Here is a 57671-nt window from a genome sequence, read left to right on the forward strand (position 1 = left end):
CAGTACCCAGGAGATGGAAAGTGGTGTGGGATTGGCCGCTGTCCCGAGAGGGTTTCTGCCCAGCATGACCACTGCATTGTTTTCGACCACTGGCATGCTGGCGAGAAGTGGATTATGCTTCAAGGCATCCAGCAATTCCTGACTGCCATAGGTTACGACGATGTCCACGTCATCGAACATGTCGACACGCTCGGCGCTGATGGAGCCGGAGAACTGGCCCGGTTTGGAGGCGTCGACCACACTTTTGGGCGAGTTCAGGCCAAGGTCCGTGAAGAATCTCACCCTCGTGTCGTTAGTAGTGTAGAAATTGACCGTGCTCAGGTCCGTCGTATCGAGATGCGTGACGAACATAGCCGACTTGTCTTTGAGATGCGGATACTGGCTGACCGTCTCGGCAATCTCGCCTTCGATCTTTGCAATCAGCGCTTCACCTTCTTCCGCCATGCCCATGCCGACGCTGTTGAGACGGATCATGTCGCGCCAGTCGGTGGACCAGGGCGCTTCGGGATAGGCAACGACAGGGGCGATCTGGCTGAGTGTATCGTAGTCGGACTGGCTCAGGCCGGAATAGGATGCGAGGATGACGTCGGGCTGCGTTTCCGCCACCGCCTCGAAATCGATCCCGTCCCCTTCATCGAAAAGCACAGGCGTATCGGCGCCGAGTTCCTTCAACTTTGCGGCTACCCATGGCAAGAGACCATCATTGTCGTCATCGCCGAAATTGGCTCGCGCAAACCCAACCGGAACCACGCCGAGTGCAAGGGGAACCTCATGGTTTGCCCAGGCAACGGTGACTATCCGTTCCGGCTTTTTTTCTATCGTTGACGTTCCAAAAGCATGTTTTATAACAATCGGATAGGTTGTTTTTTCACCAGCTAGAACCGCTTGCGGCACAATCATCGCCAGGCAGCACAGGGCAGCGAAAACGAGAGAGCGAATGGACCAAGTCATCCGGTGCATTCTCCTTGTGTATAAAGTGGCCTTTCACTCTCAAGTTAAACCCACCGCGTCAAGGCCGAAGCTCGCACCTTGATAAAGCTGTTGCGAATTAACCGTGATTTCCTACAAAAAAGCAGTTTTCTACAATACTGGACAAAGCTTCTCAAGTTAGTGGCGATCCGGGGACCATTTCAGTTTCTTGATTGCTTTGATGATCGGGCTCATCCGGTCGTTGATCGTAAGGCTGTCGATGTCTCCACGATTTGAAACCGTCGCTAAAAGCGATCGCCGCAAACTGCTTATCGGACCTGACCATGGACATTGAAAAGACCGCTGAGATGAAGAAAACCACCCGGGTTCGCTACCGCAGGGCAATTCTTCTGGGGTGCACGGCGCTTGTCGTATCCATGCCGGATCTGGCTTTGGCGCAGCAGGCGACAACAACGGAAGAGCCGACAGTGCTCAAGACCATTACGGTTGATGGGTCTGGTGGACGCGACGACGATTCCAGGTCGATTGTCGCGACGAGAACCACCGGCGGCGGCAAGATGGCGACGGACATCATGGATACGGCAGCCTCCGTATCGGTGATCACCGCCAAGGAAATACAGGAGCGCAACGCCCAGACCGTCGAGCAGGTGCTGCAATATACTGCAGGTGTTTCCACCAATTTTTACGGGTCGGATGACCGGTTTGACTTTTTCCAGATCCGCGGTTTCGATGCCAACACCTATCGCGACGGGCTGTCCCTTGGCCGTCCCTTTGGCGGTATACGCGAGGAACCCTATGCATTTGAACGGATTGAAGTTCTGAAAGGCGCGAGTTCCACGGCTTTCGGCGTCTCCGATCCGGGCGGCATGGTCAATTATGTGACCAAGCGCCCGAAGCGCGAGCGCTTTGGCGAGGCCTATATCACAGGCGGCTCCTTCAACCACAAGGAAGTCGGCTTCGATTTCGGTGACAATCTGACCGGCGACGAAACGCTGTCCTATCGCCTCACCGGCAAGTTCAAGGATTCCGACGCCGAATATGATTATTCGCGCGACGATGAAAAGTTCATCATGGGCGGGCTGACGTGGCGTCCGAGCGATGCGACCAATCTGACGGTGATCTTCGATCATCTTCACCGCAATGGCGTGCCCGGAAGCGGGGGGCATCCGGTTGGCACTAATTTCAACCGCAGCCGCTTTTTCGGCGAACCTGATTTCAACTATCGCGGCACCGACAGAAATACTGTCAGCGCCATGTTCGATCACGATTTTGGCAATGGTTTGAGCGTGAGCGCCAACGGGCGTTACAGCAAGCAGGACACCGATTTCGGCTATGCCTATATTTCGGCCACACCGACCGATGGCTCCACAATTGCCAAGCGCGATTTCTTCGGAAATGACGCCTCAGCCGAGAATTTCGTGGGCGATGTGAACCTGAATTATGAGACAAGCTTTGACCGGTTCGAAAGCCGGACAATGGCGGGCGTCGAACACAACAATTATTCGGCCACCAACAAGACGCTCTGGGGCCCGGCGCCGAGCATCGACTGGACCAATCCGGTCTTTACCGGCGCTCCGGTCAGTCTGCCGCTGATCGGCAGCACATCGACCAAGCAAAAGACCAAGGCGATCTATTTTCAGCAGGATCTGACATTCGCCGAAAAGCTGATCGCCAGTGTGGGCCTGCGCAATGATTGGCTCGACCTGTCGCAGACGAACAATCTCAAGAACACGACCACAGATGGCGACCTGAGCGAGTTCACCAGCCGCTTCGGCCTCACCTATCGGGTAACGGATGAATGGGCGGTCTATACGAGCTATGCTGAATCGGTCGCTCCTCCGGCCATTGGTGTCGATCCTGAGCGGGGCGAACAGATCGAAGTCGGCGTGAAATACCAGCCAACTGCATTTCCGGCCCTGTTCACCGCGTCCGTTTACGATCTGACCAAGAACAATATCTCGGTCAACAATCCCATCACACTTCAGCCATCCACGATTGGCGAGGTTCGCGTTCGCGGTATCGATCTGGAAGCCAAGGCCGAGCTGACGAACAATCTCAACCTGATCGCGGCCTATTCCTATATGGACCCGGAGATCGTAGAGAACGGTACCGGTGGCAATGAGGGCAACCGCCCGCAATTTGTTTCCAAGCACCTCGCTTCGCTTTGGGCGAACTACAAGATCGAGGGCAGCGGTCGTCGCGGCGACATGACAATCGGTGTCGGCGGTCGTTATATTGGTGCGTATTACTTCACGCCAGCCAATACGTCGGGCACCAGCGGCAATGTCGTGTTCGATGCCGCATTCACTTACGAGTTCCTCGATAATTCAGCGCTGCAGGTCAATGTCAGCAATCTGTTCGACAAGAAATACGTCGCCTATGGCGGTTTCGGAGCGGATTTCTACAATCCCGGTCGCGAGATCACGGCAACGCTTCGCCGCACCTGGTAGGATGAGCAGCTCCGCCGGAAACAGGCGGCGGAGCTTGCAATCCGAAATTGGTCAGCGGTTCGATTGGAAGCGCCGCCATGCGGCTGGCGTTTCTCCCACCACCTGACGGAAAGCCTTGGTCAGATGAGCCTGATCGGTGAACCCAAGCTGTGCTGCGATGCCAGCGACGGTCAGGTTGCTATCTGCCAGCAATTGTTGCGCCAGATCGATGCGCTTCGCCATTTGCCATTGCAGCGGAGTTTTCCCGGTTGTCTGCTTGAAGACATTGGCGAACCAGCTTTCCGACAGACCCACCGCTGCCGCCATTTCGGCGACGCTTAACCGGCGGTCACCGCAACTGTCGAACCGTGCGTTCAGCTTGTTCATCTGCGCCATGGTGAGGCGGCCGTAGCCCTGCTTGTTATCCTCGTTCGGTATATCGAGAAGCCCGGTCAGAATGCTGCCGATGAGGTTTTCCGCAAAAAGCCCGTGTTTTATCGGATTGGCTGTTTCATCGACGAGCAGGCGGGCAAGCATTTCTATGGCGCCAAGGTCCTGAATTTCCACCGGACTGCGCATGGCGGCCATGGCCATAGAGGTGCCGAGTGTCGGAGTTAGATATTTGAGCAGCCGATCCTTGTGAAAATGCAGGTTCAGGTGCGAAAACCGGTGAAGCGAAACCGTATTCGTCCACATCGGTACGCCAGCGGGTATGTAGATCGCACGCGTCATCGGGCGGTGATGCTGGGTAAGGACGCTGCTGTCGTTCGATATGCGAATGTTTGACGAAACATCCTGAAAAAAGATCATGATGCGGGGATCGTGCGACAGGAAATAGCCATTGGCCCCCGTCTGGCTTTCAGCCTCCCAATAGACGCTGACCAGCCCGTCCAGCACGCGCCATTGAACCGGTGCAACCACCCGGATGCCTTCGGCTTGCCAGATCATCGAATGCCAGAAGCCCAAAACGTTCCGATCCGTATGCGACAGCGTTTCATTGGAATTCCGGCTTCATGGCCGGACATGTTTCGTGAGAAATGCGTCCGGATACCGTCGCATTAATATGACTAAAATTATCATCTTTGAAGGCGAAGACAAGATAATTCTACCAAAATGCGGGGGAACGTTGCCCCTATTTCACTCGAGGTCCTCCTGCTCGAAATGTTGGGTAACGTGAATATCGGTTGTTTCCAGACGCCCGGGCCCGAGATTGATGAACTTGTGCGGTATGTTTGCCGGACCGAAGACAACCTGTCCCTCCGTCACCTCGATCTGTTCATCGCCAACAATGAACAGGGCATTTCCCTGACGGACGATGAAAATCTCGTCATAGGGGTGCCGGTGCAGTTTGGGACCATGCCCTACAACATCGGTCGAGAAGAATATGATCGACGCATCAGTACCAAATCTCTTGCCTTCGACGCGCCCAGACCAGGCATCATCACGCCTCGCCCATTCTTCTCTTTTCAAGACAACGGCCTGTTTCGTCAAAACGGTTCTCCCGGCTTTTCAAGGCACTGGAATTTCGACCCTGCTGTTGGCATTTCCCGATTGGGAACGGAAGGTCAAATTCTAACGAGACCGGAGCGCTTCAACAACCCCATCAGAACCAAGGGCAAAAGCGTGGTGATGAGAATGGCGATGAATGCCATGGCCATGCCGAGGCCGACTGAGCCTTGCTCGAACTGACGCCAGATGAAGATCGAGATGGTCTGCATTCCAACTGGAGCCACCAGTATCGATGCGACGAGTTCCCGCGTGGCGACGGCAAAGACGAGCAACATCGCCGTTATCAGGCTGGGGGCGATCAGAGGCAGCATGATGCGCCGGAAAGCGGTGAAGCTGTTTGCGCCGCAAACACGTGCCGCAGCTTCCAGATTGTCGCCGATCTGGTGGAAGGCAGCCGATGCATAGCGGATCGGCTGCGGCAGAAGAATGCAACAATAGGCAAGCAGCAGGATCAGCGGCGTATTGTAGGGCGAGACAGGCAGCATGGGTTGGTTCCATGCAAGAATGAGACCGACTGCGACGACGACACCGGGCAAAGCATTTGGCAGGACGGTCAGTATATCGAGCCAGAAACGCCCGCGAAAGCGCATCTTCACGACGGCATAGGCGGCAACCGCGCCGAGCAGTCCTGTCAGCAGGGCACTCGCAACACCGAGTGACAGGCTGTTGACCAGTGCACGCATGCCACCTGCGCTGTCTTCGGCAATGGCTGCAAAATTGTCGAAGCCGAGGTTCGATGGGGTTAGCCCGCCAGATACGGTTTTGGAAAGAGCGGTCGCCAGAATGGCCAGCAGAGGAATGCCAGTCGCAGCAAAGGCGATGATGGCGAACAGAACCACCACGGGAATTGTGAGGGCTCCAAGCGGACGCTTGTCCTTTGCCTGCGGCTTGCCGCCGGTCGTCACATAGGAGCGGCGCGTCAGTATCCAGCGCTGGACCAGAAAGGCGGCCAGCGACAGGCAGACAAGCGCCAGCGAAAAGACGGCAGCTCCTGCAAGGTCGATGGGCCAGTCGGAAATGCGCAGATCAATTTCCGTCACCAGAACTTCAAAGCCGGAACGGCGTCCAAGGGCTGCGGGCGTACCGTATTCCTCGATAGCTGCCGCGAAAACCAGAAGAAGACTTGCCGCGAGGCCCGGCGTCGCCAGCGGCAGGCTAATGCGGAAGAAGGAACGCCAAGGCGGGGCCCCGAACACCCGTCCGACATCGGAATAGCGAGCGCCAACTGCTTCAATCGTGCGCGACACCGCAAAATAGACGAGCGGAAACGTGTTCAGCGCCATGACGAAACTCATGCCTGCGACAGAAAACAGGAATGGAGCCAGATTGAAACCTGTGAGCTGTTCAAGATAACCGCGCGGCTGCAGGGTCATTATCCAGCCAAGCGTGGCGATATAGGGTGGGATCATGAAGGGCACGAGCATCAGCACGTCCCACAATATGGCGAACGGCACCTTGTAGAGTGCCCGGAAAACTGCAAGCGGTACGGCGATGAGGGCAGAAAGCACAACCACCGAAAGCCCGAGCAGAACGGTATTGCCGCTCATGCGCAAAAGCTTCGGGTCTTCAAACAGGGCCGAGAGATGCAGGAAAGGCTCGGCCAGCGAGCCTCTCCCCAGTTGCGGAAAGATTGCCTGAAGGACGATGAAGACAAATGGCACCGCGACGATGAATGCGAGCCCGGCGACCGCAACGAATCCGAGCGGATTGCCAGCCGCCGCACTGCCTGTCTTCATGTCTGCTGATCCTTCAAGAGTTAGTTGCTGCCGGCGAAAGCGGCACCGAATTCCTTCAGCGTATCGTTGCGCTTGCCATAGACTTCCTTGGCGTCGATCGGCAGGATTTTCAGGTCGCCGATCAGCGGGCGATTGGCCGGAATGTCGGTACGCGACGGCATCAGATAGGTGTCGGCAACCATTTTCTGGCCTTCGTCGGACAGCATATAATCGATGAACTGCTTGGCTTCGTCCTGGTTCTTCGACCATTTGAGGATCATGGCCGGTCGCGGTGCAATCACTGTGCCGGATGTCGGGAAAATGACGTCGATGGATTCACCCTTGGCCTTGCCCGCGAGCGAGATGTAGTCGACGGCACCGAACACGGCGGCCTTGGCGCCTTGAAGGACGGGGTTCAAAGCTTCTGCGTTGGCACCGGCGACAGTTGCGCCGTTCTCGTGCAGGTTCCGGAACAGGTCCCAACCCTGTTGCGCCTGAAGGGCGGCAACGAGCTCGAAGGTCGCTCCCGACTGTGCCGGGTCCGGCAGATTGACGAGATCCTTGTATTCAGGCTTGGCGAGATCCGCCCATTCGGCGGGCTTCGGCGTCTTGCTGGCAGGGTTCCACGCGATACCGAGGGCAGAGACGCCCTGCGCGACAGCCGTTTCATTCTTGAGGAAATCCGGCACTTTTTCGGCGTTCGGGCTGGTATAGGCGACCAACCAGTCACGCTTGGCGAAGTCGGTTGCCGTATCCCACGAGGCCGAGATCAGAACGTCGACAACCGGATTAGCGGCTTCCGCTTCGATGCGCGCCATGACCTTACCGGTCGTTGCCTGAAAAACATTGACCTTCGCACCGGTCTTGGCGGTGAAGCCTGCGGCAAGCTTTTCGATCAGGCTGCCCGGACCAGCAGAGTAAACCGTGATATCTGCATAGGCCGCAGTGCTGGCCAGCAAAGCGGTGACAAGCGCAAGCCCCGCGCCGAGAATGGATTTTTTCATGTTTGCCTCCTGAGATATTCCTGATGGAATGGTCTATTTTGAGAACCAACGCAGCTGGCTGGCATCGACGGAAATGCCGACCGGAACGCCGGGTGAAAGACGGATGCTGTCGAGATAGGTCAGTTCGTGACCGTCCTGCTGCGAGCCGATGCGCACTGTGGTCAGATGACCGTCGCCGCGAAACTGCGAGCGCAGGACCGTTGCCGGGATTGCAGCTTCATGGACGGGCACGCTGCGAACCGAGCGCGACGGCAACAAGACATGCGTTGCCTGTCCCGCATGAGAGCCACGGGCGATGTGGATACAGGTGCGCGCAATCCTGTAGGCGTTTTCACACCGCTCCACGGGGACGACACAGCCGAGCCGCAGAAAATCTGCGACTTCCGGTGTTGTCGGTTCTGCGACGAGTGCTTCCGGTGCAGCCAGCTGCTCAATCACGCCGGTGCGCATGACAGCCACCTGATCGGCAAGCGAGAAAGCTTCGCTCTGGTCGTGGGTGACATAGATCGCGGTCAGGCCGAGATTGGCGACAAGCTGTCCGATTTCGGTGACCATGTTTTCGCGCAGTTCGCGGTCGAGATTGGAAAGCGGCTCGTCGAACAATACCAGTCCCGGCTCGGCGACGATGGCGCGGGCAATGGCGACGCGTTGCTGCTGGCCGCCCGACATATCGCTGATGGCACGCTCGCCGAAGCCCGAAAGACCGACGCGGTCGAGTGCCGAGGCAACACGCTTTTCGCGCTCTGCACGGCCGAGGCCGCGCATTTCGAGCGGAAAGGACACATTGCCGAAAACAGTCATATGCGGCCAGAGCGCATAGTCCTGAAACACCATGCCGAGATGGCGCTTCTCAGGCGGAATGAACGATCCTGTCTTGGCATCGGCGACGGTGACGCCGTTGATTGTGATCGAGCCCTTGGTCGGGGCGAGAAGGCCAGCCACGAGACGGAGCAGCGTTGTCTTGCCGCAACCGGATGGCCCGAGCAAAGCGAGCGTCTGTCCCTTCGGCAGTGAAAGATCGATATTTTTCAAGATGGTGGCCGTGCCGTAGGCCAGATTCAGCCCTTCGGCCCGAACGGCGACATCCGCTTTAATATTCGAGGAATGCAACATTTTCCCACAATCCAAATAGATTGGGAGCTTCTATTCCGATTGCATGACAGTGGCATGACGCTGCGGAAGCGCATCTTGTTTACCGTTGGGAACCAATCGCCATCGCATCGGTTTGTCCCTTCATGCGACAAAGGAAGGGAAGACGATGAGATTTGGAAAACTTGCTCTTGGTCTGACAGGATTGGCGGTAGGATATGCGCTGACACGGGCAAGTTCGCCGCAAATCCCGCAGGGTATCGTGCCGGTAAAACCCTTCGATCTCACGCGCTATCTCGGCAAGTGGTACGAGATCGGGCGGCTTGAAAACCGCTTCGAGCGCGGTTTAACCCGGACAACGGCGGAATATTCATTGAATCCCGATCAAACCGTAAAAGTGGTCAATCGCGGCTTTGATCCGTGGAAAGCGCGTTGGACACAAGCCACAGGAATCGCTCGCTTTGTGCGATCTGCCGATGAAGGCGCATTGAAAGTTTCATTCTTCGGACCCTTCTACGGGGGCTATAATATCGTGGATATCGATGAAGACGATTACCAGTGGTCGATCATTGTCGGTTCGACGCGGAGCTATTTCTGGGTACTTTCGCGCGAGCCCGAGGCAAGCGGAGAACTGAAGGCGCGAGCGGTCGCACAGGCCCTCCTGTTGGGGATCAATCCAGACACTATTTTGTGGGTGCCGCAATAAGCGCGAAAACCCTGCATCAAAAGGCCCGCCGGAGCGGGCCTTTTGGTTCTGATCTATGCCCCGTATGGCACCCAGATATTTTTCACCTGAATGGCACGGCGCAGATAATCCCGGCCCTGTCCTTCGGTCTTGTTGAGCCAGTTCGGCAAGCGGCCATTGCTGACCCACGTTGCCTTGAGGTTGCCTGCTGACGCCTTTTCGGCCATTGCGCTGCCTTCGCGTGAACCAAAATACCAGAGCGCAGCAACGTCATCATGTTCGGCAAGCGTCTTCGTCAGAAGGTCACGCTCGCCGGTGACGATGTTGACCACGCCGCCGGGCACGTCGGATGTGTCGAGCACCTGATAGAAATCACCTGTGATCAGCGGATGACGGCTCGATGGTACAACGACCGTTCGGTTACCCATGGCGATTGCTGGCAAGACCAGAGAGACAAGCGAAAGAAGCGGCGCTTCATCAGGGCAGACGATGCCCATCACGCCCCAGGGTTCGTTCATCGCCAGTGTCACATGACGCGACTTGGTGGAATGAACTGCACCATCGAACTTGTCGGCCTGTGCGGCATAATAGAAAATCCGGCGTAGTGCGGTTTCAAATTCCTCTTCCGCTTTTTTCTCGCTGATGCCGGTGCTTTCGATCAGCCGTGCCACGAAATCCGTGCGGCGTGCATCGAGGTTTTCGCCAAGATAATAGAGCACCTGAGCCCGGTTATGCGCCGTGGCTGTGCCCCAGCTTCCAGCCTTGCTTGCAGCTTCCACCGCATTGCGGATGTCCTTGCGGTTGCCGATGCCAGCCTGCCCGATGACCGAGCCGCCCTTGCCCGTGACCGAATAGCTGTAGCCGCCATCCGGACGTGCCTGCTTGCCGCCAATATAGTTCTTCATCGTGCGGTCGATACCGACGATGGTGATCTTGTCGTTGCCGGAGGGTGAAGTTGATGGCACGAAGGCTTCCGCAATCTTGGTCGCGGACAGTGCCTTTTCCCAATCGGAGACGAGATATTCGTACATGCCTTCGCGTGCGCCTTCGCGACCGAACCCGCTTTCACGGTAGCCGCCGAAGCCTGCGCCCGCATCCAGCATGTTGGTGCAGTTAATCCAGACGACACCGGCCTTCACCCGCGCAGCAAGATCGAGCGCGACATTGATGTTTTCAGACCAGATCGACGCGGCAAGCCCGTAGCGTGTATTGTTGGCGAGCGAGACGGCTTCATCGGGAGTGCGGAAGGTTGTTGCTGCCGCAATCGGCCCAAAAATTTCCACCTGACAAACGGTTGATGCCTGATCCACATCGGTGAAGAAGCCGGGAGCGATATAATTGCCTTTGGCGGGAAGCGGGTTCGGCGTCTGCCAGAGCTCGCCGCCTTCGTCGATACCCTTTTGGATAAGATCGGAAATGCGCTTCACCTGACCGGGTGAAACGATGGCGCCGACATCGGTGGATTTGTCGAGCGGATCGCAGACGCGTAAGCTTTCGAGACGCTTTCTGAGTTTGGCATAGAAGCGCTCGGCAATGCCTTCCTGCACGAGCAGGCGCGAACCTGCGCAACAGACTTCGCCCTGATTGAACCAGATGGCATCGACCACGCCTTCAACTGCGGCATCAAGATCGGCATCTTCAAAGACGATGAAGGGCGACTTGCCGCCCAATTCCAGCGACAGCTTCTTGCCCGATCCGGCAATCTGCTCGCGAATGACACGGCCAACCTGTGTCGAGCCCGTAAAGGCCACCTTGTCCACGCCATCATGACCGCAGATTTCCGCGCCGGTGCTACCATCGCCCTGCACGATGTTGACGACCCCGGCGGGCAGGCCGACTTCATGGCAGATTTCCGCAAAGGCAATGGCCGAAAGCGGCGTCAGATCGGCGGGCTTCAGCACGACCGTGTTACCGGCGGCCAGAGCGGGTGCTATCTTCCAGGCAAGCATGAGAAGCGGGAAATTCCACGGAATGACCTGACCGCAGACGCCCACGGGCGAAAAGCCCTTGAACTCATCTTCCACCATCTCGGCCCAGCCTGCATGATGATAGAAGTGACGGGCGGCGAGCGGAATGTCGATGTCGCGGGTTTCGCGGATCGGCTTGCCGTTGTCCATGGTTTCCAGCACGGCCAGAAAACGCTCGCGCTTCTGAATATGGCGCGCGATGGCATAGAGATACTTGGCCCGTTCATAGCCCGAAAGTTTGGACCATTTGCCAAAAGCGGTGCGGGCGGCTTTCACCGCCTGATCGACATCTTCCGCGTTGCCGCAGGTGATTTCGGCGAGCTTGTCACCATTGGCCGGATTGGCAACCGCAATTGCCTTGCGGCCTTCCGGTTTGACAAAGGTCCCGTTGATATAGTGGCCGAAGGAACGCTCATGCTGTTCCAGCCACAGGTTCACATCGCCGTTTGCTTCGGGGGAAGGTCCATATTCCATGGTCTTCAGGATGTCCTTGATGGGTCGCATTTGAATCAATTCCTTACGCAGCAGCGTGACGGTTGGCGGCGGAGTAGCGCCCGGTCACGAAGTGCTCCAATTGTCGTTCGATATCGCCAAGCATCGACGATGCGCCGATGCGGAACAGGTCGGGCTCCAGCCAGCGATTGCCGAGTTCTTCCTTCATCAGTGTGAGCCAGGCGAGCGCGTCCTTTGCGGTCTTGAGGCCGCCCGCGGGTTTGAAACCGACGCTCTGACCGGAAAGCTCGCCATAATCGCGCAGCGCCCGCACCATGGTCAGGCTCACTGGCAAGGTGGCGTTGACGTCTTCCTTGCCCGTCGAGGTCTTGATGAAATCGGAGCCTGCCTGCATCGCCACCATCGAGGCGCGATAAACATTGGTCAGCGTATTGAGATCGCCAGTGGCAAGGATCGCCTTCATATGTGCATCCCCGCAGACTTCGCGCATGGCAGCAATCTCATCGTAGAGGGCCGACCAGTTCTGTGTCAGCACATGCTCGCGCGTAATCACGATGTCGATTTCATGCGCGCCCTGTTCGACGGCATAGGTGATTTCAGCAAGACGGAGCGGCAGCGGCGTCAGCCCGGCGGGAAAGCCCGTCGCCACCGAGGCAACCGGAATGCCGGAACCTTCGAGTGCCTTGACAGCATGGGGCACCATGGTGGGATAAACGCAGACCGCGCCAGTGGTGATGCCCGCATCTGCAAGGCCGAGTGCTTCCAGAATATCCTCGCGCACTGGACGGCGCGCCTTGGCACAGAGCCTGCGCACGCGGCCCGCCGTGTCGTCGCCTGCAAGCGTGGTGAGGTCTATGCACTGGATGGCGCGGATGAGCCACGCCGCCTGATATTCCTTTTTCACCGAACGGCGGGCGCTAATCGTAGCGGCACGGCGCTCGGAAGCGCTGCGATTGACGGATACATCCTCAAACCATTCCGGCTTGAGCGGTGTCCCATTATTGCGGGGGAGGGCTTCGGTCATTTCATTGTCCGTTCGTGGGTTCAATTACGTTCAAGTGCGATCAGGCACGTTCGGTTGAAGGGGCGTGATCGCGGCAGAACGTTTCGAATTCTTCCTGGCTGGCATAGGCTTTCTGCGTGCCCGGCCGGGTGATGGAATGGGCCGCATAAAGAGCGGCCTTGCGAAGCGAGGCTTCCACATTGCCGGTCCCGGCATAGAAGCGGGCAAAGGAGCCGATAAAGGCATCACCCGCGCCTGTCGTGTCTTTCGGTGTGACCTTGACTGGTGGAATATTGACGATTTCGCTTGCCGTAATCATGCGCGCACCGCGTCCGCCGAGCGTGACGATGACGGTGCGGATGCCGCGCGCGATGAGTGAACGCGCTGCGGTGACGATTTCATCGTCCGTGCCGGTCGGCAGGCCGGAGAGGATCGCAAGCTCGCTCTCGTTCGGCACGAGGAAAGTCACCTGCCGGATCAGTTCGGGGTCAAGATCGGCGGCAGCAGGCGCAGGATTCAAAATGGTTTCGATGCCGTTTTCAGCGGCGAAAGCGATGGTGTGGTAGACTGTCTCGACCGGAACTTCCATCTGCATCAGGATGAGGCCGCACACTTTCAGATCGTCTGCAGCCTTGTCGACTTCGGCGGGCAGAAGATCGGCATTGGCGCCCTTGACGATCAGGATCGAGTTTTCACCCGATGGCTCGACGAAGATGGGGGCTACGCCGCTCGACTTGCTGGAAACCTTGCGCACATGGCGCGTATCGACGCCGAACTCGTTCAGGTTGCGGATGGTGTTGTCCGCGAAAATATCGTCGCCCACCCGCGTCACCATCATCACATCTGCGCCAAGGCGTGCAGCAGCGACGGCCTGATTGGCGCCTTTGCCACCACAGCCGATTTCAAATGTCGGGGCTTCCAGCGTTTCACCTGGCCCCGGCATACGGTTCACATAGGTGATGAGATCCACCATGTTGGAGCCGACCACTCCGATCTTTCTGGTCATGAGACGTTCCTTTGAAATTTCAGAGTGCCTTGATCGTGGCTTCAAATTCTTCGGCGGCGGTTGTATCGAGATAACCGACACGCACTGGGAAAATGGCGCGCTCGCCCGATGCCAGCACCTGCACATTGTTCTTGGCCTTTTCCGCCAGATAGCCTTCCGGCTCGCAGGTCGAGGGCAGGGCAAAGGCTGCAACCTGGGCATCGCCGTTCACGAGAATCCAGCGCACGGTTTTTGGGAAGATTTCGGTCGGGTAGGAAATGCCAAATCCGTCGCCCTCGGGAAGCTGCATCATCAGATGGGTGTTGCCTTCGGCATCTTTCGGCAGTCCGCGAATATAGAAGACCTGCTCGGGATCGTAGCGCTCCGGTTCGTCCAGCACTTCCATCGCAGCTGGATCGGTGGCCAGTTCATCAATCAGCGACAGGTAATCATCATTGGGCGTAACGTGGCCGGGAACGGCGGTGCGCACCTGCACGTGATCCGGCGTATAAGGCACTGGCTGGACGATCCGCGCACCTTCTGCATAGGCAAAATTGACGTGGCACATATACATCAGCTCCATCGGAGCGGATGAAAGGTTCTCGACATCCATGGTGATGTCGAACAGTATTTCATCGGCATGAAGCCGCACGCTTGGCCGTGCCAGATAATGCGCACCGAAGCCCATCACATATTCATATTCGCCGGTGATTTCGACAAATGCCCCGCGCTCGTCATGGCCGAAGAGAAGACCGGCCTTGTCCATCTGTGCACAGGCCATTTCGCCATGCAGAAGATGATTGTCCTGAGGCGAAGGACAACCATTGCGTAGGATGCCGCTATGGAACGCAAAGCAGCCATAGGTCTCGACGATGGTGGTTGCCGGACGCGGCATGGAGAAGCTGTTGCCCATTGTCAGATCGACGCCGTCGAATTCCGCGCCCCAGATCATCTGCCCCATGAACGGGAGAACAATGATGTTGCCGCGTTCGTTCTCGACCAGCAGCGCCTCGATACCGCTTGGATAGCGAAAGGCAGTGACGCTGAGACCGTAAGTATTGGCGATGACATGCGGCTGTTGGACAAAATCCTGACGGCGAAGATGAAATTCGATGTCCTGCATAAGGGATCACCTGCCCTGATTGCGCGATGCGTTGATCGCGATGACGAGAATGAGGAAAGCGCCCCAGATAAAATCGATGAGGTGGTTGGAGAACCGCATCATCTGGAAGCCGGAGGAAAGCAGCATCAAAGCAATCAGCGCGATGGCGACGCCCAGAACACGTCCCTTTCCACCTGCCGGATTGGTACCGCCGAGAACGGCGATCAGCACGGCCTGCAGCAGATAGGATGCACCGTAGTCCGACTTGGCCGCATTGGTGCGACCCGAAAGAATGATTCCGGCTATGGAGGCAAGCACGCCGGTGAGCATATAGGAATAGAGGATCATGCGATCCTTGCGGATGCCGGCAAAGACCGCAGCACGCGGATTGGTGCCGATCAGCATGAGATTGATGCCGAGCGTCGTGCGTGTCAGGAGAATTGCCACGACGATGCACACGGCGATGAAGAGCAGGAATGGCGTGGCGATGCCGAACAGTTTGCCATTGCCGACCCAGTTCCACGCATCGGGAAAGCCGACAATTGCCGGGCCGCCTGTCAGAACCAGAGCCAGCCCCATCAAGACCTGCCCGGTGCCGAGTGTGGCAAGGATCGGTGTGATGCGGAGCTTGGCTATCAGCAGGCCGTTGACCAGTCCCGATACCAGCCCGATCAGCACGGCAAGCAATATGCCGATGATGGTGTAGAACAGCATGCCGGAACCGGACGTCTGCGCCGCCTGCACCATGGAGGAATGGAAATAAACTCCGGCCATGATACCTGCCAGATTGGCGATGCCCACCACCGAAAGGTCGATGCCGCCTGTCAGCATGGCAATCATCATGGCGACGGAGAGGATGCCCAGCTCCGGCATGATGTAGCTGATGGATTCGAAGTTGTAATAGCGCAGGAACTTGTCCGGGTTCATCCAGGTCATCAGCGCAAAGACCAGTACGGTGATGACGATGAGCTGGATGATGTTGTTGTCTCCGCCAAGGAGGCGGCGCATGTCGAAAGACTGTTTCATGTCGCGTTCTCCCCTCAGGCGATACTTTTGCGGTCACGCCATGCGGTGATGGCTGTGGCGACGATGATGATGAGGCCGACCACGACGCGCTGCCACGTGGTGTCTACCTTCATGATGATGAGCGAGTTCTTGACCATGACGAGCATGAAGACGCCCATAAGCGTACCGAGAACCGTGCCGCGTCCGCCGAAGATCGATGCGCCGCCCAGAACCACGGCTGCGATCACGTCCAGTTCAAGCCCGACGAAATCGCGCGGATTGGCAAGCCAGATCATCGAGGAATGCAGAAGGCCCGCGAAACCTGCGAGCGCTCCGGCCACGCAATAGACGAAGAAGATGGTGCGGCGCGTATTGAAGCCGACACGCTTTGCCGCTTCCGGCGAGCCGCCATAGGCATAAACGCTGCGCCCGATCATCGTATAATTGAGGATCAGGTGGATCAGCAGCGCCAGCGCCAGATAGACGAGGAACATTGCGGTCAGGCTAAAGGCTGTTCCTGCAGCATTTGTCAGCGAAACAACATCTGTCTTGCCAAATTCGATCAGTTCCTTCGGCATCTTGTTGATGTTGACGGTGCTTGTACCCACCAGACCAAGCACCAGTCCGCGCACGATGGAACCGGTACCGAGTGTCACGATCAGCGGGATCATCTTGAAACGATGGATGATGAAGCCGTTGAATGCGCCAAGCAGCAGGCCGATCAGCGTTGCTGCCACAAACGGAATGAGCACGCCGTCATAGCCGAGATAAACCATGGCGCGGACAGTCAGATACATGGCCGCGATGGCAAAGGCGGTGAAGGAGACGTCGATGCCGCCGGAAATCATCACAAGCAACACACCGAGCGCCATGATACCAATCACGACGTTGGAGCGCAGAAGGCCGAAGATATTGTCCAGCGACCAGAAAGCCGGATTGATGAGGCCGATAATAACCATCGCCGCGAACAACACGCAGGCAATGATGAATTCGGTACTGCGGAAGAATTTCATGTGCCGGTTCCTCAATTCAGCGTCTTGAGCCGGTCATTGACGGCATCTTCGGTCATGGTTTCACCGGAAAGTTCGTCGACGAAACGCCCGCGATGCATCACCAGCACACGATTGCAGTTCTGCACCAGCTCGGGCACATCGTCGGAAATCATCAGGACGGCGAGACCTTCATCACGGGCAAGCTTGCGGATGATATTGTGGATCTGCGCCTTGGAGCCGACATCGACACCGACAGTCGGCCCGTTGAGGATCAGGATTTTGGCACCTGTCAAAAGCCAGCGTGCCAGCACCACACGCTGCGCATTGCCGCCTGACAGATGATTGACCGGCGTATGCGGACCGGGGGCAACGATGTGCATCGCCGAAAACATGTCACGGGTCGTGGTGTCGGCCTTCTTGCGGTCGATGAAGAGGCCGCGCACGAATTTCTCGATGGATGTGACGATGATGTTGCGCTCGATCGATTGCGTCAGGAACAGGCCTTCCGTCAGGCGATCTTCCGGCACATAGGCGACGCCGCAGGCAATCCCTTCCTGCACGGTTTTCGGATGAACTTGCTTGCCGTCGATACGAACAGTGCCGGTGAAATCCGGCTTCATGCCGAAGAGCGCGAGTGCGAGTTCCGTGCGACCGGAGCCGATCAGCCCGGATATGCCGACGATCTCGCCCGCATTGAGAGCGAGGCTGGCATTTTCCAAAGAGCCAGGAACAGAAAGGTTCGTGATTTCAAGGGTCGGATTGGCCGAAGCGCCTTCACGCGGGGTCCAGTGATAATGGTCCGATGTGAGTTCCTGACCGGTCATGGCGCGGGTGATCGACGGTTCGTCGAAATCGGAAATCGGGCCTTCGGCAACCTTCTTGCCATTGCGGAAGACGGTCAGCCTTTCGCTGATTTCCAGCATCTCGCGCATCTTGTGGCTGACGAAGAGTACTGCGATGCCCTGTGCCTGAATATCGCGCACGATCTTGAACAGCGCATCGACTTCATGCCGCGTCAGCGCGGTGGTCGGCTCGTCCATGATGATGAGGCGGGCGTCAGCCATGACGGCGCGCGCAATCGCCACGATCTGCTTGCCCGATGTCGGCAGGCTGTCCACATCCGCATCGAGGTCGATGCTGACGTCGAGCCGCGCCAGCGCCTTCTGTGCCAGGTCACGCACGCGCTTCCAGTCGACGCCCTTGCGGCCTTCGATGAGAAAAGTATTGATTGCCAGATTTTCAGCAACTGTCAGGTTCCCGAACAACGAGAAGTCCTGATAGATCACCTGAATACCGTGATGAACCGACTTGACGGGGTCAAGTTTGCCGACTGATTTGCCATCGATCAGTATCTCGCCGTCTTCCGGCGTGTAGACGCCCGACATGACCTTTATGATGGTGGATTTGCCGGAGCCGTTCTCACCTGCGAGGCAGTGGATTTCGCCGGGCTTTATGGCAAAGGAAACGTCGTCCAGTGCCCTGACACCACCGAAGCGTTTTCCGATATGGCGCAGTTCAATCAGGTTTTCACTCATGAGGGGCCTCGTGCAAGGCTGGAATGCAATTTGCCGGATGGGAGGGGCATGAAGCTCCTCCCGTCAAGCGCGTTTCGATATGATTGAATCAGATCGGCGCTTGATATGTTTGTTTAGACGCGCATCTTATCCGAAAACCGTTTCACACTTTTCGGGATGCGTTCTAAACATCCATGGACATCAGAAGTCGTACTTATCCATGTTTTCCTTGGTCACGCCGACCCAGCCTGCGCCATAGAGCAGGTTCGGCTTGGCAGCGTCCGGTGCCAGCAGGCTTTCATAGCCCGGCAGGCCCAGATTGAGACCGGCCTTGATCTGGTCGTTCTTCTTCTCAAGCGCTGCAACGGCCAGCATGTTCATGGCATAGCCTGCAACGGCAGGGTCCCAGAACTGGATATACTGGACGTCGTCGTTCTTCAGATATTCGCCAGCCACCGACACGAGACCGGTGCCTGCGAAGAAGACCTTGCCCTTGAGGCCGCCTTCGGCGATCAGGCGTCCGGCACCGGCAGAGGTCGGCATTGGTGCACCAAGAATGCCCTTGATGTCCGGATAGGCGGTCATCGCCTCCTTGAGCTTGTTATAGTCGGTGTTGGCATCGTCATATGTTTCGAGACGGCCGGTTGCTTCTGACATTTCCGGGAAGTTGGCCTTCTGGTATTCGACGGCACCGTCGATCCATTCCATCTGCGACTTCGAGGTCAGGCTGCCGACAGTCGTGACATATTTGCCCTTGCCGCCCATCGACTTGCCGAGTTCCTTCATGAGGTTCGCGCCATAGGCCTTGTTGTCAAAGGCTTCAATGTCGTAATCGACGTTCTGGATGTTGGATGCTTCGTGGCTGATGACCACGATGCCGCGTTCGCGTGCCTTCTTCAGAACCGGCTCCACGGCTTCAACGGAGAACGGCACGATGGCGATGGCGTCAACGCCCTGTGCGATCAGGTTCTCGACAATCTGCACCTGTGCAGCAGCGTCCGCCTGGCTCGGACCGACCATCCAGACGTCATTGCCGGTGTCGGCCTTGAACTGGTCGACGCCGTCGCGCATGCGGTCGAACCATGCAATGCCATCAACCTTCACGACGGTCGCGATGGTGTACTTCTTGTCATTGGCGGTGGTGATCAGCTCTTTGTTGATCTTCGACGTATCAACGACGCCTTCCGCGAAAGCGTGCGGAACGGCCACGGACATGGCAATGGCCACGGATGCTAGAAATTTTTTCACCGGTGTTTCCTCCCAAGACGCATCTCCAAAGCGCTGACCGGTTCGGATAGATGCGCATTACTCCAAAATTCCGGAGCTCCTTCAGCGTATTCGACCAGAAGAAACTCCGAACTCCCTGTCCCGCCGCGCCATTGGCTGCAGAAGGACGATTCTGACGCTGACGCACCCTGGAACGGTAGGGCGCGTCAGCGTTCTCCTCCATGCCCGGCTTCCCGGCCGGGCGAAAATTCGATCTGTTTTCCCGCCTGTCTGGCGTCCTCGAAGAACGGAATTCTGTTCGAGGCGTGCAAAACCCTGTTGTTTTAGCCTCCCAACAATGCGAATTATAATGTTACAATCCGATCATTATGTTTGGATCGTTTCACATTTATGTTCGGCCTGTCAAGATCGGATGATCGCATTGCGTGAAATGTGACGGACGTATAAACGGGTGAGCGGATCGCAAGGATTGGGGACAGCGTGAGCAGAATCAGCCGGAAGGAAGAGCGGATTGCCGAACTGGCGGCGCTGGTCGATGACGTTGGCGTGCTTCGCCTGCGGGATGCGGCAGCGCGTCTTGGCGTGTCAGAAATGACAATCCGCCGCGACATCGGCAGCGATGGCGGGATGCTGAATTGTTTGGGTGGTTACATTATTCCCACGCAGGACGGTGTGAATGGCGATTATGTCTTTGATTTTGAAAAAGACAGCCATGCCAATGCCAAAGCGCAGGCTTGTGCCGCAGCGGCAGCGTTGATCGAACCCTATGATACTGTTTTCATAGATTGCGGCACGACAATGCCGCACCTTGCTCACCGCATACCGCAGAACCAGCATATTACGGTTGTCTGCTACGCTCTCAACATTGCGGAAATCCTGTCGCAGCGCAGTGATGTGCGACTTATTGTTTTGGGCGGACTTTATCACCCGGAAGCGGCGTCGTTTTCAGGGGATGAGGGGATCGACGTCCTGAAGCGCGTCAACATCAACAAAGCTTTCCTTTCGGCTGGCGGCGTCGACGAGCAGCACGGGGTTACGTGTTCACACTTCCATGAAGTACCGATCAAGCAGATGGCGATGCAGCGCGCTGTCGAAAAACATCTCGTCGTCGACAAGAGCAAATATGGCAAGGTCCGCGCCGCGCGCTTCGCGGGCATAACCGACTTCACGTCGATTGTGTCGGGCTAGTTCATTTTTTTCGGATCAGCAGGCCTTCCAGAAGCTTCCGGAATGCCTTGACGGCCCGCTTCGATGTGGCTTCTGGATCGTCTGAATTGGCAATCCATTGGGCCGCAGCACTGCTCGCCGCATTGATCAACCGCGCGGCGGCTTCCGAGTCGATATCGACGATGACACCTTCTTCATGCAATGCGGCGAGGCTGGTCGTTATCGTGCGGATACAGCCATTGGCGCTCGGCCAGCTGGAGGGATCGCCGAAAACCGCCGGTCCGTCGCGAAACATGATGCGCTGGATTTCCGGTTCCAGTGCCATTTCGATATAGGCCGTATTCTCGTCGACAAAGCCCTGCCAGCGGTCGGGTGCCTTGGCGGAAATCGTGCACAGTCTCGCGGCCATCTCGCAATCGATTTCGTTGATCACGGCCTGCAGAAGGCCTTTCTTGTCGCCGAAATGATGATAGAGCGCGCCGCGTGTCAGTCCGGCGGAGGCAGTAAAATCATCCATCGAAGCCTCGGCGTAACCAACGGTCCCGAAAGCCTTGCGGCCCGCAGCCATCAGCTTCGTCCTCGTTTCAGCAATCATTTCGCTTCGCGGTTTACGCATCATGATTCCTTTTATTTGCATACGCTGCGTATATTAGTTGACATACGCCGCGTATCAATTATTTAATTAACATACGGACCGTATGCAAGTGTTGTAATTTCCCCTTTCAAGGACCCACTCCGATGTCCAATCCATATAGAGAAATTTTCAGCGCCCCAGGCGCTATCGGCTTTTCGGCGGCGGCCTTTTTCGCCCGTCTTCCCATCGCGATGGCCCCTGTCGGCATCGTGGCCATGCTTGCGCAGACGCACGGCGAATATTGGCTGGCGGGCGCGGTGTCTGCCACTTTCGCGCTCACGAATGCATTCATAGCGCCGCAGATTTCACGCCTTGTCGACCGTTACGGACAAAGCCGCATCGTCATGCCTGCCACGGTCGTTTCGGTGATAGCCTTCGCCTTTCTGCTCGTAGCGACAAATCAGGGCTGGGCAAACTGGACATTGTTCGTCTCGGCATTTTTTGCCGGTGCCATGCCCAGCATCCCGGCCATGGTAAGGGCAAGATGGACGGAAATTTTCCGCAACCGCCCCGAACTGAACACCGCTTTCGCGTTCGAGTCGGCGGCGGATGAACTGGTCTATATTTCAGGCGCGTCCCTTTCCGTGGCGCTGGCGGTGTCCCTGTTCCCCGAAGCGGGGATGCTGATCAGCACGGCTTTTCTGGCCGTGGGCACGATCGCCTTCCTCCTGCAGCGTTCCAGTGAACCGCCGGTTCGTGCGCTCGATCAGGATAGCCCGCAACGTTCCGCTATCTGGTCGCGTCCCGTTCAGATCATCACGCTGGCACTTATCTTCGTCGGCTCGACCTTTGCGACAGCTGAAGTCAGTGCTGTAGCGATCACAAGCGAGCTTGGTCAGCCCGGTGCGGCCAGCCTTGTGATCGGTGTCTATGCCATCGGTTCGTTTCTTGTGGGGATAACGCTCGGTGCATTGTCGCTTCGTATGCCCCTGCAGCGCCAGTTGATGATTGCCGTCAGCGTGCTGGCACTGACTGCCTTGCCATTACCCTTCGCGGGCACATCGACCACGCTTCTTGCCGTGGCGGTGTTCGTCAGCGGCGTTGCGATTTCTCCGACATTCATCACGGCCTTCGGCCTTATCGAACGCCGCGTGCCTGAGACGATGCTGACGGAAGGCATTACCTGGGTCATGACCGGCATCGGCATCGGAATGGCGTTTGGTGCGTTCGTTTCCGGTTGGGTGGTCGACAATTTCGGTGCAGCAAACGGCTTCTGGGTTTCTGTTGTCGCCAGCCTCAGCGCGGTTGCAACCGTCGCGCTTGGTCAGGCCAGCCTGTCCGGCACGCGGGAAACAGCCGAATGCGACGCGCTGTGCGCAGCAGAAGCGGCAGAGTAGCTGAATAGGGATGAGCGGGTATGGCCCGCTCGTCAATCTCCGTAAATACGGTTTTCCAGCGGTGTGGAAGCGATCAATCCCTTCAATCCGGCCAGCATGGCTTTCTCGGCCTTGTTGAGATTGGTTTCCGGATTATGGATCAGGAAAACATCGATAGCGGGCGGGTTATCGTAAGGCGGCAAACGCCAGAGAAGGCCGTCATCGATCTCGCGTCGCGCCACGTGCAGCGGAAGCGGGCCGATACCAAGGCCGGTAATGATCATCCGGCGCACTTCTTCAAGGCTCGACGAGGTGCCGACGACATCCGGTGAAAGCCGCGCCTCACTGCGCAGCAGAGCTACCGGGCGCAGCGCGTCAGCAATGTGGTCGGTCTGGAATGAAACCGACGGTTCTCCCTTCAGATCGGCAAGCGTCAGTCCGGACTGGCCGAACATCCGGTGCCGGGGCCCGCAGAAAAACCCGAAGAATTCACGATAGACCATGGTGTAGTCGAGCGCCGGATCACGATTGCTCACCAGCCCAAGACCGAAAGAAGCGCGCTTCTCTCGAACCAGTCGAGCAACTTCGGTGCTGGCGGAAACATTGATTGTCAGCGTCGCTCGCGGATGCTGTTCATGAAAAAGCTCAAGTGCCCGGTCGAAGATCGGCGAAACAATGTGACTGGCCACCGATATGGTGACATGGCCGGTGACATCGTCACCGACCCCACGCACAAGCTGCGGCAGTTGCGAAATAGCGCCGAAGACTTCGATGCTCTGTTCATAGAGCAGTTTACCGACTTCGGTCAGCTCGAAATGGGTGGCGTCACGCTCCACCAGTCGCTGGCCGATGCGGTCTTCCAGCCGGCGCAGCGCATTGCTCACACTTGGTTGCTTGAGATTGAGCCGTTCCGCAGCGCGGGTGATGCTTTTCACTTCAGCAATCACCACAAAACTGCGCAGAAGGTTCCAGTCCAGATCCCAGACAAGGCGCTCGGGGCGGTGCAGCGACATGGCTTTATCCATTCATGAAATCTATGCAATCCATTCCCATTATCTATTTGCGAAATGCATCCATAAAAGCAATCATGAAAATTGGGAGGCATCAAATAGCCTCAAGAAAAACAAACAAGAGGAAGTCGGGAACAGCATGTTTAACAAATTCACGGGTTTCATTGCCGCTGCTGCGATTGCCGCCACCGCAGTTTTTGCGGTTGCACCCGCACAGGCGGATGATCTTGAAAAGATCAAGGCATCAGGCGAACTGAAGATCGCCATGAGCGGCCAGTACCCGCCGTTCAATTTCGTCAATGAGAAGAACGAAGTCGTGGGTTTCGATGCCTCCATCGGTTCGGCGATTGCCGAGCGCATGCAGCTGAAGCCGCAGCTCATCACCACGGCCTGGGACGGTATCGTTGCCGGTCTTCGGGCGGGCAAGTTCGATACGGTGGTCGGCTCCATGACGATCACGCCGGAACGCGAGAAGGCAGTGGACTTCGTGGGACCATATTATCACGCGGGCCGCGCGGTTTTCGTGAAGGAAGATTCCGCTGTTCAGAAGCTCGACGATCTCAAGGGCAAGACACTGGGCGTGACGCTTGGTGAAACCCATGAGAAGTGGGCGCGTGAACAGGGTGGCTGGACCATTCGCACCTATAAGGGTCTGCCGGAACTGATGCTTGAACTGAATTCGGGTCGTGTCGACGCCATTGTCGTCGACAACATCCCGGTCATGGTGGCGATCAAGGAAACCGGACAGAAAGTCCGCAAGCTCGATACGCCGGACATTGAAGGCGGCAGCGTTGCAATCGGTATCGCCATTCGCAAGAACAATCCCGAGCTGAAGGCAGCGATGCAGAAAGCTCTCGACGAGATCATGGCCGATGGCACCTATGAGAAGATCTCGATGCAATGGGTCGGCAGCGACATTCGCTGATATGTCGTCATCCCGGCCCGGCACATGTCCGGGCCGGTTGAGAACCGATTGACCGGAGTTTTCCGATGGATTTTGCGTTGATGCAGCGCGTCCTCCCGTTCTTTCTGGAGGCGGCATGGGTAACTGTGCAAATTTCCGCGCTGGCCCTGATCCTGGGCCTTGTGGTGGCTGCAATACTCGTGGCGGGCCGCCTGTCCCGCTCCCCTATTTTGCGGGGACTTGCAGCTGCGTATGTCAGTGTCTTTCGCGGCACGCCTTGCCTTGTGCAGCTCTTCATTCTCTATTTCGGCGGTCCGCAGATCGGCATCAATCTGGAACCATTTGCTGCTGGCGTTATCGGGCTTGGGCTGAACATCGGCGCCTATATGTCGGAATCGATCCGTGGAGCGATCCAGAGCGTCGATCGCGGCCAGAGCGAAGCCGCGCGCTCCATCGGCTTCGGGCGTGGCCAGACCATGCGGTTCGTCGTGCTGCCGCAGGCCGCTCGCCTCATGATCCGTCCGCTGGGCGTCAACGCTATTGCCCTTTTGAAGGGTTCGGCGCTGGTCTCGACCATTTCGGTGGTTGAGCTGACCTATACGGCGCAGCGTTTTATCGGTTCGACCTACAAACCGTTCGAGATTTTCGGCGTTGCAGCCGTTCTCTACATGATCATCATCTATATCGTGGCGCGCGGGGTCGATCTCCTCGACAAGCGCTTCGCGGCGCAGTGAGGGAGGACTGGATGCAAGCTCTCGATTTCAGCATCGTCACTCCCTATACGGATCTGCTTCTGACCGGCCTTTGGTGGACGCTGGTTCTGACCGTCGCCTCCGCATCCTTAAGCTTCGTGCTCGGGATCGCATTTGCGCTGGTGGTGCTTTATGCGCCTGCCATTCTTGCATGGCCGGTACGGTTCTTCATGTGGCTGTTCATGGGAACGCCGCTTCTGCTGCAACTGTTCCTGATCTATTTCGGACTGGTTCAGATCGGCATCAATATTCCCGCCCTCGGCGCCGGCATTATCGGCCTTAGCCTGCATTTCGCGGTCTATAATGCCGACATCATCCGGGCAGGCATTGTGGCTGTTGATCCCGGTCAGATGGAAGGCGCCCGTTCCATCGGTTTCAGCCACGCTCAGGCTTTGCGCTATATCGTCATTCCGCAGGCGATCCGCAACACGATCCCGCCCATTGGCAACAACATGATCGTTCTTCTGAAGGACACGTCGCTGGTTTCGATCATCGGCATTGCGGAACTGGTGCACAGCGCCCAGCTTGCCATCAGCGAAACCTTCAGCCCGTTTGAATTCTATATCACCGTCGCGGCCATCTATTATGTGGTCAATCTCGTCCTCGAGGCAGGCCTGCGGCGCATTGAAAGAAAAGTGGAGGTCACGCGATGAGCAGCTCCAAATCTGCAAAACCGATGGTCGAAGTGAAGGATGCCCGCAAGGCTTATGGCGCGCTGGAAGTCCTGAAAGGTATCGACCTTTCAGTGGCGCGCGGCCAGATCGTCGCGATCATCGGTCCCAGCGGTTCCGGCAAAAGCACGCTTCTGCGTTCGATCAATCATCTGGAAACACTGAATGGCGGTGAAGTCTGGCTCGACGGCGTGCAGGTCAACCAGCCGCTTGCAGGACAGGCATTTGAAAAGCACATCAATGCGGTGCGCCAGCAGATGGGCATGGTGTTCCAGCACTTCAATCTGTTCCCGCATCTGACGGTGCTGGAAAACATCACGCTCGGTCCGATCAAGCTGAAAGGCATGGGCAAGGACGCGGCCCGCACACTGGCGCTGGAGCTTTTGTCGAAGGTGGGGCTTGCCGACAAGATCGATGTCTATCCTTCGCGCCTGTCGGGCGGTCAGAAGCAGCGCGTGGCCATTGCGCGTGCGCTCGCCATGCAGCCGAAGGTGATGCTGTTCGACGAGGCTACTTCGGCGCTCGATCCCGAGCTGGTGGACGAAGTCAATGCCGTCATGAAGCAGCTTGCCGCTGAACATATGACGATGCTGATCGTCACGCACGAGATGCGTTTTGCGGGTGAGGTTGCCGACCGCATTCTGTTCATGGATGGCGGCGTGGTGGTGGAAGAGGGACCGCCGGATCAGATTTTGAGCAATCCGGTGCAGGAGCGTACCCGCTCCTTCCTCAAGAAATATCTGGCTGCCTGAGGTATCAGAATGAGCGAGAGACACCTCAACGAATTTCCCGATTTCGGGCTGACCCCGGCGCAGCGGCGTGAAGCCGTGCTTGGCCATTATTACGAATATCCTGGCATGGATGGGCCTCGCGGCGAAATCTGGTGCTATACCGATGCCTATTCCTATCTTCCGGGTGCGACGGTTCATCTACAGGTGAGCACAACTGCCTCGCGTTTCGATATCGAGATTGTGCGGGACGGGGCGGTGGAAACGCCGGTCTTCTCTAAACGCGGGATCGACTGCAAATGGCAGGAAACACCAGCGCAATGTTCGGTTGTCGGTTGCGGCTGGGAAACGACATTTGCCTTCAAGTCGGATGAGAACTGGCCTTCCGGCGCTTATCGCATCACGTTGAAGGCGCATGGCAATGACGGGCAGCCGATCCATTGCCATCACCTGTTCATTCTACGACCCGCAGCGGGCCGTAAGCCGGGTCGTATCCTGCAGGTGGCTGCAACCGGCACATGGACGGCCTATAATACCTGGGGCGGCTCCAACCATTATCAGGGCATCACCGGGCCGAATGGCGATCAATATGCGACGACGGTGAGCATCGAGCGTCCGTTCTGCCGTGGCTTTGTTGTGCTGCCGTCCGATGCGCCTCGTGTTCCGCTGGAAATTGTGACGCCGCCTGCCGCGCCGCCGCGCTATCCGCATATGGAATGGGCCTATGCCAACGGCTATTCCAAGAAATATACCTCTTCCGGCTGGGCAAGCTATGACAGCCTGTTCTTCCGCTGGGCTGAGCGGGAAGGCTATGCGGTCGATCTTGCCAGCCAGCATGAGCTGCATTTCTCGCCGGAAATCCTCGAGGGTTATGACTGCGTTGCCTTTGTCGGTCACGACGAATACTGGACGTGGGAAATGCGTGATGCCGTCGATAATTATGTCGAGGGCGGTGGTCGTGCGGCCCGTTTTGCGGGCAATTTCATGTGGCAGACACGGCTTGAGGACAATGGCAAGCGCCAGACCTGCTATAAATATCGCGCCCGCGCCGAAGACCCGGTCTATCGCTCCGCTGATCCGCGTCGCACCAGCGGGTGCTGGGAAGCGACTGAAACCGGACGGCCTGCTGCCGAAACTTTCGGCCTCAATGCGTTGCGCGGGCTTTATGTCGGCTGGGGTGGTTGCGCCCCGCGCGGCGTGCGCGGTTTCCCGGTCTATCGCCCAGAGCATTGGGCCTTTGCGGGAACCGGCATCTATTACGGCGATCTCCTGGGCTCGGAAGGCCATGCCTTCGGCTATGAGGTTGACGGGCTCGACTATGTGATCCGGGGAGGATTGCCGGAGCCGGAGGAGGGCAGTGGCGCTCCCGATGGATTGCAGATTCTGGCGCTCGGCATGTCGTCTCTCAAGGAGGAGAGTGCGGATATTCCAGCCGACGACCAGTTCCTCTCCGATGCCGATGCCAAATTCGTGGCCGATACGCTGATCGGCGACAATGGTGATGCAGCTGTCGAACGCATCAAGCGCGGCTGCGGCATGATCGTCAATTTCCCACGCGGCAAGGGCGAGGTCTTCCACGCCGGAAGCTGCGAGTGGGTAGCGGCTCTCAAACGCGGCGACCGCATGGTCGAGCGTGTGACCGCCAATGTTCTCAACCAATATCTCAAGCGCTGACAGAGTAACGCCATGCTCAACACAAATGCACAGAACGAACGCCCGGCATCGCATCTTTTCTACCAGTCGCGCCTGCGCAGGCCGCTGGTGGATCGGGCCGAAGGCATCTATATCTGGGATCAGGACGGACGCCGCGTCATCGACGGGTCGAGCGGCGCGATGGTGGTCAATATCGGCCATGGCAATCGCAATGTGCTCGATGCCATGAAAGAGCAGATGGATCGCGTGACCTTCGCCTATCGCCTGCACTTTGAAAACGAACCGGCGGAAGATCTGGCACGCATGGCCGCCGAGCGAATGCCGGAGGGGCTGGACAAGATCTTCTTCGTTTCCGGCGGTTCGGAAGCCGTCGAATCCTGCATCAAGCTCGCCCGCCAATGGGCGGTCGCAACCGGGCAGGGCAAGCGCTGGAAAGTGATTTCGCGCTTTCCGTCCTATCACGGGGGCACGCTTGGCGCGCTGGCCGTCACCGGCTATGCGGCACTGAGCGAGCCCTTCGCGCCCATCATGCGCGAAATGCCGAAAGTCCCGGCGCCGACCGCCTATCTCGACCGCGATAATCTCACGATGGAACAACGCGGCCAGAAATATGCCGACATGCTGGAGGAGAAGATTCAGGAAGAAGGCCCCGAAAGCGTGCTTGCCTTCATCATGGAGCCGATCGGTGGCGCATCCACCGGCGCGCTGGTCGCGCCCGACAGCTATTATCCGCGCATCCGCGAAATCTGCGACCGTTATGGCATCCTTCTGATCCACGACGAGGTGATGAGCGGTGCCGGGCGTACCGGCAAGTTTCTCGGCGGCGATCACTGGAACTGCAAACCAGATCTGATCGCGCTTTCCAAGGGCTTCGCCTCCGGTTATTGCCCGCTTGGTGCGATGGCAGCACCAGCCCGTATCGTCCAGCCGGTTCTGGATGCAGGTGGCTTCCTGCACGGCTTCACCTATGCCGGCAATCCATTGGCCTGTGCGGCGGGTAAGGCCGTATTGCAGGAGATCGATCGTCTCGATCTGGTCGGCAACGCCGCTCGCATGGGCGATGCATTGAAGGGCGAACTGGAGGGGCTTGCGAAACGCTTCCCCTTCATCGGCGACGTGCGCGGCAAAGGCTTGCTGCTGGCTGCAGAATTCGTTTCTGACCCCGAAACCATGAAGCCGCTGCCGAAGGAACTGAACGCCCATCAGCGCATGGTCGATCTCGCCTATGAACGTGGGCTCATCATCTATTCGCGTCGCACGCGCGGCGGTGTCGAGGGCGACCATTTCCTCGTTTGCCCGCCGATGATTGTGAGCCGCGAACAGGTCGGCGAGATCACCGCCATCCTCGGTGATACGCTGGAGGTTCTGGCGCGTGAACTCAAACTGCCTGTGAATGCGTAAGGAAACCGGATCATGACCGACAAGAAGAAGACACGTCGCAAGGTGATCATTACCTGTGCGGTGACAGGCTCCGTCCATACGCCCTCCATGTCGCCGCATCTGCCGGTTACGCCCGACGAAATTGCGAGCGAAGCCATCGCGGCGGCGGGAGCGGGCGCATCCATCCTGCATCTTCACGCCCGCGATCCACGCGACGGCAGGCCGTCCGCCAGCCCGGACCTGTTCATGCAGTTCCTGCCGCGCATCAAGCAATCGACCGCGGCGGTGGTGAATATTTCTACCGGCGGCTCGTCGCTGATGACACTGGAAGACCGGTTGGCCGCGCCGCTTAAGGCGCAACCGGAAATGTGTTCGCTCAATATGGGCTCGATGAATTTCGCGCTGTTCCCGGCACTCGACAAGCCACGTGAATGGAAACACGCGTGGGAACCGGAATTGCTGGAAGCCACGCGCCATTCGATCTTCAAGAACACTTTTGCGGATATGGAAGGCATTCTGACCAGCCTCGGGCAGGGCTGCGGCACGCGCTTCGAGTTCGAATGCTACGATGTCGGCCATCTCTATTCGCTGGCGCATTTTCGCGACCGGGGGCTGGTGTCCGGCCATCTGTTCATCCAGTTCGTCTTCGGTGTTCTGGGTGGTATCGGAGCCGATCCGGACAATCTCATGCATATGAAGCGCATCGCCGACAAGCTGTTCGGGGACGACTATTCCTTCTCCGTGCTGGCGGCAGGACGGCACCAGATTCCGATGATTACCATGGCGGCGGCGATGGGCGGCAATGTCCGCGTCGGGCTGGAAGACAGCCTTTATGACGGGCGCGGCCAGCTGGCCAAGAGCAATGCCGATCAGGTTCGTCGCATACGCAGCATTCTTGACGGCCTGTCGCTGGACGTTGCAACGCCTGACGAGGCGCGTGAATATCTGGGTCTCAAAGGTGGAGACAGGGTGGCGTTCTAGAGCATGTCTCCCGAAAGTGGGAACCGGTTTCGGGGTAAAGACATGCGTAAAACAAAAGGATCGAGAGTTTCCAATGATTCAATCAAAACAGGAAATGCTCTGATGCCGAAGATCGTGTTGGACAGTAAAACCGGCGTCGTGGTTCGGCCTGGCGAACTTGCCGATGCCGAACAGATTCACGCAGCAATCTGCACGATGGGCGCAGGACTTGGCGCTGCGGGAAAAATCTCCAGCACGGTTGAGGATTTCCGCTGTTATGGTTTTGGTCCCTATGCGGCTTTCACCAGTCTGATCGCCGAGGTGGACGATAGGTTTGCCGGTCTTGCCCTGTTCTTCCCGATCTTCTCGACATGGTTGGGCAAACCCGGCGTCTACGTGCAGGACCTCTATGTCGACGAAACCTTTCGCGGCAAGGGGATCGGCGAGATGCTTTTGCGTCATGTCGCCTCCTGGTCGATGGCGCGCGGCGGTGTCTATCTGCGGCTGGCCGTGGACCGGGACAATGTCGCAGCGCAAAGATTTTATGACCGGCTGGGTATCGGCTGGATTGAAGCCGACCGCGATCACGGTGCCTATGGCGATGATTTCGCCCGTCTGGCGCGCATCAATCAAATCAGGGAGTAATCATGAAAGCCTTTTACGCCGTTGAGCAGAAGCGTCACGACCCGAAAGCCTTTCTTTCCAGCGGTGCGCCGCAGCCTAACCCCGAACAGCCGGAGCGTGTTGAGCGCCTGCTCGCCGGTGCGAAGGCCGCAGGCTACGAAATCATCCGTCCGCAAAATCATGGTCTGGGCCCGATTGCAGCCGTGCATACGCCGGAATATCTTGAATTCCTGCAGCACATTTATGCCCGTTGGCGGCGCATCGAGAAGGCTTCGGAAGAGGTGATCCCGAACATCCACCCGCTGGCGCGTGACGGCCGTTATCCGGCGTCTGCCGTGGGGCAGGTTGGCTATCACATGGCCGATACGGCGTGCCCGATTGCTGAACATACATGGGAAAGCGTGTGCTGGAGCGCATGGAGCGCGGTCGATGCCGCCGATGCGGTGCTTGCAGGCGAGGTCGCGGCCTATGCGCTCTGCCGTCCGCCGGGGCATCATGCCTTTGCCGATGTGGCAGGCGGTTTCTGCTTCGTCAACAATTCAGCGGTCGCAGCCCAGCGCCTGCGCTCGAAAGCGGAGCGCGTGGCAATCCTCGACGTCGATCTGCATCATGGCAACGGGACGCAGGGGATATTCTATGCCCGTCCCGACGTACTGACCGTCTCGATCCATGCCGATCCGGTGCGCTTCTATCCATTTTTCTGGGGCCATGCCGATGAGCGCGGCGAGCGTGCGGGGCTTGGTTACAATCTCAACCTGCCACTACCGCGCAAATCCGGCGATGCCGAATTCCTTGCGTCACTCGACACGGCCTTCCGCCGTATCGAAGCCTTTGCGCCGGATGCGCTGGTGGTGGCGCTTGGCCTTGATCCGTTTGAAGGCGATCCGTTTGGCGGATTGTCGGTCACCACTGGCGGTTTTGGCCGGATTGCCGAAGCAATCGCGAAGCTTCGGCTGCCAACCGTTATCGTGCAGGAAGGTGGCTACCTTTGCGATGCGCTGGGCGATAACCTCACGGCTTTCCTTGGTGGCTATCAATCGGTGGCGCGATGAGTGGTCTTGTTACCTTTGTTGGCGTCGCGCATCCGTGGGTGTGCGATGTCATGGGGCACATGAATGTCCGGCATTATGCCGGGATGTTCGATGATGCGAGCTTTCAGCTTTTGGGCCATATCGCTGGGAAAATTCCCGATGACAGCTTTGGCTGGGCAGATGTGCGCGCGACAACCGAATACAAGCAGGAAGTGCCAGCCGGAGACCTGCTGACGATCCGTTCGCATGTGCTGAAAGTCGGGCGCTCGTCGATCACCTTTCGCCAGATGATGGTGGGATCGCTTGATGGCGAACTGCGCGCGGTCAACGAGACGACTACGGTTTGTTTCGACAAAATTGCGCGACGTTCGACCGAGCTCGGATCGGACATGCGTGTCAGGGCCGAAAAGCTCCTTGCGGATTATCCCGCTGGCTGACACGAAAAATGCAGCACGCTTTTCGTGCAATCGCATTCGAGGTCGCGCAACAGGCCATCTTTGAGGCCGTAAATCCAGCCATGCACGACGATATCCTTGTTCTGTTTCCAGGCCGATTGCAGAACCGGCGTGCGCGACAGGCTTTCCACCTGCGAGGCGACGGTCAGCTCGCAAAGCCGGTTCAGACGTTCTTCGGGATCAGCAAAACCGTCCAGCTCCTGCTCGTTTGCCTGCGCAATATCGCGAACCGGCTGGAGCCAGTTGTCGATGATGCCGTGGCCATATCCGGCCATGGCAGCACGCACGCCACCGCATCCGTAATGGCCGCAGACGATGATGTGCTTGATCTCCAACACCTCGACGGCAAACTCAAGCACTGACAGAAGGTTCAGATCGGCGCGATGGACGAGGTTGGCGACATTGCGGTGTACGAAGACTTCGCCCGGCTGCAATCCGGTGACAACATTGGCCGGAACACGGCTGTCCGAACACCCGATCCAGAGATATTCCGGACGCTGCATCGATGACAGCCGGCTGAAATATTCAGGGTCTTCCTGGCGCTTTTCCGCTGCCCATTGCCGGTTGTGTTCGAAAAGGTCTGATAACATGAGCCCGTCTCATCCGGATGATCTTCGTTCACAGACATAGACGAATATAAAAATACAGTAATTGATGTCGATCAAGTATGAGCTGCTTCGGCATGGAAGGAGCGGGACGAGTGCCCGCTCCCCTTTGTCTTATGCCGCAGGTTTCTCGCTGCGACCAATGCCGAGCAGCTGGTAGAAGACCAAGGCTGCAAGCGTTGAGGTGGCAATACCGCCAAGAGCGAAATCGCCGATCTTCAGCGTGAAGTCGCCAGCGCCGAAAATGAGCGCTACGCCAGCGGTGAAGAGGTTGCGGGAATCGGCAAAGTCCACCTTGTTGACGATCCAGATGCGGGCCATTGCCGAGGCGATCAGGCCGAACACTGAAACGGCAAGACCCGCCAGAACCGGGGCAGGGATCGTTTGCAATATAGCGCCGAATTTCGGCGACATGCCGAGGATCAGTGCCATGACGGCCGCAATGACGAAGATCAGTGTCGAATAAACTTTGGTCATCGCCATGACGCCGATATTTTCGGCATAGGTGGTGACGCCGGTGCCGCCGCCCGAGCCGGAAATCATGGTGGCGATGCCATCGCCGAGGAAGCCGCGGCCGATGTAGCGATCCATGTTCTGGCCGGTGATGGAGCCGAGCGCTTTGATATGACCGAGATTTTCAGCCACCAGAACGATGGCGACCGGCGCGATGAGGGTGATCGCCTGCCAATTGAATTCCGGCGCGGTGAAATGCGGCAGGCCGAACCATGCGGCATTGCTGACGGCGGTGAAATCGATGCCGGGCACGATGCCGAGGCCGTTGCCGAGGATCAGGACCAGAAGATAGCCGAACAGCAGTGCGAAGAGCACCGACAGGCGCTTGGTTCCACGAGGTCCATAGGCTGCGATCATCGCCATGCAGAGAACAGTGAGTAGCGCAATAGTTATATGCGTGCCGCTTCCTTTCAACTGGCCGACGGCGACCGGCGCAAGGTTGAGGCCGATGGAAACGCCGATGGCGCCGGTGACGACTGGAGGCATCAGTCGTTCGACCCAGCCTGTGCCGATGGCCATGACCACAAGGCCGATAAGGGCATAGAGCGCGCCGCAGGCAATGATGCCGCCGAGCGCGATGGCGATATTGGGATTGGGGCCGGAACCGCTATAGCCGGTTGCGGCGATCACGACCGCGATGAATGCGAAGGACGAGCCGAGATAGCTTGGCACACGACCTGCCGTCAGCACGAAGAACAGAAGCGTGCCGATACCGGAGAAGAAGACGGCCACATTGGGATCGAAACCCATCAGCAGTGGGGCGACGATGGTCGAGCCCGACATTGCGAGAAGATGCTGCACGCCCATCGGTATGGCGGCGGCGGCTGGCAGGCGCTCGTCAGGAAGCACGACGGCGTTTGATGTCAAACGCCAACTTGGAAAATAGCCCATGATGTCCCTCTGGAAAATATTATCCTGTTGCCTTTATCGCCTCATGGCGGCGATTTCCAGAAAAGAAAGGCCCAAACGGCAAGCGAGCTGTTGATGAGCCGACTCAACAATTCCTATCATGTCACCGTCACGCGGCCTGCATCGTCTGTCACCTTTCCGACGATGCGGGCAGATGGATAACCGGCGCCGCGGATGCTGTTCAAAAGCCTTTCGGCTTCCTCCGGTGCGCAGGATATCAGAAGCCCGCCAGAGGTCTGCGGGTCGGTCAGCAATTGCTGTTTCCAGAGCGGATAATCGTCCGGCAACTGCACATCATGGCCATAGCTTGCCCAGTTGCGGGTGGAAGCTCCGGTCACGAAACCGCCTTGCGTCAACTTTTCGGCCTGCTTGAGAAACGGCAGCGCAGCATAGTCGAGACTGATACCTGCATTCGAACCGCGCGCCATTTCGAGTGCATGTCCGAGAATGCCAAAGCCGGTGACGTCGGTGACAGCGTGGACGGGACTATCCTTGCCTAGCTCGGCGCCAACCCGGTTCAGCAAGGTGACTGATGCCATCATTTCATCGTAACCGGCGCTGTCGAGTTCCTGTTTCTTGAAGGCAGCGGAATAAATACCGACGCCGATTGCCTTGGTCAGGATCAACGTGTCTCCGGGACGCGCGCCGCTGTTCTTGCGCAGGCTGGAAAGCTTGCAGGTGCCGATGACGGCCAATCCGTAGATCGGCTCCGGCGCGTCGATGGAATGTCCGCCCGCGACCGGAATGCCAGCTTCAGCGCAGATGCTGGAGCCGCCTTTCAGGATTTCGCGGATCATTTCGGCGGGCATCTTGTTCACCGGCATACCGAGGATCGCCAGCGCCATGATCGGTATTCCGCCCATGGCATAAACGTCGGATATCGCGTTGGTGGCTGCGATGCGTCCGAAATCGAACGGATCGTCCACCATCGGCATGAAGAAGTCGGTGGTGGCGATCACGCAGTTTTCGTCATCGAGCTGCCAGACGGCGGCATCGTCGCCGGTTTCCGTTCCGACGAGAAGCTGGCTGAAAGGCTGCATGGCGGGTTGGCCCGACAGTAGATCCTGCAGGACAGCTGGAGCCAGCTTGCAGCCACAGCCGCCGCCATGGGCAAGTGTGCTGAGACGAATAGGTGATGCGATATCCATGATGTCCTCAAAATTTATATTGTTATTTCGCGCGCGGTCATCGCGTAACGGAATGCATCCGCGTCGAGGCAATCCAAACGGGCGCTGGCAACTTCGGCCTGCGGATACATCAGGAAGCCGAGTTCCGGTCCTTGAGCAGAAGGCAAGGCGATATCGCTGTCATCATTGAATGCAATCCAGTTTCCCTCCCATGAACCGAAAAGCTTTTGCCGCACGGCAGCGACACGCGGGTCATCAGCGGTCAGTCCGTCCTTTTCCTCTTCCAGCATCACCTTGCGCACATCCGCCGGATCGGTTGCGACCCAGCCGATGCCGTCGAGATAGATTTCTGCGCGGCAATGCTGGGCCTTGGTGATGACTTCGTTCTTCGCGCCAAGGCTCTTGTAGCCGAAGGCGGAAGGCGCAACGCGCACGCCATAAAGGTCGCGGGCCGGAATTCCCGCCGCCCTGACCAGAGCCACAAACAGCGGATTGAGGTCGGCGCATTTGCCGCCGAGATCGCCGCTATCAAGCATGGCGACAATGTTTCCATCACCGCAGCCACGCGTCGAGGCGCGCCGGTAGGTGTTGGCGACGACCCAGTCATAGATGAGGCGCGCTTTCTCCCGATCGGTGGCGGTACCGGCAATGATCTTGTCCGAGGTCTGTTTGACGATGCCATCAACGGGCGCAAGGCGCGTCCCGGCCAGATAGCGTTCGCGTTCTGCGTGGGTCAGCGGCACGGCCTTCGCGGACGCATCGAGATTGCTTGCACGGTCGCGTGTGGAGATGAGGCTGATGACTTCGGCTTGCGGTTTCGCTTCGTTTGCGTCCCATTCGAGGTAAAGCAAGCCGGTGCCGCTGACCGGATCGCGATCGAGCCGCGCGACCTTGGCGTTTGTCGTCCAGCGATTGCCTTCGGGACGGTTCCAGTCATTGCCATTGAACCCGGCCATCGGAACCCAGACACGAATGACTTCCCCCGAAGCGGCAGGCGTGATGCTGGTGGTAATCTCGAAGCTGCGCCAGCCCGACGGTTGCGGTGCAAATGTATTACCGGCTGCAGATGCAAAATTCGGCAGCATGCTGAAAGCAGCGCAAGCCGCACCAGATTTAAGAAGTTCCCGACGGTTCATGACGATCCCCTTTTTGCTTTGAATTGTTGTTGTTGCGATTGTGCGAGAAAAATCGTTCCGCCGCCTTCGGTCCGGAAAGCGGTAGGTATGCAGCGATTGCAGGAAATCTGGATGCAGCTTTGCTCGATTGAAGAGAGCCTGAGCGGAGGGCCGCACAACACCGTCGCACCGGGTTAAACAAGCCGACGCGAGGCAAGAGCCACTCAAAATTCAGGCCCCGAAACTCGGGAGCAACAAAAGAAGCCACAAAAGCAGTCTGGCGTTTTTACACAGGAACGTCAATCAGCCAGCGCGTTTTCAAGTCATTCTCGTAATGAAGTCCATGTATTAATACCTGACAATTAAAGTCATGTTATTGATAAATGCACCTTATTGTTAATTTTTTTAGCCTGCTGTTCGGTTGACAACTTGGTTTTATTGCGGTGAACTGATGTCAGGCAAGTCCAATTTAAAGAAGAATATGCTTCGGCGTTTTTCTTCTGACGATCAGGGAGGTGCAGCGCAATGAATGTGGAGCTCTCACGCCGCCAGTTTCTGGGCGGAACGGGGGCGGTAGTGGCGGCTTCGGCGCTTGGGTCCTTCGGTTTTGGTGCAGTGGAAAGCGCCTATGCCGAATCCATTCGCCCATTCAAGTTGACCAACACGGCCGAAACCCGAAATACCTGCCCTTACTGCTCGGTCGCCTGCGGTATTATTCTTTATTCCAAGGGTGATGTCAGGAAAGGCGAAAAGGCCGAGCTGATCCACGTTGAAGGTGACACGGATCACCCGACCAATCGCGGCACGCTTTGCCCCAAGGGCGCGGCACTGAAGGATTTCGTCAAGGCGAAGACCCGTCTGCAATATCCGCAGGTACGCGAACCGGGTTCGTCCGAGTTCAAACAGATTGCCTGGGAAGATGCGCTTGACCGCATCGCGCGGCATCTGAAAGACGACCGCGACGCCAACTTCATCGCGAAGAATGCGGCAGGCACAACGGTCAACCGCTGGACCTCGACAGGCTTCCTTGCGGCTTCGGCGACCACCAATGAAACGGCGTTTCTCACCTACAAGGTGGTGCGCAGCACAGGCATAGTTGCATTCGATAACCAGGCACGCGTCTGACACGGCCCGACGGTGGCGAGTCTCGCCCCAACATTTGGCCGCGGAGCGATGACCAACTCCTGGACCGATATCAAGAACACCGATCTCGTCGTCGTCATGGGCGGCAATGCGGCGGAAGCGCATCCTTGCGGCTTCAAATGGGTGACGGAGGCCAAGGCCAACCGCGGTGCCCGGCTGATCGTCGTCGATCCGCGGTTCACGCGCACGGCTTCCGTGGCGGATTTCTACGCGCCTATCCGGCAGGGCTCGGATATCGCCTTCCTGCTCGGCGTCATCAATTACTGCATCCAGAATGACAAGGTGCAGTGGGATTATGTGAAGCATTTCACCAATGCCAGCTACATCATCAAGGATGGCTTCGAATATAAGGACGGGCTGTTTACCGGCTATGACGAGGAAAAGCGGGATTATGACCGCTCGAGCTGGGATTATGTGATCGGCGATGACGGTTATGCGGTTGTCGATGACACGTTGCAGAACCCGCGCTGCGTCTGGAACCTCCTGAAGCAGCATGTTTCGATCTTCACGCCGGAAATGGTGGAACGCATCTGTGGCACGCCGAAGGAGAAATTCCTGAAAGTGGCCGAGATGATGTCCGAATGTTCGGCGCCCGACAAGACGATGACGTCGATGTATGCGCTCGGCTGGACGCAGCATTCCAAGGGGTCGCAGAATATTCGCTGCATGGCGATGCTGCAGCTGATCCTCGGCAATATCGGCGTGCGTGGTGGCGGCATGAATGCGCTGCGCGGTCACTCCAACATTCAGGGGCTGACCGATATCGGTCTGATGTCCAATCTTCTGCCGGGCTATATGAATATCCCGGTTGAAAAGGAAACCGATCTCGAAATCTATATGTCGACACGCGGTTTCAAGCCGCTGCGCCCGAACCAGACGAGCTACTGGCAGAACTATCGCAAGTTCTTCGTCAGTTTCCAGAAGGCAATGTGGGGCAGTGCTGCGACCGTCGAAAACGATTTCGTCTATGACTGGCTGCCGAAGCTCGACGTGCCGAATTACGACATGCTGCGTATCTTCGACATGATGTATGAAGGCAAGGTCAACGGCTATGTCTGTCAGGGCTTCAATCCGCTGATGGCGGTGCCGAACCGCAAGAAGCTGACCGATGCTTTGTCGAAGCTGAAATTCCTCGTGACGATGGACCCGCTGGAAACGGAAACCTCCCGTTTCTGGGAAAACCACGGTGAATTCAACGATGTGGATTCGGCTTCCATCCAGACGGAAGTGTTCCAGCTGCCCTCCACCTGCTTTGCAGAGGATGAGGGTTCGCTCACCAATTCCGGACGCTGGCTGCAATGGCACTGGCCTGGTGCTACGCCGCCCGGCGACGCGAAGACCGACAACTGGATTATGGCGCAGATATATCTGCGGCTGAAGGAGCTTTATCGTAAGGAAGGCGGTGCTTTCCCCGATCCGATCCTCAATCTCGTCTGGGATTACGAGGATGAGGGCGAACCGACGGCTGAAGAACTGGCCAAGGAACTGAACGGTCGAGCGATTGGCACGGTGACCGATCCAACCGATCCGACCAAGGTGGTTGCCGAGGCTGGCAAACTTCTGTCCGGCTTTGCGGCATTGCGCGACGACGGTTCGACGGCATCGGGATGCTGGATTTATTCCGGTTGCTTCACCGAGGCTGGCAATAATATGGCTCGCCGCGACAACCATGATCCGGACGAGACAGGCGCCTATCTCAACTGGTCTTGGTCGTGGCCTGCAAACCGTCGCATTCTCTATAACCGCGCCTCCGCCGACCTCAACGGCAAGCCGTGGGACCCGAGCCGCAAGCTCATCGAATGGGACGGTTCGAAATGGACGGGCTATGACGTGCCGGACATCGCGCCGACCGCCAAGCCGAACGAGGTCGGTCCGTTCATCATGAATGCGGAAGGCTCTTCGCGCCTGTTCAGCCGCGGCATGATGCGTGACGGTCCGTTCCCGGCCCATTACGAGCCGTTTGAATCGCCTGTCGCCAATGTGATCGCGCCGAAGGTTCGGGGCAATCCGGTGGCACGCGTCTTCAACGACGACTTCAAGCAGTTCGCGGAAACGGCCTCGGAGGAATTCCCCTATGCGGCGACTTCCTACCGCCTGACCGAGCATTTCCACTACTGGACGAAGCACGTCACAGTGAATGCCGTTCTGCAGCCGGAATTCTTCGTGGAAATCTCGGAAGAGCTGGCGAAGGAAAAGGGCATTGCCAAGGGCGACTGGGTGCGGGTGTGGTCGAAGCGCGGCTCGGTCAAGGCCAAGGCCGTGGTGACCAAGCGCATCAAGCCGCTCATCTGCGACGGCAAGACGGTGCATGTGGTCGGCATCCCGCTCCATTGGGGCTTCATGGGGGCCGCCCGCAAGGGCTTCGGTCCGAACTCGCTGACACCTTTCGTCGGCGACGCGAACATTGAAACGCCGGAGTTCAAGGCGTTTCTGGTCAATATCGAGCGCTCAAGCGCGCCTGTAGCTTAGGAGGGACTAGAGATGTTTCCACCCGTTCCCAATCCTAGCGTCCAGCCGCAACAGCCGCGTTTCGGTGACAAGGACCTGATCAGGCGGTCGGCGTCGAATGTGACGCCGCCTGCCGAGCGCCAGACCGAGGTGGCGAAGCTCATCGACGTGTCGAAATGCATCGGCTGCAAGGCCTGCCAGTCGGCCTGCGCCGAATGGAACGACACGCATGAGGAGGTTGGCATCAATGTGGGTGTCTATGACAATCCGCACGATCTGACGCCGAACACCTTCACCTTGATGCGCTTTACCGAGTGGGACAATCCCGACACCGGCAATCTGGAGTGGCTGATCCGCAAGGACGGCTGCATGCATTGCGAAGACCCCGGCTGCCTCAAGGCATGTCCGGCGCCAGGCGCAATCGTGCAATATTCCAACGGTATCGTCGATTTCATCCACGATAACTGTATCGGCTGCGGCTATTGCATCAAGGGGTGCCCGTTCAACATTCCGCGTGTTTCGGAAGTAACCCACAAGGCTTATAAGTGCACGCTCTGCTCCGACCGCATTGCGGTGGGACAGGGACCGGCCTGTGCCAAGGCCTGCCCGACACAGGCCATCGTCTATGGTACCAAGGACGAGATGAAGGAATGGGCCGATGGCCGCATCAAAGATCTGAAATCGCGCGGCTTCGAAAATGCCGGGCTCTACGATCCGCCGGGCGTTGGCGGCACGCATGTCATGTATGTGCTGCAACACGCCGATAAGCCGGAAATCTACGCCAACCTGCCGAACAATCCGCGCATCAGCCCGGTTGTCGAAGCGTGGAAGGGTGTGTCCAAATATGCAGGCATGGCCGCAATGGGGCTGGCTGCGGCAGCAGGTCTGCTGCATTATATCTTCAAGGGTCCGAACGTCGTGACAGAGCATGACGAGGAACAGGCCGAAAAGCTCACGGGAGAGAAAAGCTCATGAGCAAGACCGACTTTGACGATGTTGAACGCGGTGACGGGATAGAACTCGGTAAGCCCGTCAAGGTGCATCGCTATTCCGGTGGCGCACGCATCAATCACTGGATCACCGCCATCAGTCTCGTGCTGCTGGCCCTGTCCGGCCTTGCGATGTTCCACCCATCGCTGTTTTTTCTGTCGGGCCTGTTCGGCGGCGGACAATGGACACGCGCCATCCATCCATGGATTGGCGTGGTGCTGTTCTTCAGCTTTCTGGGGCTTTTCGTGCGTTTCTGGAGCGCCAATCTGTGGAAGCGCGAAGACAGCCAATGGCTCGCACATGCCAATGACGTGATTTCCGGCAATGAGGAAAAGCTGCCTGAAGTAGGCAAATATAATGCCGGTCAGAAGCTCGTTTTCTGGTCCATGTCCTTGCTGATCATCATCCTGATTGTTTCCGGCGTGATGATATGGAACGAATATTTTGGCTCCTATACCAGCATCAATCAGCAGCGTTGGGCCCTGCTTGTCCATTCTATGGCGGCGGTGGCGGCGATCTGTGTCTGGATCGTGCACGTCTATGCCGCGATCTGGGTCAAGGGCACGATCAATGCGATGACACGCGGCACGGTTACCGGTGGCTGGGCTTGGCGACATCACCGCAAGTGGTTGCGCGAACTGACATCGAAGCAGAAAGTGAAGCAAGGCGGCAGCAAGCCTGCCGCCTGAACTTACTCGGCGTCCTAGAGGGTAATAATATTCCGTGGTTTACGTGACCCGTTGGGTTCGTGAGGAGTGACATGGCAGGCAAGAAAGATCTGGTGCCGGACCCGACGGTCATCGGCGAAATATCGGCCCCACCCTTCGTGCAATTGCCGGACCCCGGCGCGCTTTTTGCCAGAAGAGCAGAGCGTCTGCGTTTTCTGGGTTCGGTCAGCCCGCTGAAACCTTATCTGGAGTTCATTGCCGACCTGAGCGAGGCACAGTCTGAAATAGCGGCTGGTCTCGGTCCTGTCGCCGCGCGACACGGCGACGACCGGGGACGGGAATTCGGCATGCCAGCGATCGATCGTGCGGATGCCATATCGGAATCAGCACTCGGGACTGTCTTCGACCGGCTGTTCGAGCACGCCCGCACGATCGCCAAACCGCAAGATGCCGCCGATGCGCTGGAACGTGTGGCGAACAGCGATGCCGGTGCGCGTTGCCGAATGATCGAGGCAGTTTTCGCCGGTATTCTGCCGCCGGAAGCAATTGCTGAACATATCTATGTCTGGGCAGGCTTGCAACTCCATTTCACGCGGCTTGCAGCGGCGCTTGACCCGAAGTCGCTGAAACCCGTTGCCGATGGCGTCTGCCCGACTTGCGGCAGCATTCCGTCAAGCTCGATGGTCGTGGGCTGGCACGGTGCGCATGGCGCGCGTTTCTGCTCCTGTTCCGTCTGCAACACGCTCTGGCACTATGTCCGGGTCAAATGTGTGTGCTGCGGCTCGACAAAGGGTATCGGCTACAAGGAAGTCGAGGAAGGTGGCGGCATTATCAAGGCTGAAACCTGCGACGAATGCCAGCGCTGGGTCAAGATCATCTATCAGCAGCTATCGGCGGATGCCGATCCTATGACCGACGATGTTGCGAGCCTCGGCCTTGATATATTGATGCGTGAGACGCCTTACAGGCGAGGCGGCTTCTCGCCGCTTCTTGCCGGACTGTGAGGAAGCATGGACCAGATCAAGTCTTCGCTGCGCCACCTGCCGTCCGTGGATGCCATCCTGCAAATGGCGGAGCTTTCCGGGGCATTGGAGAGTTTTGGCCGTGCGTCGGTGACTGAGGCTATTCGCAAGGTTTTGAGCGACGAGCGCGAGGCGGTGAAATCCGGCGCCTCGCTCTCCAGTAACACGCATTTGGCTGAGCGGGTTCTCCACTTGCTTAAAGCGTCACGGCAATCGAGCCTGCGTCCGCTGTTCAATCTGACCGGAACTGTCCTGCACACCAATCTGGGGCGCGCCATTCTTGCCGAAGCAGCTGTCGAGGCTGCCACACAAGCCATGCGGCAGGCGGTTTCGCTCGAATTTGACCTGTCATCGGGCGGGCGTGGCGAGCGCGATGATCATCTGCGGGCGCTTGTCTGTGAGCTGACGGGAGCGGAAGATGCCACCGTCGTCAACAACAATGCCGCCGCCGTGCTGCTGGCGCTGAACAGCCTTGCCTTGGGCAAGGAAGCCATTGTTTCACGCGGCGAACTGATCGAGATCGGCGGTGCGTTTCGCATGCCGGACATCATGACCCGCGCCGGGACACGACTTGTCGAAGTGGGCACCACCAACCGCACCCATCCGCGTGACTACGAGAATGCAATCAACCCCGATACAGGGTTGGTACTGAAGGTCCACACGTCAAACTATCGGATTGAAGGCTTTACGCGGGAAGTCTCAGCGGCGGAACTGGCCGCTATTGCGCAGGCCAAAGGCGTGCCGCTGGTCAATGACCTTGGCTCCGGCACACTTGCCGATCTGACTTCCTTCGGTCTCGCACACGAGCCGACAGTGCGCGAAGCGGTCGCCGAAGGTGCAGATATCGTCACCTTTTCCGGCGATAAGCTTCTCGGTGGACCACAGGCGGGCTTCATTGTCGGGCGACGCGATCTGATTGCCCGTATTAACAAGAACCCGATGAAGCGTGCTTTGCGGGTGGACAAAATCAGGCTCGCAGCACTTGAAGCGACGTTGAAACTTTATCGTAATCCGGAACGACTTTCTGAAAAGCTGCCGACTATTCGCTATCTGGCGCGTCCGCAGACCGAAATTGCCGCGCAGGCGGCACGGCTCAAGCCGGGGCTGGAGAGAATACTCGGCCCGGCTTTCATTGTGGCGGTGACAGATTGCGCCAGCCAGATCGGCTCCGGCGCATTGCCGCTCTCGACCGTTCCAAGCGCCGGATTGTCGATTGTGCCGAAAGACGGTAGCGGCTCCGCGCTGACAGCGCTCGGCGGTTCATTGCGCGCACTGCCTCTGCCGGTCATCGGGCGGATCGAAAAGGGCGCACTCGTGCTCGATCTGCGCTGCCTTGATGACGAGACCAGTTTCGTTCGGAACCTGTCATCCTATGCGGCTCGCTGATCTTTTCACCCGCAAGCCCAAGCCGGATACGACAGCTCAAGCGCTGGAAAAGGCGCTTGTCGTTGCAAAGGCGGGTGATTACGCAGCGGCGCTTTCCATCTGGGAGCCGCTGGCGCGTGCAGGCAATGCGCGCGCGCAGAACAATATCGGTGCCTGCTTTGCGGGCGGCATGGGCGTTGAGAAAAATGTCGTCCTTGCGCAACGCTGGCTGACCCTGTCTGCCGCGGCCGGCGATGCTTCCGGCCAACGCAATCTGGCTTCGCTGCTGTTCAAGGGCGAAGATATCGAAGCCGACTATCCGGAAGCTGCAAGGCTGTACCGGCTTGCCGCAGAACAGGGGGACCCGCAGGCACAGGACATGCTGAGCTGGATGCTCATGGAAGGGGAGGAAATGACCGCCGACCCGGTTGAGGCGCGCGAATGGGCGTTGAAGGCGGCGGAAGGCGGCATAGCCGCAGCCATGACGCGGCTAGGCATGATTTATCATAATGCTCTCGGGGTGCCGCGCGATCCCTCTCAGGCCGTTTACTGGTGGCGGAATGCGTCCGCTGCGGGCGATCCGGATGGCGAAGCCATGCTCGGCGCGGCGCTGCATCTTGGCATGGGTGTGGAACGCGATCCTTCGTCGGCTTACGAACATCTGCTGCGCGCTGAGGCGGGCGGCAGCACGCTTGCCGCTCCTTTCATCGAGGCAGCGCGCAATGCGCTGAACGAAAAGCCATGATCGTCGGAACGGCGGGGCATATCGATCATGGAAAGACCTCGCTGGTGCGCGCCCTTACACAGGTCGACACGGACCGGCTGAAGGAGGAAAAGGCGCGGGGCATTTCCATCGATCTCGGCTTTGCCTATCTGCCCTTGACCGGCGACGAAAAGGACATACTCGGCTTTGTTGACGTGCCGGGGCATGAAAAATTCGTGCATACGATGCTTGCCGGTGCGGCGAGCATCGATTTCGTCATGCTGGTTGTCGCTGCCGATGACGGGATCATGCCGCAAACGCGCGAACATCTGGCAATCGTCAACCTGCTCGGTATCCGGCGTGGCATCGCCGTCATCACCAAATCCGATCTTGTCGAACCTGACCGTCTTGTTGAAGTTGAAACCGCTATCAGCAATGAACTGGCGCTGACGGGACTTGCCGACATTCCCGTGCTGGCGGTCTCCACCGTGTCGGGTGCCGGGATCGACGATCTGAAGGCGCTGCTGGAAGTGCAAGCGCATGCATTCGGTGAGCGGCGGACAAACGGACGCTTTCGTCTTGCGGTGGACCGCTCCTTCACGCTCAAGGGCGCTGGGACAGTGGTCACGGGCACGGTGCTGTCCGGCAAGGCCGCCATTGGCGATCATCTGGTCATCAGCCCGTCTGGCAAGGAGGCGCGTATCCGCACCATTCGTGCGCAGAACCAGCCAAGCGAAATAGCGCAGGCGGGTGATCGCTGCGCGCTCAATCTGGCAGGTGACGGCATATCGAAAGAGGCGATACATCGCGGCGATATGCTGGTGCTGCCAAGCCTTCATCGTCCGACGGACCGCATCGATGCATTATTGCAAATCCTCTCCTCGGAAAAAAAGCCGATCGGTCAGTGGTTCCCGGTTCGCTTGCATCATGCCTCGACGGAAGTCGGTGCCCGCATCGTGCTTTTGCGGGATGAAGAGCTCCAGCCGGGCACCGAAGATCGGGTGCAACTGGTGCTGGATCGTCCTGTCTCGGCTGCAGCCGGAGACCGCTTCGTCATCCGCGATGTGTCCGCACAACGCACCATTGGCGGCGGACGTTTTCTCGATCTGCGCCCGCCGCAACGCAAGCGCCGCAGTCCGGAGCGCATGGCACAGCTTGACGCCCATTCCATTGACGACCCGGTAGAATCGGCACGCGCACTGCTGACTGCTGAACCTTACTATCTTGATGCGACGGCATTCCTGCGCGACCGCGCGCTGGCGGACGACCCGCAAGGTTTGGCGCACGCGCTCGATGCCGTAATGCTCCCGCAGGCAAATTCCGTGCTGTTGTTATTGCCGGAACGATGGGACGCTCTGCGTGACGATATTCTGGCGCTACTGGCCACCTTCCATGACGAAAATCCAGACCTGATCGGCATGGGTGTCGAACGGCTGCGGTTGTTGTTGAAACCGCGCCTGCCAGCGCCCGCCTTTCGCGCTGCCATTGCTGCGCTGGTCGAGGCGGACCTGCTAAGACTGGACGGCGCCTGGCTTCGCCTGCGCGACCATGAAGTCACGATGAGCGATGCCGACGAGGCGCTCTGGCAGCGTATAGCACCGTTGCTTGGCGGTGAGGCTCGTTTTCGTCCGCCGCGCGTGCGCGATATTACAGGTCTGCTTGATGAACGGGAGGAAGATATTCGCCGCCTGCTCAAGCTTTCCGGGCGTATGGGCCGGGTGCATGAAGTGGCGCAAGACCATTTTTTCCTGCGGGGAACGATTGCTGAAATGATCGGCATCCTGTCGGATATGGATGCGGCATTTGATAGTGGCTGGTTCATCGCGGCGCGATTTCGCGACCGGGTGGATAGTGGTCGCAAGGTGGCGATCCAGATACTGGAATTCTTCGATCGCAACAGTGTCACGATAAGACGCGGAGACATACGTCGCCTGAACCGCCGCAAGCTGGATTTGTTCGGCGATCTCGCGCAAGGGGAAGCACCACAGACCGGAGGAACAAAATGAAATCTCTGTCGACTACAATCTGCTTGTTGCTCGTTCTAGCCGCCGTTGGTGGCTGCGCCAACCGGCAGTGCAGCGACTGGCCGGGAACCTGCATCATCCAGTGACGGGCAAGATTAATAGAGAACAAAGCTCGTTACTATCAAAACGCTTCTCTCAGCGAACTATCCGCTTGTTTGGCGCATCAGAAATTCCAGCGACCCCACGGTGTCCGCTCCATTCTCGCAGCTAACACTAACGGCTTGGCGCACGACGGTTCCTGCATTCTTGCTGAGTACGATCTGTTTGCATCACGCGGAACAAAATTTTGGCTAGCGCCATCTCGCATGCTGCATTGATATCACTTCGCGCCAGACACATCGACAGCCGCGCGCAGCCTTGCAGGCTTGACTTGCCGATCTGGAAGCTTGCCCAGTACGTATGCCAAGCGCCGCGCTGATATTCGCTAGGTGCGTCAGGCCATTGTTTGTTGGGATTACCCACGGGGATCATGAAAAGCTCAGAAGTTGAGAATGCCATTCGGCATCTCAAATTGCGCGAGCCGTTCAATGGTGAAAACACTTCAACGCGCTTTGCAGAATTTGGATGTCACAAAATCGCTGTTCGACTTCAAAAGCACACAGTTAAGTTCAACAGGGCTTACAAACCCACCTACATCCAAGTCATGAGAAGCTTCTACGGGTTGAATGAACGTTGAACGTTAGGTCTTTACAAGCTCGAACTTCTTGAGGTGCCGATGACATATGACCTCCGACCCCGTGCGATCACGCTGAGGGGCTCTTTTTTAACAACTCACCAAGGAATACCGTCGAGATTTCCAACATGCAAAGTTAACAGACCAGCCCTAGACTGCTTCTCGCATCAAGGGGGATTGAGGGGGGCGAGCGATGAATAGAATAATGAAACGTTGGGATGACGTAGAGAAATACGTTTCTGAAGATCATGTAATTGCATTTCAAGATACTCTCAGATCAGCTCTCGAGGAGCGAGGCATGTCACATTCAGATCTTGCAAATATGCTCGGTGTGTCGCGATCACGCGTAAGTCAGCTTTTTATGGAAGGCGTAAACCCTTCCCTTCGATATTGCGCTCTGGTTCTCTATCGTCTTGGCTACACTATTGAATTCAAGAAAGTTGAACCTAGCGGACTACCCAACGAATGACTGCTATATTTTCTTGTCCTGCGCCCGCACAGCCAATACGCGATCAAGCCACTTGTCGCTTCTTTCAGGCCCTCGTGCTCCCATCTATATTAGATAGCCATGCAGAGGGCATACAGGCCAATGCTGCTGCACTGATTGACGGCATGATCAGTAATGCGCTAGCAAAGATGAAAAATGGAAATGGTAGAAATTGGGCGGCTAAACGCCACTCAAAGCCGTTGCCGTGAAAGAAACTATATAATGAACTCAATATTTGGAAGGGATGCATGCCCGGTGGCATGTCCGGACTTCAAATCCGGGAGGGGCCGATAGACGGTCTTTGGTGGGTTCGACTCCCATTCTCTTCCGCCAAACGGCTTTTGAAGTCATCTTGATCGTACGATGCTCAGCACATTGCGAACCACCTCGTCTTGAAGCGGGCGCTGCTTTTCGATGTTGAAATGGCCGATATCCTTCATGCCTGAGAAGTCGCGATTGTTGAGGTTGCCCTTGAAACGGGGACCGGCGGCGAGCGGCAGACCCCAGCCATGCTGCTTGAAATAGAAGTTCACGACACGCTTTATATTACCGGGCAGCGGGGCAGGCGCGGTGGCCGCAAAGGTGGCCATATAAGTGACCTGAATGCCCTTCTTTTCAAGCGCGGTTGCAATGTCGATGACGGCATTGGCGCCGAGCGAATGGCCGATCAGTACCACGGGTGCGCGTGGGTTCTTTCGCTGATCGGCGAGTATCTGGTTCAGCACGAAACGCCAGGCCTGATGCCCCTCGACATGCGCATCCACTCCGTTGGCCTGCAACTGCTTGCCGATCTCATCGATGCCAGTGGAGAAGACGTCCCCGAAACCGCGCAGAAGATAGACATCGGCTTCCGGCGAGATTCTGGAAGACGTTTTCGGCGCTGCCTGTGCCGGGCTGCCGTAGAGCGCAAATGCAGCCCCCGCAAACAGCAGGCCGCGACGGGTCAAGGATTTCGGACGGAAATTGTTCGGCTTTGAAGTCATCTTCGATTACTCGTTGGAGCACGTTCGAGAACGATGAAACGACTTTGAACGCGATATACTGGAACAGGTATCTAGAGCGCCGATCCGTTTCAGCCAAATCACTAGAACTTGATTTTTGGAAAGACACGGCCTGTTCGGCTTGCATATTCGTCATAGGATGTGCCGAATGTCGCACGCATCATCGCCTCCTCGTGATCGACCCGATAGAAATAGAGGATAGCGACGCCGACAAGGCCAGCCAGACCCGCGAACCAGTTCGGCAGAAGACAGAATTGGGCAATCGCCCACAGCCAGAATGACATATACATCGGATGACGGACATATTTGTAAAGCCCGTCCGTCACCAGCTTGTGCTCGCGGCGGATTTCAAGCGAGATGGACCAGTTCTTGCCCAGCTGGCGATGGCTTGCATAGAAAAGCCAGAGGAACGCGATCTCGACAGTCATGCCGATCCAGGCCAGCCATGGCTGGAAAGAATAGTCAGCAAAGGCGGGAAAGCCGGTTGAGACAAACACAATCGGGACCAGCGACAGGCCGACGCTCGCCGCACCCAGCGCCAGCTGATCGGCCAGCGTTTTTGCATTGTTCGTAACCTTGATCTTGCGCGCGCGCCGTTGGTGCGGAATGCGGATAACAACCCAGGCAACAAGCCCGATAGCCCAGACGATTGTGGCCAGTGTCGGTGTCATTCGGCAATAGTTTCCTTTTTTGGCAGGGCACCAATTATTCGGTCATCCGTCCGGTCTCTAAGCGAGATCGGACCACAGCAAATCTGAAAGAAATCATACCAATAGGGTTTCGTATTTCCGAATACATATTGATAGTGCACGCGAAAAAGGTTCCGTTTTACACGCTTGTAGATTTCCGGCTGTAGCATTTCCTTCATCCGCACGGTCCTTGTGACGGGGAAGGGACGCTGTGGCTCCCGATTCAGGCCCATTTCGGCCACGGGATCGGTCTTGTAGAAGTTGATCGCGTCGGTCAGGCACTGGATTTCCACCCAGTCGATCTTGCCATCGTCCACGAGCCGTTGCACGCCTTCGCGAAAATGTCTGCCTGCAGGGTGATAGCCTGCCTTGAGCGCGGTTGAACCAAGCGTGAGGACCGTCACTTTGGGCGCGCGGCTGCTAAACTCCGGATCGGTGGCAAGGCAGCGCGCGGCAACGTCCAGCATCAGCATGCCGCCCGTGCTGTGACCGATCAGAATAACTTCGTCATAATGTTTTGCGGTGATGCGCTCGACGATGCCGGCTGCAAAGCGCTGCATCAGGGATTCGGCGTCCTGCCGCCGCCCCCGAATGAAATTGAGCGAAAACGACCACAGATCCATCAGATGATTTGTGGACCATCGCTTGCCCAGAACGGCGAGGGCTGCGGAAAAAACCACCAGACCGACGAGCCAGCTGGCTGCCCCAAGCCATTGAACAGTCCAGCGGGCCACGGCATAGCCTGCTGCTGCAAATAAGGCGGCGGCGAGAAACGGGTAGAGGAAATAGAGCCCGAAACGCCAGGCTTTGGTAAAGAAGCGAAAAGCTGTGCCGGTTACGACGAAATCGCCGAATGCGGCAAGATATTTGGCCAGCCTGACCGGAAGCGGGCGATCGAAATCCGCCAGCACAATTTTGTCCAGTACAAGAAAATTGAAGTCTGTTTCGGTGTTCCAATCGTCATCGGCAGGAACCGTTTTGATCGATACGAAGCCGAACTCGCAATCAGGCGAGATGCTAACATTCGAAACATCGGAACGAACGCCCCAGAGTGTCTCGAACCGCTTGATTTCTCTATTCAATCGTCCAAAAAACGCCTCGGGCGTTTTTGGGTCATAGCCGCCAATGAAGAAGACAGCACGTCGTCGAACCCGTTGCTCCATGATCAAACCGTAATTTGGGGCTTTCTGATTGTCGAGATCATTACCGGCCATACCCAAACAAATATGTTTGAACTTGTTCGCTTATCTCATGTCAACCAGACCGCGCCTTATGGCTTCACGGGTTGCTTCGGCGCGAGAAGAAACGCTCAGCTTTTGATAGATGGCTTTCACATAGTCGCTGACTGTATGTTCCGACAGTCCAAGTTTGCGGGCGATTTCACCATTCTTGTTCCCGTCCCCGATCTCTTTAAGCACTTCGGTTTCTCTGCGCGAAAGATGGATGAACTCGCCTTCCGGTTCTATCGCCTGCGGATGGGCGGATATGGCTTTCACCCGTGCGACCAGATTGAGCCTGGCGCGGATTGTGAGGATGAGAACGTCGAAATCGATTGGCTTGGTCAGATAATCGTCAGCGCCTGCCTCCCGCCCTGTCAACTCATGGCTGCGGTCGGCAAGAGCGGTCAGGAACAAAAATGGTGTTCCGGCCAGTTCGGAACGGGCGCCGCGAATCTGTTCCAGAAACTGCAGGCCATTGGTGCCGGGCATCAATATATCGCAAATGATGATGTCGGGGGTTGTCGCGTCCAGTACGCGCATAGCCTCGATCGGGTTGGCCGCGCCGACAGCGTTGAAACCCGAAGTGCTCAGCTCATCGATCAGTTCTTCCAGAATATGGGTTTCATCCTCGATGCAGAGGACGGTCGGCACGGGGAGGATTTCAGGTAGTCGCATGCTGGGCCACCTTTGGTAGAGTCAGAATAAACACCGTACCTTGTCCTTCAACCGAAGTGAAGACAAGCGTTCCGCCGTGTAATTCGGCCAAAGCGCGCGACAGGCTGAGACCAAGGCCGGTGCCTGCCATGTGCGATGCATTGCTGGCGCGGAAAAAGCGCGTGAATATGCGGTCGGTATCCTCTGCCGGTATGCCGATACCGTAATCGCGGACGATGCATCTGAACCCGTTTTCGTCTTCTTCGGTGGTCACCTCGATGGGCTTGTCGGCAGGGGAGTATTTGGTGGCATTGCCAAGCAGGTTGACCAGAATCTGCTCGACCAGAATGCCGTCGCAATAACAGAAGGTCTCGCTGTCCTGAATGTTTGTGACCAGCTCCAGCTCCGGATGCAATTCCTGATGATAGGCGCAGGTATTGCGGACCAGTTCCGAGAAATCGACTGGTTGCCGGTTGATCTGAAATCCATTCTCATCGAGACGCTCGGCGTTTGCCGTACTCTCCAGGAGCAGGATCAGGCGGCGACTGGCATTCCGCATTCGCTTGGCTTTGTCGACGATGATTTCGGGCGTGAATTCGTCGGCGCGCCGGATAAAGCGCTGCGCGATGATGTCGATAATCGATACCGGCGTGCGGAACTGGTGCGACACTGTGGTGATAAAGCTCTTGTAGAGCTCCTTCGCCTTGCGCTCGCTTTCCAGTGCCTCACGCAAGGCGGCAGTACGGTCGGCAACGGTGTGTTCCAGTTGCTGCTTGTATTCCTGCAGCGCCTTGTGGGCGCGCTCGGCCTTGCGCATGTTGGAAAACACCTGCCAGGACAGGATTGCGCCGGTGGCCATGATGCCTAGCACCGCGAACATGATCAGATAAATCGACTGCAATTGCTGGTCGCGCTGTGCGCCGCCACGGTCACGCTCCAGTATCATAGCATCATTGGCAACCTTGGTCAGTTCCTCCCGCATGGGAACCAGTGCCTCGTAGATGGCGATCGGATCGAATTTGTCTGGCTCCGCGTCGATCATCGCCTCGATCTGGGGAAGCCGGTCGGCATTACGCTGGATGGTTTGGGCGCCGCCTTGAATACGCGCGAAATATTTCTTCTGCGGGGTATCGGCCAGAAGCGCAAAGCGGCTGTAGAGAACGTCAAGACGGAGCGAAAGATCGGCGGTGTTTGTGTTGCCGCTCGGCAGTGTCAGTGCGGTTTCGCCCAGACGGCCGGCGTCGCGTTCGGTCTGGGTGATCGCCCAGACCATGTTTTCGCCGACATAGGTTGCGAGTGATTTTTGGATGACGAGAAGCTGAATGAAAGCATAAGCGAGCAGGGCCGCAAACCCCACCATGACAAGGCCGGAAAGAATGTAGCCCCGCTTTAATATCATTTCACCTCGATCTGCTTCAGCTGCCATGCCCAGCGGTGATCATAGCGCGAATCGTTCAGTTCCTCGTGCTGGTCGCGCGGGTAGACGATCCAGTATGGTCCCTTGTCTCGCCGGTTCAACTCCTTGCCATTCATCTTGTGCGCGACGAGCACGTCGTATTTATAGGCGTCCTCCAGCGGAATGCTGATGCTGTAATCGTTGAGCGCAAGCACCGTGATCGAGTGGTTGCCGTCTTCCGTTCCGTCTACACCTACCGTCGCCAGCACATCGCGCAGAAGCACGCCGTCGAAATCCTGCGGGCCTTCGGTCCATGCGGTGTTGGTCTGCAGCTTGTTCTGCGGCAGTTTCGTGAAGTCATCAGTGCTCAATACACGTGTCGTTCCATTTGGAGCTATGATGGTCAGCGTGATCGTCACTGATGCGGGCGGCGAAGCATCAGCCGCGCCGGTGAAAAGGACGATTTGGCAGATGGCGAAAAACGCGATCAGTGCCCGGAGCGCCAGAAGACGCCGGTAAGCGAGCATCCAGTTTGCGCATGACACGTGAGATATCTCCAGAAACAAAAATTGCGAATGTATCCAGCTTAAACGGGATGACGTGCTCAATTTCAAGATTCTCTTGAGTTTGCCGAGCGAAATTCCCCTTCAAAAGCGACAATTCACGCATAACACTAAAAAATTTTGGTCCAATTCCAAATAAATATCAAACTGATTCACAAAATCTTTCAATCTCTACCGGCGGTTACAAGTCATTCTGGGCTATATGAGTAGATTTTTCTTTATAGTGTATCCCCCTGAATAGGGGAATTGTTTTTCGCTACTGGAGCGTTCACTAAATGATCGCCGGCCTGTTGGGGCTTAGGAGGCCGGTGCAAAAATTGGGCGGGGGCTGCTTATCGGCCGCGGGGAGTCGGGGTCGATAAGCAGCCAACCAGTCCGGATAGCGCAGAAGCGGCGATAACGGTTACTCTCGGAGCGATGCGTTTCGAGCTACGAATAAAAACCGATCCTGCAATCATTGTTGCTTTCCGGGAAGAATGGCCGACTGGCATCTGGTCGAGCCTTGTGAACCTGCCGTTCGGGTTCCTCGATCAGAGCGAGCTTGCACCTCTTTCGCGTCCTTCATCTGGAGGGCGCGCTTTTTTTTGCACTTTTGCCAAAGCGGATAATTTTCCGATCACCTTTTCAAGATTCTCGCGATTTCCCGACGTTGCGCCGTCCCCACCGTTAGTTAGGTGTGTAAAAGAAGTGTACCTCCGAAAACTAATACACTTCACGTGAATGGCGCAGCGGAGCCGGAATGGCTTCAACACTTCGTTTAACGTGAAGTTCTAGCTCATAAAATTTGTGACGATGGTTGCTTATGGCCACGATCGTCACAAATGAAAATATGGCAGTTCAGCTTCAAACATTCCGGCAGCTATTTCTGTTCCGATGCCGTTGTCTGAATGCTTGCAGTTGTCTGAGGCTTCTCCATCTTCGTGGAGGATTGAGCATTATGATAAGTGCAGTCTGCCATCGCAGCTGTAACCGACAGAGCGAGGACAGCTGTAGTCACGAATACGACTTTCATGTCTGTCTCCCTTCAGTTTGGGTGTGGCATTGCAACGGCAAGTTTAGCAGAGCGGGACCGCCCTGTCGCATCACATTGTCCCGGAACATCATTTGCCATAGTTTGGTCATGATTTAGTCGGGCATTCGCCGTAATCTCCGTCTGGAAAACGCAACGCTTCTGCTCGTAAAAACGCATCTGGCGCGAAAATCGCGCCAAATCATGGTTATGCCGTAATGTGATTTAGGGGCGGTCAGGAGGCGCAGCGGCTCACCACTGCCCGCTTGCCACCCATGGACAGGAACGAGATATGCAGCGACTGGCCGACAGGTGAAATAGTGATGTTTTCGTTCGACTGTTGACCGTTGGCGGTGCAGGACATGGCCACGGTAAACGTGCCTTCGTAATTGTTTATCCGTGTTACGGAGCATTGGCTGTCACGGCTGTCAAAACGCTCGCCGGAAATGGAGAACCGCTGGCCGTCGGAGCTGCACCAGTTGCCGGTGATGGGTGTCGGATCGACAGGCGGTTTTGCAGGAGCGGCACTTGCCGACGGGCCGGGCGTTGTTTCGGAACACGCTGTTAGCGCAGTGACAACAAGGGCGAGGGCAAGCAAACCGGTCTTTTGCAACAATCTTCTCCTTCATGCATCGAGCAAGCTCCCTCTTAAGAAACAGAATCGGGCGATATCGCGACGCGAAGAAAATAAATCCGCTGATTACATGAAAAGAGCCGGATTGCTCCGGCCCTTCTGGTCAGGTCTTGAGGTGATGCCGGGGTTATTCCCCCGGCGCCAGATGCGGGGCTTCGATCTTTGCACCTGCATGTTTCAACGGACGTTCACCTGAGAGCTTGCGGATCAGCACATAGAACACCGGCGTCATGAAGATGCCGAAGGCCGTCACGCCGATCATGCCTGCAAAGACTGCGACACCCATGGCTGAGCGCATTTCCGCGCCAGCACCTGTCGACATTACCAGAGGCACCACGCCCATGATGAAGGCCATCGAGGTCATCAGGATCGGGCGCAGACGCAACCGGCTTGCCTCGACCGCCGCCTGCACGACACTTCGTCCGGACAGCTCCAGCTCGCGGGCGAATTCCACGATCAGGATCGCGTTCTTTGCCGACAGCCCTACAAGGACTATCAAGCCGATCTGGGTGAAGACGTTGTTGTCACCTCCTGTCAGCCAGACGCCGGTGAGTGCGGCCATGATCCCCATTGGCACGATCATGATGATCGACAGCGGCAGGACAAGGCTTTCATATTGCGCGGCCAGAACCAGATAGACGAGCAGCAACGCCAGAGGGAAGACGAGGAAACCTGAATTACCGGCGAGAATCTGCTGGTAGGTCAGATCGGTCCACTCGTAAGCGATGCCCGGAGGGAGGGTTTCTTCCGCGATCCGTTCGATGGCAGCCTGTGCCTGCCCGGACGAGAAGCCGGGAGCCGGGTTGCCGTTGATATCGGCGGAAAGGAAGCCGTTATAACGGATGGCGCGTTCCGCACCTACGGTCTGCTCGACTTTCAGAAGAGCCGACAGCGGGATCATCTCGCCCGACTGCGAACGAACCTTCAGCTTGCCGATATCTTCGGCATGGCTTCTGTAATTCGCGTCGGCCTGAATGCGCACGCTATAGGTACGTCCAAAGGCATTGAAGTCGTTGACATAGAGCGAACCCAGATAAATCTGCAGGGTTTCGAACACATCGGTTACCGCCACGCCCAGCTGCCGTGCCTTCGTGCGATCAAGATCGGCATAAAGCTGCGGCACATTGATCTGGTAGCTCGAATAGAGACCAGCCAGCTCGGGTGTCTGATAGGCCTTGGCGAGAAACGCTTTGGTCGCATCGTCCAGCGCCTTGAAGCCAAGCCCGTTGCGATCCTCAAGCTGGAGCTTGAAACCGCCTGTCGTGCCGAGACCCTGAACGGGCGGTGGCGGGAACATGGCGATGAAAGCATCCTGAATGGCGCCGAACTGCTGGTTCAGTTCTCCGGTGATGGCATTGGCCGAAAGTTCCGGGGTTTTACGCTCCTCGAACGGCTTCAGCGTCACGAAAACGATGCCGGAGTTCGACGAGTTGGTGAAACCATTGATCGACAGACCGGGGAAGGCAATGGCATTGGCCACGCCCGGATGCTTGAGGGCAATGTCGCTCATGCGGCGGATCACATTTTCCGAACGGTCGAGCGTTGCCGCATCCGGCAATTGCGCGAAGCCGATCAAATATTGCTTGTCCTGCGCCGGAACGAAGCCGCCGGGCACTGCACGGAACAGCACGAAGGTGACGCCGAGCAGCACGACATAGAGGCCCATCACCAGCGACTTGCGCGAGAGAATGCTGCCAACGCCGCGTCCATAGGCGTTTGAACTTGCACCAAAGAAACGGTTGAAGCCACGGAAGAACCAGCCGAACAGCCTGTCCATGATCCGGGTCAGCCGATCCTTCGGCGCATCGTGACCGCGCAG

General features: G+C 57.4%; 50 protein-coding genes, 1 tRNA gene and 1 pseudogene (2 of these 52 running past the window's edge). 23 read left to right on the forward strand and 29 right to left on the reverse strand.

Annotated features, from left to right (window positions below):
- Positions 1-951, reverse strand: a pseudogene (locus FG152_RS10060) (iron-siderophore ABC transporter substrate-binding protein); its annotated part reaches 30 nt to the left of the window's first position; the annotation flags it as partial.
- 302 nt (positions 952-1253) lie between these two features.
- On the opposite strand from FG152_RS10060, the gene FG152_RS10065 reads away from it, so the two are divergent.
- A complete protein-coding gene (locus FG152_RS10065; RefSeq protein WP_498986345.1) occupies positions 1254-3380 on the forward strand; it encodes a TonB-dependent siderophore receptor in 2127 nt (708 codons plus the stop codon).
- Positions 3381-3431: 51 nt separating this feature from the next.
- On the opposite strand, the gene FG152_RS10070 is transcribed toward FG152_RS10065, so the two are convergent.
- The 5 genes from FG152_RS10070 to FG152_RS10090 all read right to left on the reverse strand — a co-directional run bounded on the left by FG152_RS10070 (position 3432) and on the right by FG152_RS10090 (position 8700).
- A complete protein-coding gene (locus FG152_RS10070; protein WP_029928254.1) occupies positions 3432-4325 on the reverse strand; it encodes a helix-turn-helix domain-containing protein in 894 nt (297 codons plus the stop codon).
- Between the two features lie 171 nt (positions 4326-4496).
- Complete coding sequence (locus FG152_RS10075) at positions 4497-4850, reverse strand: cupin domain-containing protein (protein ID WP_151607098.1); 354 nt, start codon at positions 4848-4850, stop codon at positions 4497-4499.
- A gap of 74 nt (positions 4851-4924) precedes the next feature.
- Positions 4925-6604 (reverse strand): ABC transporter permease, encoded by a 1680-nt coding sequence (locus FG152_RS10080; protein ID WP_498986349.1) that lies wholly within the window; start codon positions 6602-6604, stop codon positions 4925-4927.
- A gap of 20 nt (positions 6605-6624) precedes the next feature.
- Positions 6625-7587 (reverse strand): ABC transporter substrate-binding protein, encoded by a 963-nt coding sequence (locus tag FG152_RS10085; protein ID WP_151607095.1) that lies wholly within the window; start codon positions 7585-7587, stop codon positions 6625-6627.
- Positions 7588-7620: 33 nt separating this feature from the next.
- Positions 7621-8700 carry an ABC transporter ATP-binding protein gene (locus FG152_RS10090; RefSeq protein ID WP_151607093.1) on the reverse strand — a complete coding sequence of 360 codons (1080 nt, stop codon included), beginning with the start codon at positions 8698-8700 and terminating at the stop codon, positions 7621-7623.
- Between the two features lie 145 nt (positions 8701-8845).
- Here FG152_RS10090 and FG152_RS10095 point away from each other — a divergent pair, with 145 nt between their 5' ends.
- Positions 8846-9382 (forward strand): lipocalin family protein, encoded by a 537-nt coding sequence (locus FG152_RS10095; protein WP_011982584.1) that lies wholly within the window; start codon positions 8846-8848, stop codon positions 9380-9382.
- A 53-nt stretch (positions 9383-9435) separates the two neighbouring features.
- Here the strand turns inward: FG152_RS10095 and FG152_RS10100 are convergent, their stop codons facing one another.
- From FG152_RS10100 to FG152_RS10135, 8 genes are all read right to left on the reverse strand, one after another.
- On the reverse strand, positions 9436-11832 hold the full coding sequence (locus tag FG152_RS10100; RefSeq protein WP_192798602.1) for an aldehyde dehydrogenase family protein: 2397 nt from the start codon (positions 11830-11832) through the stop codon (positions 9436-9438).
- A 13-nt stretch (positions 11833-11845) separates the two neighbouring features.
- Positions 11846-12805, reverse strand: a complete 960-nt coding sequence (gene deoC / locus FG152_RS10105; RefSeq protein ID WP_029928241.1) for a deoxyribose-phosphate aldolase — start codon at positions 12803-12805, stop codon at positions 11846-11848.
- A 40-nt stretch (positions 12806-12845) separates the two neighbouring features.
- Entirely contained in the window at positions 12846-13790 is a 945-nt protein-coding gene (rbsK, locus tag FG152_RS10110; RefSeq protein ID WP_151607089.1) for a ribokinase, read from the reverse strand.
- A gap of 19 nt (positions 13791-13809) precedes the next feature.
- Positions 13810-14892: a DUF4432 family protein gene (locus tag FG152_RS10115; protein WP_331664878.1), complete on the reverse strand. Its 1083-nt coding sequence runs from the start codon at positions 14890-14892 to the stop codon at positions 13810-13812.
- 6 nt (positions 14893-14898) lie between these two features.
- Positions 14899-15897, reverse strand: coding sequence for an ABC transporter permease (locus tag FG152_RS10120; protein ID WP_151607085.1), 999 nt, complete (start codon positions 15895-15897; stop codon positions 14899-14901).
- 14 nt (positions 15898-15911) lie between these two features.
- Positions 15912-16889, reverse strand: coding sequence for an ABC transporter permease (locus tag FG152_RS10125; RefSeq protein ID WP_011982590.1), 978 nt, complete (start codon positions 16887-16889; stop codon positions 15912-15914).
- Between the two features lie 11 nt (positions 16890-16900).
- A complete protein-coding gene (locus FG152_RS10130; RefSeq protein ID WP_151616416.1) occupies positions 16901-18403 on the reverse strand; it encodes a sugar ABC transporter ATP-binding protein in 1503 nt (500 codons plus the stop codon).
- 180 nt (positions 18404-18583) lie between these two features.
- The gene (locus tag FG152_RS10135) at positions 18584-19630 is read right to left on the reverse strand and encodes an autoinducer 2 ABC transporter substrate-binding protein (protein WP_029928229.1); all 1047 of its coding nucleotides are present in this window, start codon (positions 19628-19630) and stop codon (positions 18584-18586) included.
- A 459-nt stretch (positions 19631-20089) separates the two neighbouring features.
- On the opposite strand from FG152_RS10135, the gene FG152_RS10140 reads away from it, so the two are divergent.
- Complete coding sequence (locus FG152_RS10140) at positions 20090-20797, forward strand: DeoR/GlpR family DNA-binding transcription regulator (RefSeq protein WP_011982593.1); 708 nt, start codon at positions 20090-20092, stop codon at positions 20795-20797.
- A gap of 1 nt (position 20798) precedes the next feature.
- Here the strand turns inward: FG152_RS10140 and FG152_RS10145 are convergent, their stop codons facing one another.
- The gene (locus FG152_RS10145) at positions 20799-21392 is read right to left on the reverse strand and encodes a TetR/AcrR family transcriptional regulator (protein WP_151607081.1); all 594 of its coding nucleotides are present in this window, start codon (positions 21390-21392) and stop codon (positions 20799-20801) included.
- 122 nt (positions 21393-21514) lie between these two features.
- Between FG152_RS10145 and FG152_RS10150 the strand changes: the two genes are divergently transcribed.
- Positions 21515-22747, forward strand: a complete 1233-nt coding sequence (locus FG152_RS10150) for an MFS transporter (RefSeq protein WP_278437396.1) — start codon at positions 21515-21517, stop codon at positions 22745-22747.
- Positions 22748-22779: 32 nt separating this feature from the next.
- Here FG152_RS10150 and FG152_RS10155 read toward each other — a convergent pair whose 3' ends face one another.
- Positions 22780-23739 (reverse strand): LysR family transcriptional regulator, encoded by a 960-nt coding sequence (locus FG152_RS10155; RefSeq protein ID WP_029928210.1) that lies wholly within the window; start codon positions 23737-23739, stop codon positions 22780-22782.
- 136 nt (positions 23740-23875) lie between these two features.
- Between FG152_RS10155 and FG152_RS10160 the strand changes: the two genes are divergently transcribed.
- From FG152_RS10160 to FG152_RS10205, 10 genes are all read left to right on the forward strand, one after another.
- The gene (locus FG152_RS10160; RefSeq protein WP_029376193.1) at positions 23876-24661 is read left to right on the forward strand and encodes an ABC transporter substrate-binding protein; all 786 of its coding nucleotides are present in this window, start codon (positions 23876-23878) and stop codon (positions 24659-24661) included.
- 65 nt (positions 24662-24726) lie between these two features.
- A complete protein-coding gene (locus FG152_RS10165) occupies positions 24727-25374 on the forward strand; it encodes an amino acid ABC transporter permease (protein WP_029928208.1) in 648 nt (215 codons plus the stop codon).
- 11 nt (positions 25375-25385) lie between these two features.
- A complete protein-coding gene (locus FG152_RS10170; protein ID WP_010660810.1) occupies positions 25386-26045 on the forward strand; it encodes an amino acid ABC transporter permease in 660 nt (219 codons plus the stop codon).
- Between the two features lie 23 nt (positions 26046-26068).
- The gene (locus FG152_RS10175; RefSeq protein WP_010660811.1) at positions 26069-26815 is read left to right on the forward strand and encodes an amino acid ABC transporter ATP-binding protein; all 747 of its coding nucleotides are present in this window, start codon (positions 26069-26071) and stop codon (positions 26813-26815) included.
- Between the two features lie 9 nt (positions 26816-26824).
- The gene (locus tag FG152_RS10180) at positions 26825-28465 is read left to right on the forward strand and encodes a N,N-dimethylformamidase beta subunit family domain-containing protein (protein WP_498986362.1); all 1641 of its coding nucleotides are present in this window, start codon (positions 26825-26827) and stop codon (positions 28463-28465) included.
- Positions 28466-28477: 12 nt separating this feature from the next.
- Positions 28478-29845 (forward strand): aminotransferase family protein, encoded by a 1368-nt coding sequence (locus tag FG152_RS10185; protein ID WP_151616418.1) that lies wholly within the window; start codon positions 28478-28480, stop codon positions 29843-29845.
- A 12-nt stretch (positions 29846-29857) separates the two neighbouring features.
- Positions 29858-30805, forward strand: a complete 948-nt coding sequence (gene kce, locus FG152_RS10190) for a 3,5-dioxohexanoate:acetyl-CoA acetone transferase (protein ID WP_151616419.1) — start codon at positions 29858-29860, stop codon at positions 30803-30805.
- Positions 30806-30907: 102 nt separating this feature from the next.
- Complete coding sequence (locus FG152_RS10195) at positions 30908-31429, forward strand: GNAT family N-acetyltransferase (RefSeq protein ID WP_151616420.1); 522 nt, start codon at positions 30908-30910, stop codon at positions 31427-31429.
- A 2-nt stretch (positions 31430-31431) separates the two neighbouring features.
- Positions 31432-32460, forward strand: a complete 1029-nt coding sequence (locus tag FG152_RS10200) for a histone deacetylase family protein (protein ID WP_151616421.1) — start codon at positions 31432-31434, stop codon at positions 32458-32460.
- Positions 32457-32876 carry an acyl-CoA thioesterase gene (locus FG152_RS10205; protein WP_029928198.1) on the forward strand — a complete coding sequence of 140 codons (420 nt, stop codon included), beginning with the start codon at positions 32457-32459 and terminating at the stop codon, positions 32874-32876. The genes FG152_RS10200 and FG152_RS10205 overlap by 4 nt, the downstream gene beginning before the upstream one ends.
- Here the strand turns inward: FG152_RS10205 and can are convergent.
- The 4 genes from can to FG152_RS10225 all read right to left on the reverse strand — a co-directional run bounded on the left by can (position 32861) and on the right by FG152_RS10225 (position 37184).
- Positions 32861-33484 carry a carbonate dehydratase gene (gene can / locus FG152_RS10210; RefSeq protein ID WP_029928196.1) on the reverse strand — a complete coding sequence of 208 codons (624 nt, stop codon included), beginning with the start codon at positions 33482-33484 and terminating at the stop codon, positions 32861-32863. The two genes, FG152_RS10205 and can, sit on opposite strands and share 16 nt — an antisense overlap.
- Before the next feature lie 129 nt (positions 33485-33613).
- Entirely contained in the window at positions 33614-34903 is a 1290-nt protein-coding gene (locus tag FG152_RS10215) for a solute carrier family 23 protein (protein WP_011982608.1), read from the reverse strand.
- Between the two features lie 116 nt (positions 34904-35019).
- Complete coding sequence (selD, locus tag FG152_RS10220; protein ID WP_151616423.1) at positions 35020-36069, reverse strand: selenide, water dikinase SelD; 1050 nt, start codon at positions 36067-36069, stop codon at positions 35020-35022.
- A 14-nt stretch (positions 36070-36083) separates the two neighbouring features.
- Positions 36084-37184 (reverse strand): transglutaminase-like domain-containing protein, encoded by a 1101-nt coding sequence (locus FG152_RS10225; protein ID WP_498986368.1) that lies wholly within the window; start codon positions 37182-37184, stop codon positions 36084-36086.
- Between the two features lie 504 nt (positions 37185-37688).
- Between FG152_RS10225 and fdnG the strand changes: the two genes are divergently transcribed.
- The 7 genes from fdnG (at position 37689) to selB (ending at position 47508) form a co-directional block, all read left to right on the forward strand.
- The gene (fdnG, locus tag FG152_RS10230) at positions 37689-40775 is read left to right on the forward strand and encodes a formate dehydrogenase-N subunit alpha (protein WP_151616425.1); all 3087 of its coding nucleotides are present in this window, start codon (positions 37689-37691) and stop codon (positions 40773-40775) included.
- Between the two features lie 12 nt (positions 40776-40787).
- A complete protein-coding gene (fdxH, locus tag FG152_RS10235; RefSeq protein ID WP_010660824.1) occupies positions 40788-41729 on the forward strand; it encodes a formate dehydrogenase subunit beta in 942 nt (313 codons plus the stop codon).
- Entirely contained in the window at positions 41726-42433 is a 708-nt protein-coding gene (locus FG152_RS10240; RefSeq protein WP_010660825.1) for a formate dehydrogenase subunit gamma, read from the forward strand. Before fdxH ends, FG152_RS10240 begins: the two co-directional genes overlap by 4 nt.
- 71 nt (positions 42434-42504) lie before the next feature.
- Entirely contained in the window at positions 42505-43416 is a 912-nt protein-coding gene (gene fdhE, locus FG152_RS10245; RefSeq protein WP_010660826.1) for a formate dehydrogenase accessory protein FdhE, read from the forward strand.
- Between the two features lie 6 nt (positions 43417-43422).
- The gene (selA, locus tag FG152_RS10250; RefSeq protein WP_151616427.1) at positions 43423-44820 is read left to right on the forward strand and encodes an L-seryl-tRNA(Sec) selenium transferase; all 1398 of its coding nucleotides are present in this window, start codon (positions 43423-43425) and stop codon (positions 44818-44820) included.
- Positions 44807-45544 carry a tetratricopeptide repeat protein gene (locus tag FG152_RS10255; protein ID WP_151607064.1) on the forward strand — a complete coding sequence of 246 codons (738 nt, stop codon included), beginning with the start codon at positions 44807-44809 and terminating at the stop codon, positions 45542-45544. The genes selA and FG152_RS10255 overlap by 14 nt, the downstream gene beginning before the upstream one ends.
- The gene (selB, locus tag FG152_RS10260) at positions 45541-47508 is read left to right on the forward strand and encodes a selenocysteine-specific translation elongation factor (protein ID WP_151607063.1); all 1968 of its coding nucleotides are present in this window, start codon (positions 45541-45543) and stop codon (positions 47506-47508) included. Before FG152_RS10255 ends, selB begins: the two co-directional genes overlap by 4 nt.
- A 231-nt stretch (positions 47509-47739) precedes the next feature.
- Here the strand turns inward: selB and FG152_RS10265 are convergent, their stop codons facing one another.
- Positions 47740-48024 (reverse strand): hypothetical protein, encoded by a 285-nt coding sequence (locus FG152_RS10265; protein ID WP_151607061.1) that lies wholly within the window; start codon positions 48022-48024, stop codon positions 47740-47742.
- A 380-nt stretch (positions 48025-48404) separates the two neighbouring features.
- Here FG152_RS10265 and FG152_RS10270 point away from each other — a divergent pair, with 380 nt between their 5' ends.
- Together FG152_RS10270 and FG152_RS10275 are read left to right on the forward strand one after the other, a co-directional pair.
- Positions 48405-48668, forward strand: coding sequence for a helix-turn-helix domain-containing protein (locus FG152_RS10270; protein ID WP_166942908.1), 264 nt, complete (start codon positions 48405-48407; stop codon positions 48666-48668).
- 255 nt (positions 48669-48923) lie between these two features.
- Positions 48924-49019: transfer RNA gene (locus FG152_RS10275), tRNA-Sec, on the forward strand.
- 14 nt (positions 49020-49033) lie between these two features.
- Here the strand turns inward: FG152_RS10275 and FG152_RS10280 are convergent.
- The 8 genes from FG152_RS10280 to FG152_RS10315 all read right to left on the reverse strand — a co-directional run.
- Positions 49034-49669, reverse strand: a complete 636-nt coding sequence (locus tag FG152_RS10280; RefSeq protein ID WP_080692071.1) for an alpha/beta hydrolase family protein — start codon at positions 49667-49669, stop codon at positions 49034-49036.
- A 101-nt stretch (positions 49670-49770) separates the two neighbouring features.
- Entirely contained in the window at positions 49771-50358 is a 588-nt protein-coding gene (locus FG152_RS10285; protein WP_498986376.1) for a protein-S-isoprenylcysteine O-methyltransferase, read from the reverse strand.
- Entirely contained in the window at positions 50355-51539 is a 1185-nt protein-coding gene (locus FG152_RS10290; RefSeq protein ID WP_151607041.1) for an alpha/beta fold hydrolase, read from the reverse strand. Before FG152_RS10290 ends, FG152_RS10285 begins: the two co-directional genes overlap by 4 nt.
- A gap of 81 nt (positions 51540-51620) precedes the next feature.
- Entirely contained in the window at positions 51621-52271 is a 651-nt protein-coding gene (locus tag FG152_RS10295; protein WP_043061600.1) for a response regulator transcription factor, read from the reverse strand.
- The gene (locus FG152_RS10300; RefSeq protein ID WP_151607039.1) at positions 52258-53649 is read right to left on the reverse strand and encodes a sensor histidine kinase; all 1392 of its coding nucleotides are present in this window, start codon (positions 53647-53649) and stop codon (positions 52258-52260) included. Before FG152_RS10300 ends, FG152_RS10295 begins: the two co-directional genes overlap by 14 nt.
- Positions 53646-54191, reverse strand: a complete 546-nt coding sequence (locus FG152_RS10305) for a putative pterin-binding protein (RefSeq protein ID WP_235917008.1) — start codon at positions 54189-54191, stop codon at positions 53646-53648. The genes FG152_RS10300 and FG152_RS10305 overlap by 4 nt, the downstream gene beginning before the upstream one ends.
- 1262 nt (positions 54192-55453) lie before the next feature.
- Positions 55454-55831, reverse strand: coding sequence for a hypothetical protein (locus tag FG152_RS10310; RefSeq protein WP_010660837.1), 378 nt, complete (start codon positions 55829-55831; stop codon positions 55454-55456).
- A gap of 148 nt (positions 55832-55979) precedes the next feature.
- On the reverse strand, positions 55980-57671 hold the 3' portion of the coding sequence (locus tag FG152_RS10315) for an efflux RND transporter permease subunit (RefSeq protein ID WP_151607035.1). 1494 nt of this gene lie beyond the right edge of the window; the window shows 1692 of its 3186 coding nt (coding positions 1495-3186); its start codon lies beyond the right edge, outside the window; its stop codon occupies positions 55980-55982.

The organism is Ochrobactrum sp. XJ1 (assembly GCF_024701725.1).
GTDB lineage: Bacteria > Pseudomonadota > Alphaproteobacteria > Rhizobiales > Rhizobiaceae > Brucella > Brucella anthropi.

What these genes read in the sequence shown, in the direction of transcription:
- FG152_RS10065 (WP_498986345.1), top strand. Translation starts at nt 1,254, where the DNA reads ATGGACATTGAAAAGACCGCTGAGATGAAGAAAACCACCCGGGTTCGC.
- FG152_RS10080 (WP_498986349.1), bottom strand. Translation starts at nt 6,604, where the DNA reads ATGAAGACAGGCAGTGCGGCGGCTGGCAATCCGCTCGGATTCGTTGCG.
- FG152_RS10085 (WP_151607095.1), bottom strand. Translation starts at nt 7,587, where the DNA reads ATGAAAAAATCCATTCTCGGCGCGGGGCTTGCGCTTGTCACCGCTTTG.
- FG152_RS10090 (WP_151607093.1), bottom strand. Translation starts at nt 8,700, where the DNA reads ATGTTGCATTCCTCGAATATTAAAGCGGATGTCGCCGTTCGGGCCGAA.
- FG152_RS10095 (WP_011982584.1), top strand. Translation starts at nt 8,846, where the DNA reads ATGAGATTTGGAAAACTTGCTCTTGGTCTGACAGGATTGGCGGTAGGA.
- FG152_RS10100 (WP_192798602.1), bottom strand. Translation starts at nt 11,832, where the DNA reads ATGCGACCCATCAAGGACATCCTGAAGACCATGGAATATGGACCTTCC.
- deoC (WP_029928241.1), bottom strand. Translation starts at nt 12,805, where the DNA reads ATGACCGAAGCCCTCCCCCGCAATAATGGGACACCGCTCAAGCCGGAA.
- rbsK (WP_151607089.1), bottom strand. Translation starts at nt 13,790, where the DNA reads ATGACCAGAAAGATCGGAGTGGTCGGCTCCAACATGGTGGATCTCATC.
- FG152_RS10115 (WP_331664878.1), bottom strand. Translation starts at nt 14,892, where the DNA reads ATGCAGGACATCGAATTTCATCTTCGCCGTCAGGATTTTGTCCAACAG.
- FG152_RS10120 (WP_151607085.1), bottom strand. Translation starts at nt 15,897, where the DNA reads ATGAAACAGTCTTTCGACATGCGCCGCCTCCTTGGCGGAGACAACAAC.
- FG152_RS10125 (WP_011982590.1), bottom strand. Translation starts at nt 16,889, where the DNA reads ATGAAATTCTTCCGCAGTACCGAATTCATCATTGCCTGCGTGTTGTTC.
- FG152_RS10130 (WP_151616416.1), bottom strand. Translation starts at nt 18,403, where the DNA reads ATGAGTGAAAACCTGATTGAACTGCGCCATATCGGAAAACGCTTCGGT.
- FG152_RS10145 (WP_151607081.1), bottom strand. Translation starts at nt 21,392, where the DNA reads ATGCGTAAACCGCGAAGCGAAATGATTGCTGAAACGAGGACGAAGCTG.
- FG152_RS10150 (WP_278437396.1), top strand. Translation starts at nt 21,515, where the DNA reads ATGTCCAATCCATATAGAGAAATTTTCAGCGCCCCAGGCGCTATCGGC.
- FG152_RS10155 (WP_029928210.1), bottom strand. Translation starts at nt 23,739, where the DNA reads ATGTCGCTGCACCGCCCCGAGCGCCTTGTCTGGGATCTGGACTGGAAC.
- FG152_RS10160 (WP_029376193.1), top strand. Translation starts at nt 23,876, where the DNA reads ATGTTTAACAAATTCACGGGTTTCATTGCCGCTGCTGCGATTGCCGCC.
- FG152_RS10165 (WP_029928208.1), top strand. Translation starts at nt 24,727, where the DNA reads ATGGATTTTGCGTTGATGCAGCGCGTCCTCCCGTTCTTTCTGGAGGCG.
- FG152_RS10170 (WP_010660810.1), top strand. Translation starts at nt 25,386, where the DNA reads ATGCAAGCTCTCGATTTCAGCATCGTCACTCCCTATACGGATCTGCTT.
- FG152_RS10175 (WP_010660811.1), top strand. Translation starts at nt 26,069, where the DNA reads ATGGTCGAAGTGAAGGATGCCCGCAAGGCTTATGGCGCGCTGGAAGTC.
- FG152_RS10180 (WP_498986362.1), top strand. Translation starts at nt 26,825, where the DNA reads ATGAGCGAGAGACACCTCAACGAATTTCCCGATTTCGGGCTGACCCCG.
- FG152_RS10185 (WP_151616418.1), top strand. Translation starts at nt 28,478, where the DNA reads ATGCTCAACACAAATGCACAGAACGAACGCCCGGCATCGCATCTTTTC.
- kce (WP_151616419.1), top strand. Translation starts at nt 29,858, where the DNA reads ATGACCGACAAGAAGAAGACACGTCGCAAGGTGATCATTACCTGTGCG.
- FG152_RS10195 (WP_151616420.1), top strand. Translation starts at nt 30,908, where the DNA reads ATGCCGAAGATCGTGTTGGACAGTAAAACCGGCGTCGTGGTTCGGCCT.
- FG152_RS10200 (WP_151616421.1), top strand. Translation starts at nt 31,432, where the DNA reads ATGAAAGCCTTTTACGCCGTTGAGCAGAAGCGTCACGACCCGAAAGCC.
- FG152_RS10205 (WP_029928198.1), top strand. Translation starts at nt 32,457, where the DNA reads ATGAGTGGTCTTGTTACCTTTGTTGGCGTCGCGCATCCGTGGGTGTGC.
- can (WP_029928196.1), bottom strand. Translation starts at nt 33,484, where the DNA reads ATGTTATCAGACCTTTTCGAACACAACCGGCAATGGGCAGCGGAAAAG.
- FG152_RS10215 (WP_011982608.1), bottom strand. Translation starts at nt 34,903, where the DNA reads ATGGGCTATTTTCCAAGTTGGCGTTTGACATCAAACGCCGTCGTGCTT.
- selD (WP_151616423.1), bottom strand. Translation starts at nt 36,069, where the DNA reads ATGGATATCGCATCACCTATTCGTCTCAGCACACTTGCCCATGGCGGC.
- FG152_RS10225 (WP_498986368.1), bottom strand. Translation starts at nt 37,184, where the DNA reads ATGAACCGTCGGGAACTTCTTAAATCTGGTGCGGCTTGCGCTGCTTTC.
- fdxH (WP_010660824.1), top strand. Translation starts at nt 40,788, where the DNA reads ATGTTTCCACCCGTTCCCAATCCTAGCGTCCAGCCGCAACAGCCGCGT.
- FG152_RS10240 (WP_010660825.1), top strand. Translation starts at nt 41,726, where the DNA reads ATGAGCAAGACCGACTTTGACGATGTTGAACGCGGTGACGGGATAGAA.
- fdhE (WP_010660826.1), top strand. Translation starts at nt 42,505, where the DNA reads ATGGCAGGCAAGAAAGATCTGGTGCCGGACCCGACGGTCATCGGCGAA.
- selA (WP_151616427.1), top strand. Translation starts at nt 43,423, where the DNA reads ATGGACCAGATCAAGTCTTCGCTGCGCCACCTGCCGTCCGTGGATGCC.
- FG152_RS10255 (WP_151607064.1), top strand. Translation starts at nt 44,807, where the DNA reads ATGCGGCTCGCTGATCTTTTCACCCGCAAGCCCAAGCCGGATACGACA.
- selB (WP_151607063.1), top strand. Translation starts at nt 45,541, where the DNA reads ATGATCGTCGGAACGGCGGGGCATATCGATCATGGAAAGACCTCGCTG.
- FG152_RS10265 (WP_151607061.1), bottom strand. Translation starts at nt 48,024, where the DNA reads ATGGCATTCTCAACTTCTGAGCTTTTCATGATCCCCGTGGGTAATCCC.
- FG152_RS10270 (WP_166942908.1), top strand. Translation starts at nt 48,405, where the DNA reads ATGAAACGTTGGGATGACGTAGAGAAATACGTTTCTGAAGATCATGTA.
- FG152_RS10280 (WP_080692071.1), bottom strand. Translation starts at nt 49,669, where the DNA reads ATGACTTCAAAGCCGAACAATTTCCGTCCGAAATCCTTGACCCGTCGC.
- FG152_RS10285 (WP_498986376.1), bottom strand. Translation starts at nt 50,358, where the DNA reads ATGACACCGACACTGGCCACAATCGTCTGGGCTATCGGGCTTGTTGCC.
- FG152_RS10290 (WP_151607041.1), bottom strand. Translation starts at nt 51,539, where the DNA reads ATGGAGCAACGGGTTCGACGACGTGCTGTCTTCTTCATTGGCGGCTAT.
- FG152_RS10295 (WP_043061600.1), bottom strand. Translation starts at nt 52,271, where the DNA reads ATGCGACTACCTGAAATCCTCCCCGTGCCGACCGTCCTCTGCATCGAG.
- FG152_RS10300 (WP_151607039.1), bottom strand. Translation starts at nt 53,649, where the DNA reads ATGATATTAAAGCGGGGCTACATTCTTTCCGGCCTTGTCATGGTGGGG.